The sequence below is a fragment of the Brachybacterium squillarum M-6-3 genome, assembly GCF_000225825.1.
Lineage (GTDB): Bacteria > Actinomycetota > Actinomycetes > Actinomycetales > Dermabacteraceae > Brachybacterium > Brachybacterium squillarum.
In genome coordinates, this window is record NZ_AGBX01000001.1 from 967,040 (window position 1) to 1,021,781 (window position 54,742).

53 protein-coding genes and 2 pseudogenes (2 of these 55 cut by a window edge) are annotated in these 54,742 nt (G+C 74.6%); 30 read left to right on the plus strand and 25 right to left on the minus strand.

Going from position 1 to position 54,742, the window contains the following annotated elements; genetic code table 11:
- The 4 genes from OM98_RS04275 to OM98_RS04290 form a co-directional block, all read right to left on the minus strand.
- Window positions 1-668: the 5' end (the start) of an ABC transporter ATP-binding protein gene (locus tag OM98_RS04275; RefSeq protein ID WP_010533347.1), read on the minus strand. It extends 1,150 nt beyond the left edge of the window; the window shows 668 of its 1,818 coding nt (coding positions 1-668); it begins with the start codon at window positions 666-668; its stop codon lies off the left edge, out of view.
- Window positions 665-2,491, minus strand: a complete 1,827-nt coding sequence (locus OM98_RS04280) for an ABC transporter ATP-binding protein (protein ID WP_010533348.1) — start codon at window positions 2,489-2,491, stop codon at window positions 665-667. The genes OM98_RS04275 and OM98_RS04280 overlap by 4 nt, the downstream gene beginning before the upstream one ends.
- Window positions 2,492-2,622: 131 nt before the next feature.
- Window positions 2,623-2,976: a hypothetical protein gene (locus OM98_RS04285; protein ID WP_010533349.1), complete on the minus strand. Its 354-nt coding sequence runs from the start codon at window positions 2,974-2,976 to the stop codon at window positions 2,623-2,625.
- 77 nt (window positions 2,977-3,053) lie between these two features.
- Window positions 3,054-4,436 (minus strand): alpha-amylase family glycosyl hydrolase, encoded by a 1,383-nt coding sequence (locus tag OM98_RS04290; RefSeq protein WP_010533350.1) that lies wholly within the window; start codon window positions 4,434-4,436, stop codon window positions 3,054-3,056.
- Window positions 4,437-4,529: 93 nt separating this feature from the next.
- On the opposite strand from OM98_RS04290, the gene OM98_RS04295 reads away from it, so the two are divergent.
- Window positions 4,530-5,300 carry an alpha/beta hydrolase gene (locus OM98_RS04295; RefSeq protein WP_010533351.1) on the plus strand — a complete coding sequence of 257 codons (771 nt, stop codon included), beginning with the start codon at window positions 4,530-4,532 and terminating at the stop codon, window positions 5,298-5,300.
- A gap of 14 nt (window positions 5,301-5,314) precedes the next feature.
- On the opposite strand, the gene OM98_RS04300 is transcribed toward OM98_RS04295, so the two are convergent.
- The 3 genes from OM98_RS04300 to OM98_RS04310 are packed head-to-tail and all read right to left on the minus strand — an operon-like array spanning window position 5,315 to window position 7,436.
- A complete protein-coding gene (locus tag OM98_RS04300) occupies window positions 5,315-5,704 on the minus strand; it encodes a hypothetical protein (RefSeq protein ID WP_010533352.1) in 390 nt (129 codons plus the stop codon).
- The gene (locus OM98_RS04305) at window positions 5,701-6,882 is read right to left on the minus strand and encodes a serine hydrolase domain-containing protein (RefSeq protein WP_010533353.1); all 1,182 of its coding nucleotides are present in this window, start codon (window positions 6,880-6,882) and stop codon (window positions 5,701-5,703) included. Before OM98_RS04305 ends, OM98_RS04300 begins: the two co-directional genes overlap by 4 nt.
- A gap of 2 nt (window positions 6,883-6,884) precedes the next feature.
- The gene (locus OM98_RS04310) at window positions 6,885-7,436 is read right to left on the minus strand and encodes an ArsR/SmtB family transcription factor (protein WP_010533354.1); all 552 of its coding nucleotides are present in this window, start codon (window positions 7,434-7,436) and stop codon (window positions 6,885-6,887) included.
- A gap of 160 nt (window positions 7,437-7,596) precedes the next feature.
- Between OM98_RS04310 and OM98_RS04315 the strand changes: the two genes are divergently transcribed.
- A complete protein-coding gene (locus OM98_RS04315) occupies window positions 7,597-7,881 on the plus strand; it encodes a YciI family protein (protein ID WP_010533355.1) in 285 nt (94 codons plus the stop codon).
- Between the two features lie 18 nt (window positions 7,882-7,899).
- Here the strand turns inward: OM98_RS04315 and OM98_RS14725 are convergent, their stop codons facing one another.
- The 4 genes from OM98_RS14725 to OM98_RS04335 form a co-directional block, all read right to left on the minus strand.
- Window positions 7,900-8,457, minus strand: a complete 558-nt coding sequence (locus OM98_RS14725) for a hypothetical protein (RefSeq protein ID WP_010533356.1) — start codon at window positions 8,455-8,457, stop codon at window positions 7,900-7,902.
- A complete protein-coding gene (locus tag OM98_RS04325; RefSeq protein ID WP_010533357.1) occupies window positions 8,457-9,371 on the minus strand; it encodes a LysR family transcriptional regulator in 915 nt (304 codons plus the stop codon). The genes OM98_RS14725 and OM98_RS04325 overlap by 1 nt, the downstream gene beginning before the upstream one ends.
- A gap of 61 nt (window positions 9,372-9,432) precedes the next feature.
- Window positions 9,433-10,332 (minus strand): ornithine cyclodeaminase, encoded by a 900-nt coding sequence (locus tag OM98_RS04330; RefSeq protein WP_010533358.1) that lies wholly within the window; start codon window positions 10,330-10,332, stop codon window positions 9,433-9,435.
- Between the two features lie 155 nt (window positions 10,333-10,487).
- Window positions 10,488-10,991, minus strand: coding sequence for a DUF2087 domain-containing protein (locus tag OM98_RS04335; protein ID WP_010533359.1), 504 nt, complete (start codon window positions 10,989-10,991; stop codon window positions 10,488-10,490).
- 129 nt (window positions 10,992-11,120) lie between these two features.
- Here OM98_RS04335 and OM98_RS04340 point away from each other — a divergent pair, with 129 nt between their 5' ends.
- Window positions 11,121-12,101, plus strand: coding sequence for an aldo/keto reductase (locus OM98_RS04340; RefSeq protein ID WP_010533360.1), 981 nt, complete (start codon window positions 11,121-11,123; stop codon window positions 12,099-12,101).
- A 256-nt stretch (window positions 12,102-12,357) separates the two neighbouring features.
- On the plus strand, window positions 12,358-13,359 hold the full coding sequence (locus OM98_RS04345) for an IS481 family transposase (protein ID WP_010533361.1): 1,002 nt from the start codon (window positions 12,358-12,360) through the stop codon (window positions 13,357-13,359).
- Here the strand turns inward: OM98_RS04345 and OM98_RS04350 are convergent.
- Window positions 13,356-13,568, minus strand: coding sequence for a P-loop NTPase family protein (locus tag OM98_RS04350; RefSeq protein WP_010533362.1), 213 nt, complete (start codon window positions 13,566-13,568; stop codon window positions 13,356-13,358). The two genes, OM98_RS04345 and OM98_RS04350, sit on opposite strands and share 4 nt — an antisense overlap.
- 153 nt (window positions 13,569-13,721) lie before the next feature.
- On the opposite strand from OM98_RS04350, the gene OM98_RS04355 reads away from it, so the two are divergent.
- Complete coding sequence (locus tag OM98_RS04355; protein WP_010533363.1) at window positions 13,722-14,834, plus strand: hypothetical protein; 1,113 nt, start codon at window positions 13,722-13,724, stop codon at window positions 14,832-14,834.
- Between the two features lie 165 nt (window positions 14,835-14,999).
- On the opposite strand, the gene OM98_RS04360 is transcribed toward OM98_RS04355, so the two are convergent.
- The 3 genes from OM98_RS04360 to OM98_RS04370 form a co-directional block, all read right to left on the minus strand.
- Complete coding sequence (locus OM98_RS04360) at window positions 15,000-15,545, minus strand: dihydrofolate reductase family protein (protein WP_010533364.1); 546 nt, start codon at window positions 15,543-15,545, stop codon at window positions 15,000-15,002.
- A gap of 14 nt (window positions 15,546-15,559) precedes the next feature.
- Complete coding sequence (locus OM98_RS04365) at window positions 15,560-16,297, minus strand: SDR family NAD(P)-dependent oxidoreductase (RefSeq protein WP_010533365.1); 738 nt, start codon at window positions 16,295-16,297, stop codon at window positions 15,560-15,562.
- Window positions 16,298-16,412: 115 nt separating this feature from the next.
- Complete coding sequence (locus OM98_RS04370) at window positions 16,413-16,790, minus strand: CPBP family intramembrane glutamic endopeptidase (protein ID WP_010533366.1); 378 nt, start codon at window positions 16,788-16,790, stop codon at window positions 16,413-16,415.
- Between the two features lie 157 nt (window positions 16,791-16,947).
- Here OM98_RS04370 and OM98_RS04375 point away from each other — a divergent pair, with 157 nt between their 5' ends.
- Window positions 16,948-18,414 carry a hypothetical protein gene (locus OM98_RS04375; protein WP_010533367.1) on the plus strand — a complete coding sequence of 489 codons (1,467 nt, stop codon included), beginning with the start codon at window positions 16,948-16,950 and terminating at the stop codon, window positions 18,412-18,414.
- A 60-nt stretch (window positions 18,415-18,474) separates the two neighbouring features.
- On the opposite strand, the gene OM98_RS15795 is transcribed toward OM98_RS04375, so the two are convergent.
- A complete protein-coding gene (locus OM98_RS15795) occupies window positions 18,475-18,630 on the minus strand; it encodes a hypothetical protein (RefSeq protein ID WP_175285939.1) in 156 nt (51 codons plus the stop codon).
- A 359-nt stretch (window positions 18,631-18,989) separates the two neighbouring features.
- Here OM98_RS15795 and OM98_RS04380 point away from each other — a divergent pair, with 359 nt between their 5' ends.
- Both OM98_RS04380 and idi read left to right on the plus strand, forming a co-directional pair.
- A complete protein-coding gene (locus OM98_RS04380) occupies window positions 18,990-19,610 on the plus strand; it encodes a CPBP family intramembrane glutamic endopeptidase (RefSeq protein WP_139017567.1) in 621 nt (206 codons plus the stop codon).
- Window positions 19,607-20,218 carry an isopentenyl-diphosphate Delta-isomerase gene (gene idi / locus OM98_RS04385; protein ID WP_010533369.1) on the plus strand — a complete coding sequence of 204 codons (612 nt, stop codon included), beginning with the start codon at window positions 19,607-19,609 and terminating at the stop codon, window positions 20,216-20,218. The genes OM98_RS04380 and idi overlap by 4 nt, the downstream gene beginning before the upstream one ends.
- A gap of 27 nt (window positions 20,219-20,245) precedes the next feature.
- Here idi and crtI read toward each other — a convergent pair whose 3' ends face one another.
- Genes crtI through OM98_RS04400 form a run of 3 tightly spaced genes read right to left on the minus strand, consistent with a single transcriptional unit; the run spans window position 20,246 to window position 23,885 of the window.
- Window positions 20,246-21,838 (minus strand): phytoene desaturase family protein, encoded by a 1,593-nt coding sequence (gene crtI, locus OM98_RS04390; protein ID WP_010533370.1) that lies wholly within the window; start codon window positions 21,836-21,838, stop codon window positions 20,246-20,248.
- The gene (locus OM98_RS04395; RefSeq protein ID WP_010533371.1) at window positions 21,835-22,782 is read right to left on the minus strand and encodes a phytoene/squalene synthase family protein; all 948 of its coding nucleotides are present in this window, start codon (window positions 22,780-22,782) and stop codon (window positions 21,835-21,837) included. The genes crtI and OM98_RS04395 overlap by 4 nt, the downstream gene beginning before the upstream one ends.
- Window positions 22,779-23,885 carry a polyprenyl synthetase family protein gene (locus tag OM98_RS04400; protein WP_010533372.1) on the minus strand — a complete coding sequence of 369 codons (1,107 nt, stop codon included), beginning with the start codon at window positions 23,883-23,885 and terminating at the stop codon, window positions 22,779-22,781. Before OM98_RS04400 ends, OM98_RS04395 begins: the two co-directional genes overlap by 4 nt.
- A gap of 178 nt (window positions 23,886-24,063) precedes the next feature.
- Between OM98_RS04400 and OM98_RS04405 the strand changes: the two genes are divergently transcribed.
- The 5 genes from OM98_RS04405 (at window position 24,064) to OM98_RS04425 (ending at window position 29,946) form a co-directional block, all read left to right on the plus strand.
- On the plus strand, window positions 24,064-25,611 hold the full coding sequence (locus tag OM98_RS04405; protein WP_010533373.1) for an SDR family oxidoreductase: 1,548 nt from the start codon (window positions 24,064-24,066) through the stop codon (window positions 25,609-25,611).
- Between the two features lie 207 nt (window positions 25,612-25,818).
- The gene (locus OM98_RS04410; protein ID WP_139017568.1) at window positions 25,819-26,871 is read left to right on the plus strand and encodes a CAAX protease; all 1,053 of its coding nucleotides are present in this window, start codon (window positions 25,819-25,821) and stop codon (window positions 26,869-26,871) included.
- A gap of 49 nt (window positions 26,872-26,920) precedes the next feature.
- Window positions 26,921-27,859: a serine hydrolase domain-containing protein gene (locus OM98_RS04415; protein WP_010533375.1), complete on the plus strand. Its 939-nt coding sequence runs from the start codon at window positions 26,921-26,923 to the stop codon at window positions 27,857-27,859.
- 98 nt (window positions 27,860-27,957) lie between these two features.
- Entirely contained in the window at window positions 27,958-29,271 is a 1,314-nt protein-coding gene (locus tag OM98_RS04420) for a hemolysin family protein (RefSeq protein ID WP_010533376.1), read from the plus strand.
- The gene (locus OM98_RS04425; RefSeq protein ID WP_010533377.1) at window positions 29,272-29,946 is read left to right on the plus strand and encodes a DUF998 domain-containing protein; all 675 of its coding nucleotides are present in this window, start codon (window positions 29,272-29,274) and stop codon (window positions 29,944-29,946) included.
- Here the strand turns inward: OM98_RS04425 and OM98_RS04430 are convergent.
- Both OM98_RS04430 and OM98_RS04435 read right to left on the minus strand, forming a co-directional pair.
- The gene (locus OM98_RS04430; RefSeq protein ID WP_139017569.1) at window positions 29,931-31,376 is read right to left on the minus strand and encodes a glycosyltransferase family 39 protein; all 1,446 of its coding nucleotides are present in this window, start codon (window positions 31,374-31,376) and stop codon (window positions 29,931-29,933) included. The two genes, OM98_RS04425 and OM98_RS04430, sit on opposite strands and share 16 nt — an antisense overlap.
- 17 nt (window positions 31,377-31,393) lie before the next feature.
- On the minus strand, window positions 31,394-32,635 hold the full coding sequence (locus tag OM98_RS04435; protein ID WP_010533379.1) for a nucleotide disphospho-sugar-binding domain-containing protein: 1,242 nt from the start codon (window positions 32,633-32,635) through the stop codon (window positions 31,394-31,396).
- Window positions 32,636-32,907: 272 nt separating this feature from the next.
- On the opposite strand from OM98_RS04435, the gene OM98_RS04440 reads away from it, so the two are divergent.
- The 9 genes and pseudogenes from OM98_RS04440 (at window position 32,908) to OM98_RS15805 (ending at window position 41,610) form a co-directional block, all read left to right on the plus strand.
- Window positions 32,908-34,656, plus strand: coding sequence for a pyruvate dehydrogenase (locus OM98_RS04440; protein WP_010533380.1), 1,749 nt, complete (start codon window positions 32,908-32,910; stop codon window positions 34,654-34,656).
- Window positions 34,657-34,880: 224 nt separating this feature from the next.
- On the plus strand, window positions 34,881-35,537 hold the full coding sequence (locus OM98_RS04445) for a P-loop NTPase family protein (protein ID WP_010533381.1): 657 nt from the start codon (window positions 34,881-34,883) through the stop codon (window positions 35,535-35,537).
- Entirely contained in the window at window positions 35,534-36,478 is a 945-nt protein-coding gene (locus OM98_RS04450; RefSeq protein WP_010533382.1) for a glycosyltransferase family 2 protein, read from the plus strand. Before OM98_RS04445 ends, OM98_RS04450 begins: the two co-directional genes overlap by 4 nt.
- On the plus strand, window positions 36,475-37,230 hold the full coding sequence (locus OM98_RS04455) for a glycosyltransferase family protein (protein WP_010533383.1): 756 nt from the start codon (window positions 36,475-36,477) through the stop codon (window positions 37,228-37,230). Before OM98_RS04450 ends, OM98_RS04455 begins: the two co-directional genes overlap by 4 nt.
- A complete protein-coding gene (locus OM98_RS04460; RefSeq protein WP_010533384.1) occupies window positions 37,221-38,294 on the plus strand; it encodes a hypothetical protein in 1,074 nt (357 codons plus the stop codon). Before OM98_RS04455 ends, OM98_RS04460 begins: the two co-directional genes overlap by 10 nt.
- Window positions 38,291-38,812 (plus strand): cytidylyltransferase domain-containing protein, encoded by a 522-nt coding sequence (locus OM98_RS14460; RefSeq protein ID WP_010533385.1) that lies wholly within the window; start codon window positions 38,291-38,293, stop codon window positions 38,810-38,812. Before OM98_RS04460 ends, OM98_RS14460 begins: the two co-directional genes overlap by 4 nt.
- A 173-nt stretch (window positions 38,813-38,985) precedes the next feature.
- A pseudogene (locus tag OM98_RS16470) lies at window positions 38,986-39,408 on the plus strand (glycosyltransferase); the annotation flags it as partial.
- A gap of 418 nt (window positions 39,409-39,826) precedes the next feature.
- Window positions 39,827-40,996, plus strand: a complete 1,170-nt coding sequence (locus OM98_RS04475; RefSeq protein ID WP_010533387.1) for a glycosyltransferase — start codon at window positions 39,827-39,829, stop codon at window positions 40,994-40,996.
- Between the two features lie 17 nt (window positions 40,997-41,013).
- The gene (locus tag OM98_RS15805; RefSeq protein WP_029362684.1) at window positions 41,014-41,610 is read left to right on the plus strand and encodes a glycosyltransferase family 2 protein; all 597 of its coding nucleotides are present in this window, start codon (window positions 41,014-41,016) and stop codon (window positions 41,608-41,610) included.
- 22 nt (window positions 41,611-41,632) lie between these two features.
- On the opposite strand, the gene OM98_RS04485 is transcribed toward OM98_RS15805, so the two are convergent.
- Window positions 41,633-42,733 carry a glycosyltransferase family 4 protein gene (locus OM98_RS04485; RefSeq protein ID WP_010533389.1) on the minus strand — a complete coding sequence of 367 codons (1,101 nt, stop codon included), beginning with the start codon at window positions 42,731-42,733 and terminating at the stop codon, window positions 41,633-41,635.
- 104 nt (window positions 42,734-42,837) lie between these two features.
- Between OM98_RS04485 and OM98_RS15030 the strand changes: the two genes are divergently transcribed.
- Window positions 42,838-43,344, plus strand: coding sequence for a hypothetical protein (locus tag OM98_RS15030; protein ID WP_083837687.1), 507 nt, complete (start codon window positions 42,838-42,840; stop codon window positions 43,342-43,344).
- Here OM98_RS15030 and OM98_RS04495 read toward each other — a convergent pair.
- Window positions 43,242-44,405, minus strand: coding sequence for a glycosyltransferase family 2 protein (locus OM98_RS04495; protein ID WP_010533391.1), 1,164 nt, complete (start codon window positions 44,403-44,405; stop codon window positions 43,242-43,244). The two genes, OM98_RS15030 and OM98_RS04495, sit on opposite strands and share 103 nt — an antisense overlap.
- 410 nt (window positions 44,406-44,815) lie before the next feature.
- Between OM98_RS04495 and OM98_RS04500 the strand changes: the two genes are divergently transcribed.
- The 4 genes and pseudogenes from OM98_RS04500 to OM98_RS04510 all read left to right on the plus strand — a co-directional run bounded on the left by OM98_RS04500 (window position 44,816) and on the right by OM98_RS04510 (window position 48,499).
- Window positions 44,816-46,225 (plus strand): sugar transferase, encoded by a 1,410-nt coding sequence (locus OM98_RS04500; RefSeq protein WP_010533392.1) that lies wholly within the window; start codon window positions 44,816-44,818, stop codon window positions 46,223-46,225.
- A 185-nt stretch (window positions 46,226-46,410) separates the two neighbouring features.
- Window positions 46,411-46,644: pseudogene (locus OM98_RS16475) on the plus strand (VanZ family protein); the annotation flags it as partial.
- Window positions 46,645-46,975: 331 nt separating this feature from the next.
- Window positions 46,976-48,178 carry a mannose-6-phosphate isomerase, class I gene (manA, locus tag OM98_RS04505; RefSeq protein WP_010533393.1) on the plus strand — a complete coding sequence of 401 codons (1,203 nt, stop codon included), beginning with the start codon at window positions 46,976-46,978 and terminating at the stop codon, window positions 48,176-48,178.
- A 93-nt stretch (window positions 48,179-48,271) separates the two neighbouring features.
- Window positions 48,272-48,499, plus strand: coding sequence for a hypothetical protein (locus OM98_RS04510; protein ID WP_010533394.1), 228 nt, complete (start codon window positions 48,272-48,274; stop codon window positions 48,497-48,499).
- A 506-nt stretch (window positions 48,500-49,005) separates the two neighbouring features.
- Here OM98_RS04510 and OM98_RS04515 read toward each other — a convergent pair.
- The gene (locus tag OM98_RS04515; protein ID WP_010533395.1) at window positions 49,006-50,094 is read right to left on the minus strand and encodes a TlpA family protein disulfide reductase; all 1,089 of its coding nucleotides are present in this window, start codon (window positions 50,092-50,094) and stop codon (window positions 49,006-49,008) included.
- On the minus strand, window positions 50,094-50,321 hold the full coding sequence (locus OM98_RS04520) for a hypothetical protein (protein ID WP_010533396.1): 228 nt from the start codon (window positions 50,319-50,321) through the stop codon (window positions 50,094-50,096). Before OM98_RS04520 ends, OM98_RS04515 begins: the two co-directional genes overlap by 1 nt.
- 65 nt (window positions 50,322-50,386) lie before the next feature.
- Between OM98_RS04520 and OM98_RS04525 the strand changes: the two genes are divergently transcribed.
- The 3 genes from OM98_RS04525 to OM98_RS04535 form a co-directional block, all read left to right on the plus strand.
- Window positions 50,387-51,820, plus strand: coding sequence for an aldehyde dehydrogenase family protein (locus OM98_RS04525; protein ID WP_010533397.1), 1,434 nt, complete (start codon window positions 50,387-50,389; stop codon window positions 51,818-51,820).
- A gap of 111 nt (window positions 51,821-51,931) precedes the next feature.
- Complete coding sequence (locus OM98_RS04530; protein ID WP_010533398.1) at window positions 51,932-53,344, plus strand: M48 family metallopeptidase; 1,413 nt, start codon at window positions 51,932-51,934, stop codon at window positions 53,342-53,344.
- A gap of 67 nt (window positions 53,345-53,411) precedes the next feature.
- Window positions 53,412-54,742, plus strand: partial view of an MFS transporter gene (locus OM98_RS04535; protein ID WP_010533399.1) — the 5' portion only. It continues 112 nt past the right edge of the window; 1,331 of the gene's 1,443 nt are visible here — the first part of the coding sequence; it begins with the start codon at window positions 53,412-53,414; the stop codon falls past the right edge of the window.

Genomic DNA, 54,742 nt, shown 5'->3' on the forward strand with positions numbered 1-54,742 from the left:
CGCGCCGAATGGGTGCGGATCGCGCGGTACTCCACCCGGGAGCGGCGCTGGAACCACACGGTGATCGCGACGCAGGGGAGGAGCATCGCCAGCATCACCGCGCCGGTCACCCAGTCGTTGCCGATGATCACGATGATCATGAAGACCATCGACAGGGCGGCTCCGACCATCACGTTCACCCCGGAGTCCAGCAGCTCCCGCAGCGCCTCCATGTCGGAGGTCTGCCGCGAGACGATGCGCCCGGAGGTGTAGCGCTCGTGGAACTCGAGGTCCTGGCGCTGGGTGAAGCGGAAGACGCGGCGGCGCAGGGTGAGCAGCATCCGCTGCCCCACCACCACCGACTGGCGCACGTAGCCGTAGGTGAGCACGCCGCCCACCAGAGCCGCACCGATCGCGAGGGCCGCCGCCTGGATCGTCGGCACCGGGTCCCCGTCGATGAGGGCGGGCAGGGCTTCGTCGATGCCCCAGGCGATGATGGACGGCCCGGCGACGACGGCCGCCTGCGCGATCACCACCATCACGGCCATCGCGATGAACTGGGCCTTCAAGGGGGAGATCAGCTCGCCGAGCAGGCGCAGGGAGCGGCGCCGGGAGGCCCGGTTCTCCGCGGCGCTCAGCGCCGCCTGCTCCTCGTCCGGCTGCGGCGGGGCGGTGGGATGCGCGCTCATCGGCCCTCCCCCCGGACGCCGCGCAGGTCGAGCTCCCCGGTGAGGGTCTCGATGTCCTGGTCGCGGCGGGTCTCCTCCTCCTGGGTGGCGATCACCCAGCGGTACCGCGAGGAGCTCTCCATCAGCTCGGCGTGGGTGCCGACGGCGACGATCTGACCGGCGTCCAGCAGCGCCACCCGGTCCGCGAGGGCCACGGTGGAGGTGCGGTGGGCCACGATCAGCGTGGTGGTTCCCGCGAGCACGTCCCGCAGCCGCCCCGTGACGACCTCCTCGGTGCGGGTGTCCAGGGCGGAGAGCGGGTCGTCCAGCAGCAGCACCGCGGGCCGGGCCGCGATGGCGCGGGCCAGGGCGAGGCGCTGGCGCTGCCCGCCGGAGAGGCTCAGCCCCTCCTCGCCGATGCGGGTCTCCACCCCCTCGGGCAGCTCCAGTGCGAAGCCGGCGTCAGCGGTGCGCAGGGCCTCCAGCAGCAGCGCCTCGGACTGCTCCGCGGTGAGCGAGGGATCGGCGCCCAGCAGCACGTTCTCGCGGACCGAGTCGGAGAACAGGGTGGCGTCCTCGAAGGCGACCGCGGTGAGGGTGCGCAGGTCGGCCAGGTCCATCTCCCGCACGTCCACGCCGTCGATGGCGATGCCGCCGGCGGTGACGTCGTACAGCCGCGGCACCAGCTGCAGGAGCGTGGACTTGCCGGAGCCGGTCACGCCCACCAGCGCCATCGTCTCCCCGGGGCGGATCACGAGGTCCGCGCCGGCCAGCACGTCGGGCACGTGACCGGGAGCGTCCTGGTAGCGGAAGCGCACCCCGTCCAGGCGCACCTCGCCACGGGCGGCGGCGAGGTCCACCGCGGCAGGCTCGGCGGGGGAGGTGATGGTGCTGGGCTCGTCCATCACCTCGTAGTGGCGGTCCAGGGCGGTGGCGGCGTTCACGGCCTGGCCGAGCATCATGCCGAGCATTCGCACCGGTCCCGTCACCAGCGTGGCGGTGGCGAAATAGGAGGCCAGGGCGCCGACGGTGATCTGGTCGGTCGCCGTCAGGTAGAGGCCGATGAACAGGGCGACGCCGAGCGCCAGCTCCGGCAGCATGAACATGAACATGTCGAAGCGGGCCATCGCGGTGGCCTTCTTGACCTCGGTGCGGCGGAGCTCCTCGGCCTGCTCGGTGAATCCGTCCAGCGCGGTGGGGCCGCGGCCGAAGGCCTTGAGCACCCGGATGCCCTGCACCGACTGCTCGACGGTGGTGGCGAGGTCCCCGTTCTGGTCCTGCGAGAGGCGGGAGAGCCGCGAGTACTGCCGGTTGAAGCGGTAGGCGATGAACGACACCGGCACCGCGGCCAGGAAGAACACCAGCGCCAGCAGCGCGGAGGAGCGGATCAGCAGGGCCATGCCGACGACGATGGTCACGGCGTCGGTGACGGCCATGATGATGCCGAAGGCGATCCACCGACGCATCGTCGAGATGTCGCCCATCATCCGCGAGAGCAGCTGCCCGGAGCCCCAGGCGTCGTGGAAGGACACCGGCATGTCCAGCACCTTCGCGTAGAACGCGGTGCGGATGTTCTTCTCCACCAGCGTCGAGGGGGAGACCGCGAAGACGCGGCGCAGGTAGATCAGCGCCGCCTCCATCACACCGAGGCCCAGGACGATGGCGCAGCCCGTCCACACCACGGCGGCGGTGCCGCCCACGTGCAGGCGGTCCACGACCAGCTGCAGCACCTGCGGGATGCCGAGCGCCATCAGGGAGGCGAGCAGGGCGCTGAGCAGGCCGAGGTACAGGCGTCCGCGGATGGGGCGGATCGTCTGCCAGAGGCGACCGAGCGAGCCGAGCATGGGGTGGGGTCTCCGTCAGGGATGGACCGGCCGGGATCGGGCCGGTGCGGGGAGGCTACGGGGAGGGTCCGACGATCGAGTCGGACCCGACGGGGGCGCGGGGACGTCCGGGCGGTCGCCCACCGGGGCGGTCAGGCCTCCGGCTGGGCCGGGCTCCACTCGTCGTAGGCGGCGTCCGAGAGCAGGGCGGCCGCGCCGGCGGCCACGCCGGTCACGCCCAGCACCGCCGGCCAGGCGCCGATCTTCTTCGCCAGCGGATGGGAGAGGCCGAAGCCGAGCACGTAGGTGGCGCCGAGCACCGCGGTGGTGGCGACGCCGCGCCGTGCCAGCCAGGTGCGGCCCGCGTACAGGCCCGCCGCGCCGAGCACCACGCCGCCCAGCGGCCGGATGCCGCTCTCCCGGGCCGTGATGTACCCGCCGAGCAGTCCGGCGGCGACGACGGGGGCGGTGCGGACTGCTTCAGCGGGCTTGACGGGGGTGCTCATGCCCTCGACCCTACGCCCGCACGGCTCCGTGGTGCGGGCGGGCGTCCCGCCGGGCCCTGACGGCAGGGACGGGGCGGTCAGCGGGTGACGGCCACGCCGTGGGCGGGCACGGTGCCGGGGGCGGCGGGGCCGACGCCGTCGAGCATGTCCGCACCGGAGACCTGCTCCAGGACCTCGCCGGGTGCGGGTCGCGCCTCCTCGCCGAGGTTCACGGCCAGCACCAGCGGCGCCGCCTCGCCCGCGGTGGGGCGCAACTCGATCTCGGCGTAGGTGTTCTCCAGCGCGTCCTCCCGCACCGCGACCTCGGCGGAGGCCAGCCACGGTTCGCGGCGGCGCAGGCCGATCAGGCGGCGGTGCACCTCGAGGATCCGCGGGGCGGCCTCGGGCTTCAGGGTCGGGAGCTCCTCGGCCAGGCGCTCCGGGTCCTCCGGGAAGGCGGGGCGGACGGCGTCGTCCCCGCCGGCGCGCTCCTCCTTGACGCCGGTCACGCCCGCCTCGTCGCCTGCGTAGATCGCGGGGATGCCGGGCAGCAGCGCCAGCAGGGCGGTGGTGACGGCCAGGTCGCGGCCGTCCGGAAGCTGGGAGGCGATGCGGGTGGTGTCGTGGTTGCCGACGAAGGTCAGCGGATGCGCCCCGCCCGGAGCGGCCAGGAAGTCGCGGTGGCGGCCCAGGGCGTGCTGCAGCTCCCAGAGGTTGCCGTTCGCGGCGGAGGACCACAGCGCCTTCCACAGCTCGTACTGGGTGATGGAGTCGGCGCCGGACTCGCGGGCGATCGCGGGGTAGTCCCCGTGGATCACCTCGCCGAGGATCCACGCCTCCGGGTGGGCGGCCTTCACCCGCTCCAGGATCGGGCGCCAGGCGTCGGCGCCCGCCGCGTACATCGCGTCCAGCCGCCAGCCGTCCACGCCGCGCTCCAGCCAGTGGTTCATCGCGCCCGTGACCAGCTCCTGCACGGCGGGGTCGGAGAGGTTCAGCTCGACCAGGTCGTCGTTGCCCTCGAAGCCGTAGGGGTGTTCCTCGGCCCAGCGGATGCGGTCCCCGGCCTCGGTGCCCGGCCCGGCCGCGACGGCCTCCCGCACCAGCGGGTGGCGCTCGGAGAGGTGGTTGAAGACGCCGTCCAGCACCACGCGGACGCCGCGGGCGTGGCCGGCCTCGATCAGCGCCTCGAGGTCCGCGTCATCGCCCAGGCGCGGGTCCAGGTGCTCGTGGTCGAGCGTGTCGTAGCCGTGGGAGACCGAGTCGAAGACCGGGTTCAGGATCAGCACGTTCGCCCCGAGGGAGACCAGATGGTCCAGCCAGCCCAGCAGGCGGGGCAGGCGGTGGGTGACCTCGGGGTGCTCCGCCTCGAGGTCCTCGCGGCGCTGGGGGGCGCCGCAGAAGCCCAGCGGGTAGACCTGCCAGCACACGGCATCGGCCCACCAGGGGCGGGGGCTGGCGGCGGTCGTGCTGCTCTCGCTCATGGGGTCAACCCTAGGGGTCGCGCGGTGCGGATCGCGAGGGACCGGCGGGACGGCCCGTGATGGGATGGGGTGCGAGACCTTGAGGAGGCCCCGATGATCCGCCTGCGCACCGACCTGTACTCCGAGTCCCTGGCCATGGGCACGAACCTGGTGGTGCTGATGCCGCAGGCCGCCTCCGGCATCGGCATGCGCGGCGAGATCGCCGGCGGCGGGGACGGCGTGCCCGTGCTGTACCTGCTGCACGGCCTGAGCGACGACTGCACCGTCTGGGAGCGCCGCACGGCGATAGAGCGCTACGCCACCGAGCACGGCATCGCCGTGGTGATGCCCGAGGTGCGCCGCTCCTTCTACGTCGACGAGGCCGTGGGGGAGCAGTACTGGACCTGGATCAGCGAGGAGCTGCCGAGCATCCTCGCCCGCACAGTCCGCATCTCCACGGCGCGGGAGGACACCTTCGTGGCGGGCCTGTCGATGGGCGGCTTCGGCGCGTTCAAGCTGGCCCTGAACCATCCCGGGCGCTTCGCCGCCGCGGCCAGTCTCTCCGGCGCGCTGATCCCGCAGGAGCTGCCGCTGGACGAGGCCTTCGGCAGCCTCGGGCAGCGGGTGTGGGCGGGCCGGGACCTGACCGGTACCGAGGACGACCTGCTCGGTCTGATCGGCCGACACCCCGCCGCGGAGCTGCCCGCCCTGTTCCTGGACTGCGGCACCGAGGACGAGCTGATCACCTCGAACGAGCGCTTCGCGGAGGCCGCCGAGAGCCGCGGCGTGGACGTCCGGGCCCGTTTCCGCCCGGGCGCGCACACCTGGGACTTCTGGGACCGCGGCATCCAGGACGTGCTGGACTGGCTGCCCGTCCGCCGCTGACCCGCGCCACCTGCTCAGCCGGCGTACACGGCGAGCCCCAGCAGGACGATCACCAGCACCACCTCGCCGATCAGCGAGGCGCGAGAGGGTGCTTCCAGCAGGCGGCGACGACGGGGCGGCAGGGCCTCCGTGCCGACCGCATCGGCGGGCGCGAGCGCACGGCGACCGGCGAAGGCGATTGCCACCACCAGGCCGAGCGCCTCCAGCCACATCACCCACCACAGGGCGGCGGGCAGCAGTTGTGCGAGGCCGAGCACGGCCAGGGTGCTCGCGGAGCTCAGCGACAGCAGCAGCATCCGGTGCGGATGCAGCGGGCGCAGGGCCAGCTGCCATCCCGCACGGATCAGCGTGCCCGCCAGGAACAGCAGGACCAGCAGCGGCAGCAGACCGAGCACGGTGCTCATCGCTCCACCTCCCCGGCCAGGACCGCGAGGGCCGCCTCGTCCAGGGAGAGCGCGGTGTCGGTCAGCAGCACCACGCCGAGCCCGGTGTCCCGGTTCCAGCCGACGAAGGAGGCGTAGCCGCCGGTCATGCCGTTGTGCCAGATCACCGTGCCGGCCTCCCCGTCCAGGTCCAGGTGGTGCCAGGTCATCGCGGTGCGGCGGGTCCCGGAGCGTTCCCGCAGCACCTCGGTGGCGGCGGACGCGCCGGGAGCGGTGCCGTCCCGCATGGCCTGCAGGTAGGTCGCCATGTCCGCCGGGGTGGAGCGGATGCCGCCCGCCGGGGCGGTGCCCGCCATCGTCCAGGGGGCGGCGGACAGCCCGGAGACGGCGGCACCGTCGCGGGCGGTGGGGGCGAGGTTCGCCGGGACCTCGGGCACCGTGGTCGCCGCGAGCCCCAGGGGGTCCAGCACCCGCTCGCGCAGCAGCTCCGGGTAGGCCGGTCCGACGAGGCGGACCAGGAGCTGGCCCAGCAGGGCGATGGCCAGGTTCGAGTAGGCGTAGTCCCCGCGGCCCGTGGGCGTCACGGCCAGGGCATCGGCGATGACGCCCTCCGCGTCCCGACCGGCGTAGGGGTCCTTGCGCAGCAGGGAGGCCGGGATGGTCAGCGGCAGCCGGCTCGGCGGGATGGTGGGCAGCCCCGAGGTGTGCGTGGCCAGCTCCTCCAGCTGCACGTCGGCGATGTCGCTGCCGGTGGCGCCCTCCCCGAGGATGTCGGCGACGGTGTCGCTCAGATCTGCTTCCCCGTGCTCGATCGCGAGGGCGAGCAGGGCCCCGGTGAAGGTCTTGGAGACCGATCCGATCTCGAACTCCTCGGCGCCCTCGCCGTCGTCGGTGCCGAAGCCTGCCAGGCGCGGCTCCTCGACGTCGGGGTCCAGCACGGCGATGCCGACCCGGGAGTGCCCGGCCAGGTACGGCGCGAGGGCGGAGGTCAGGGACTCGTCCCCGCTCGGCTCTCCGAGGCGGCGGGGACGGGGCGCGGTGAGGGCCGCGGCGCCGAGGACCGCGATGGCGCCGATGCCGCCCAGGGCCAGGACCCGGCGACGGTCCACGGTCGGCGGTGGCGGCTTCGGTCGGCGGTCCACCGGCGGGGGATCGGAGGGGGCGCCGTGCGGTGACGGGGGATCGGTCGGCGCGGACATGATCAGCCTTCCTCGAGGGCGAGCAGGATCGTGAGCAGGGGGATCATGCGCGGCACCGGGATGGCCCAGACCCCGCGGCGGGGGGAGGCGACCCATCCGCCGCCCTGCAGGGCGGACAGGTGGTGGTAGGCGACGCCGGTGGAGGCCAGGTCCAGCTCGTCGACGAGCTGGGCGACGGTGTGCTCCCCCTCGGTGAGCCGCTGCAGGATCGCCAGCCGCAACGGATGGCCGAGGGCGGCGACGCGCTCGGAACGCTCGGCCCAGTCGGCCTGCGCCAGCGCCTCGGTGGGCCGCGCCCACTGGTACTCGTAACGCCCGCCGCCCATTGACACGGCCCCGGTGAACAGCACCCCGCCGGCCTCGCCGAGCCGCTCCTTCAGGCCCTGCAGCGCCCAGAAGACCTCCGGGTCGGGGCTCGGGGAGTGCTCGGAAGGGGTGTCGGCCGCAGGACGCACCGGCTCCAGGCGGGCCTCGAGGCGGGCCAGTCGCTCCTCGAGGGCGCGGAGCCGGTCGGGGGCCTCCCCGTCGGGGCGCAGCAGCGGATGGACGGGCATCGGTGCTCCTCCGGATCGACGGTTTCGGCTCTCACGTTATCCGAAATTCCGGAAGAACGGAATCGCGGGACGGATGTCGTGCCGTCGTCCCACGGGGCTGTGGCATGCTGGTCGCGGGCGGTGCGGACCGCCGCCGATCCCTCGTGACCAGGAGCTCCCGATGGCCGTCATCGCCGTGCAGTACACCTACTCGGGCGACACCGCCCTCGCCGACCAGCACCGCGGCGACCACCGCGCCTTCGTGCGCTCCCTGTACGAGGCCGGGTCGATCCTGCTCTCCGGCCCGCTCGGGGGAGCGCCGGGTGCCCTGCTGGTGATGAGCGCGGCCTCCGAGGAGGAGGCGCTCGCCCTGCTCGACCAGGACCCCTTCCTCGCCGCCGGGGTCATCACCGGGCGCGAGGCGCGGCTGTGGACCGTCGTGACCGGAGAGCTGCCCGGCGCCTGAGCCTGCAGGGGAGCGCGCTCAGCGCGGGTCCGCGGACCCCGCGTCCTCGGGCCCCGCTGCATCCTCGGCATCCCGCGCACGGCGGGCCTCGTCGGCGCGGTCCTTGCCGGCGGCCTGCAGGTCCAGGGCGCGGCCCACGGTCACCCGGGCCTCGATGACGTCGCCGACCACCGCCAGCGGCAGGGCGGCGCGGCCCCCGTGGAGGTCCACGAAGTGCGCCGCCGCGGGGTCCTGGTAGGCGTTCACCCAGATCACGTCGTCGCGCTCGCCGCGGATCGCCGTGTGCAGCCGCGCCGACAGCGGGTCGCCGGGCGCCCAGACCACGATCAGCGCCGCGTCCTCGCGCCGCTCCAGCGCCGCGGCCAGCGGAGTGTGCGGGCCGGAGCGCAGCGGACTCGTCCAGTACGCCATCAGCAGGCCGAAGGCCGCCAGCAGCACCGCGGCGAGCCACTGCTCGATCACCGCCAGCACGGCGGCGATCAGCAGGGCGCCGAGCAGGAGGGCCAGCGGACGCAGCCAGACCCGGGCCGGCATCCGCCAGCGGGGATCGGTGCCGGTCGGCAGCGGTTCGGCCATCAGATCATCACCGCCGAGGACGTGCGGGGCGCTGCCTCGGCCACGAGTGCGTCCCGCACCGCCGCGACGGCCGGGATCGCCTGGGCGCCGCGCCGGTTCAGCAGGCCGATCATCCGCGAGTCCAGCCCGGGCAGCGAGCGCACCACGACCTCCTCGACCGGGGTCGCCTCGAGCACGGTCTCCGGCAGCAGGGCCACGCCGCCGCCGTGCTGCACCAGGCGCTGGGCGACCACCCCGTCGTCGGTGGAGTGGCGCACGGTGGGGGTGAAGCCCGCGGTGCGGGCGGAGGAGATGAGGTTCGCCCGGCAGCGCTCGCAGCCGGCCACCCAGGTCTCCTCGGCCAGGTCGGCCAGAGTGAGGTCCGGGTCCTCGGCGCGGGGGTGGTCCTGCGGCAGCACCGCCATCACCCGGTCCTCCAGCAGCGGGCTCCACTCCAGGGTGCCCTCGGCGTCGACGTCGCTGCAGGGGTAGCGGAACACCAGTGCCAGATCCAGCTCGCCCTCACGCAGCTTCGCGATCGCGTCGGGCGGCTCGATCTCCTCGAAGGTGACGTCGAGGTCCGGGGCGGTCTCCCGCAGGCGGCTCAGCACGGGCGGCAGCAGCACCGCGGCGGCGGAGGGGAAGGTGCCGAAGCGGACGGTGCCGCGGCGCAGTGCGGTGAGGTCCGCGAGCTCCTCGGTGGCGGCCTCCAGCTGCGCGGCGATCGCCTCGGCGTGCTGGGCCAGCCGCGAGCCGGCCTCGGTGGGGGTGACGCCCGCGGAGGAGCGCAGCAGCAGCGTGGTGCCGACCTCCTTCTCCAGGGCGGCCAGGTGCTGGGAGACGGCGGGCTGGGTCCAACCCAGTTCGCGGGCGCCGGCGCCGATGGAGCCGTTGCGGACGACGGTGCGGAAGATGAGCAGTCGTCGGGGGTCCATACCCGGCATCGTAGACAACGATGCCAAGTTCTGCTTATGACCTGTGGCGGATCGCTCGCGGTCAGGCGACGCGACGCACGGCTGCATCGGCCAGCACCAGGTCCCCGAGGCCCGAGCCCAGGTTCTGCACCACCAGTCGACCCTCCGGACGGCCCTGCCGCAGCAGGTCCCCCGTGGCGGCCGTGGCGCGCGGGTAGTCGGCGCCGAGCTTGCGGGGGCGCAGCGCCTCGAACTGCTCGGGGTCGTCCGCGACCAGGGTCGCGGTCGAGGCGGTGGCGGCGTCGACAACCGAGGCGTAGTCCAGCGGCAGCAGCGTCGCGGAAGGGGCGAGGGCCTCGCGCTCGCCGGGGGTCGGGGCGGTGTCGGTGCGTCCTATCGGCAGGCCGCTGACCAGCACGCCGGCGCCGTCCAGGGCCCTCGCACGATCGCTCTCGGTGCGCAGCTCCAGCTCGGGAGTGTGGACGGCGCACCAGGTCCGCAGCTCCTCCAGGGCCGCCGCGCGCCGCCCCCACACGGTCAGCGGCCGCCCCAGCGCCTCGAGCACCCGGGCGTGGGAGCGGGCCTGCACCCCGGTGCCCAGGAACGTCACCGGGCGCGGGTCCAGATCCAGGCTCGCACCGGTGACCTCGGCGGTGCGCAGTGCCGTGAGCTCCGCGGCGGCGAGCGTCGCCCGGGTGGAGCCGTCCGGGGCGGACAGCAACACCCGGCCGTCGATCACGGGACGGCCCCTGTCGGCGTTGGACGGGGTCACCGCCACCCACTTCAGGCCCAGCAGGTCCCGCGCGGGCCAGGCGGCGGGCATGGCGTTGGCGAATCCACCCTCCTCGTGCACCACGTGCGACTTCGGGGCCACCGAGGCCTCGCCCGTCGCCAGGGCGCGCAGGCTCTGCCGCATCAGCTCCACCGCCTCGGCGGGGGAGGGGAGGAGGTCACGCATCCGGTCGTCGTCGAGGTGCTGCATCCCTCGACGGTAGCGTCCGCCTCCGCCATCGGCCCCCGGGAAGTGACTCGTCGGTGGGTCGTGAGAGACCGTGGACGGGTGCGCCCGCGCCGGAGGACGGCGGCTGGTCTCCGTGGTGAAGGTCGTGCTGAACGCCCGACGCCGCCGCTGAGCGGTCAGGCGGGGGAACCGTCGACCAGCTCGTAGCGGGCGCCGTCGTCGCTGCGAAGCAGCATCCCGGCGTCCACCGCATCCCGTCGCACGAGGGCCGGGTCCGAGGCCAGCATCGCGAGCGCCGCCGTCAGCTCCGGCTCCGTGATGATGCGCGGGGAGCCGAGCCGCTCCCAGGCCAGGCGCACGATCCGCGCCGACAGTGCAGTGCGCTCGGCGTGCGTGGCCGGCATCGACTCCACCCGCCGCACCTGCAGCACCGCCCCATCGCCCCGCAGCTCCGTGAGCCGGGCGGCGATGCCCCGCAGCGCCTCCTGATCGACCTCCCCGTTCGGGCCGAGCCAGCGCAGGGCTCTCAGCGGCCCGCGCACCGAGGGATCCTCCGGGGCGCCCTGCCCGGCGAGCATCGCCCCGAGACCGGCGGCGAGCTTCGGGGTGGACAGCATCGAGGCCAGGCTGCGGGCCTGGGCCAGGGCATCGTGGGTGGGGTCGGTCGGGGTGGCGGGCATACCGGGGAGCGTATCGAGAGCGCGCCCCCGGGAAAGGAGGTACCGGCAGTCCCTCCCGTCCGCACGTGCACGCTGCCAGGATCGGAGGACCGGCCGCCACGGCGGCGCACCCGCGACGAAGGAGCCGAGATGGAGTACGTGAAGCTGGGCAGCACCGGGATGGACGTCTCCCGCCTGTGCCTGGGCACGATGGGCTTCGGCGACCCCGAGGCCTGGATCCACCCCTGGGTGCTCGAGGAGGAGGCCGCCCGACCCGTCATCCAGCACGCCCTGGACGCCGGCATCACCTTCTTCGACACCGCCAACGTCTACTCCCTGGGCCGCAGCGAGGAGATCGTCGGCAAGGCGCTGGCCGACTACGCCGACCGCGACGAGATCGTGCTGGCCACCAAGGTGCACGGCACCATGCGCGAGGCCCCCAACGGCGGCGGCCTCTCCCGCAAGGCGATCCTCGCCGAGGCCGAGCACAGCCTGCGCCGCCTCGGCACCGACTACATCGACCTGTACATTATCCATCGCTGGGACTACGACACCCCGATCGAGGAGACCATGCGGGCGCTGGACGACCTGGTGCGCTCGGGGAAGGTCCGCTACATCGGCGCCTCCGCGATGTTCGCCTGGCAGTTCCAGAAGGCGCAGCACGTGGCCGAGGTCAACGGCTGGACCCGTTTCGTCTCCATGCAGAACCACTACAACCTGCTCTACCGCGAGGAGGAGCGCGAGATGATGCCGCTGCTGCGGGACCAGGGCGTGGGCTCCACCCCCTACAGCCCGCTGGCCGCGGGGCGGCTGACCCGCGACTGGGACGCCGACACCGACCGGGCTCGCACCGACTCCATCGCGAAGTCGAAGTACGACGCCACCGAGACCACCGACCGCGTGATCGTCGAGCAGGTGGCTCGGATCGCCGAGGAGCGCGGGGTGCCGCGGGTGCACGTCGCCCTGGCCTGGCTGCTCGCGAAGGACCCGGTGGCGGCTCCGCTGATCGGCGCGACCAGGACCGGCCACATCGACTCCGCCCTCGGTGCCTTGGACCTCACCCTCACCGCCGAGGAGATCGCCGCCCTGGAGGAGCCCTACGTGCCGCACCGGGTGGTCGGCGCCATCTGAGCTCGCGCCGGGTGTGCGGGGCGACCCCTCAGGCCCGCAGGAGGCCCCGGGCCCGGTGAACGGCGTCCGCCATGGGGAGCGCGCCGGTGTACAGCACCAGTTCCACCACTTCGCCGAGCTATGCCGCCGTCGTGCGTGCCTAGATGTTGCGGGTCATGACGTTGTGGTCACCGGGGCAGGGATAGAAGGAACGGGCCCCTGACCGGCACGATGGGTGGTGCTGAAGCCATGCATCTGCTGGGAGGAGACCCGTTCCATGCACCACCGTAATGCCCCGCTCACGATCGTCGGAAGACAGCGCGCGATCACCCAGGTCCTCGACCATGACCGCCCGATCGCGCACGTCGCCTCGGAATTCCGGATCGCCCGCTCGACCCTCTCGAAATGGGTCGCCCGCTACCGCGCCCAGGGAGAGGCCGGCCTCGCTGACCGCTCCAGCGCTCCCGCCCATCGCCCGACCCGCCTGCCGGGATGGGTGATCGAGACGATCGAGCAGTGGCGGCGGGAGAAGAAGTGGTCGGCACGCCGGATCGCCCGGGAACTCGCCGACCGCCACGGCATGAGCTGCGCGGTTCGCACGATCACGCGCTGGCTGGATCGGCTGGGCCTGAACCGGATCCGGGACATCACCTCGGACGGCGAAGACCTCCGGGTGCCCGGGAAGATCATCGCCCGCTACCCGGGCCACATGGTCCACATGGACGTGAAGAAGGTCGGGAAGCTTCGTGACGGGGGCGGCTGGTGGGCACACGGTCGCGGCTCCGCCCAGGACCGGAAGAAGCACGGCCAGCGGGTCGGCTACACCTGCCTGCACTCGATGACCGACGGGTTCTCCCGTCTGGCCTACACCGAGGCCCTGGAGGACGAGAAGGCCCTCACCACGATCGGGTTCTTCCACCGGGCGAGGGAGTTCTTCGCGGCGCACGGGATCACGAGGATCTCTCGGCTGGTCACGGACAACGGCGCGAACTACACCTCGGCCTCGTTCACCAGCTCGACCAGGGCATTCGTTACCCGGCACCAGCGGATCCGGCCCTACACGCCCCGCCACAACGGGAAGGTCGAGCGCTACCAGCGCCTGCTGGCCGACGAGTGCCTCTACGCTCGCGCCTACACCTCCGAGACCGAGCGGCGGGACGCGATCGGGGTCTGGGTCCACCACTACAACTACCATCGGCCCCACACCGCCTGCGGCGATCAGCCCCCAGCCACCCGAGTCCACACCCGCGTCGACAACGTCATGACCTCATACACCTAGACCCGGTGCGCGGCTGACCAGTCGGTCACCTCGGGGCCGAGCATGGCGGCCAGGGCATCCAGCTCGACCCGGGCCACGACCCGCTCGGGCCGCAGGGATCCCGCGAGTGCCGAGGTCAGCGCGCTCTTCCCCGTCCCCTGCGCCCCGAGGACCAGGAGCAGACGCGGCCCGGAGCGTCCCGTTTCCGCGGTCGGGGCGACGTCGCCCATGCCCCGCATTCTCCCCCGATGCGCACGGCTCGCGCGGCCCCGCGTCGTGATCCCGCTCCCTCGGCCGGGAGGGCGGTCGCGCAGCGCCGGTAGGGTCGCGGGTATCGGAGCAGTCCCCCGCTGCCCTACCCCCCGATCCGCTAGGAGCCCCCGGTGCCGGAGCGCGGCCACGAGCCCCTCACCGTCCTGCTGCTGTCCGACCCCGGCCTGCCCTCGCGGCGCGCCGCCTCGGTGCAGGACCGCCTCGAAGCCCAGCTCGCCCGCGAGCTGGCCCGTCCCGTCACGCTGCACACGCGCACCGAGATGCTGCGGCTGCGGCCGGACAACACCCTCGACCTCGAGCACATCCGCACGGCCGCCTCCGAGGAGCAGCCCGCGGACCTGGTGCTCATGCTCACCGAGATCCCCCGTCACACCGAGGGCCGTCCGCTGGTGGCCGAGGTGGTGCCCGCCGAGGGCCTCGCGGTCGTCTCCTGCCCGACGCTCGGAGCCTGGGCCACCCGGCGCCGCATCGTCCGTGTGCTCACCGCCGCGGCGCTGCGCCTGGTCGGCGGCGTCGACGGCGCGCAGCAGGCCGGCCCCCGCGAGGCCGGGCGCCTCGATTCCCGCTGGTCGCGTTGGTCCCGCAGCGGCGACGGAGAACGCGCGATGCTGCACGCTCACACCCTCACCGGCGGGCCGCGCACCGTGCTCGGGATGATCCTGGGCAACGACCCCTGGCGCACCGCGCCCAAGCTCTCCAGCGCCCTGGCCGCCGCGGCCGCCACCGGCGCCTTCGGCATCTTCTACACCTCCATCTGGGAGATGTCCTCCTACCTTCCGACGCTGCGCCTGATCATGATCGGGATGCTCGCCGTGGTGAGCATGGTGGCCTGGCTGATCCTCAGCAACGGCCTGTGGGACAAGCCGCGGCGGGAGAGCCTGGGCACGGTGGTGATGCTCTACAACCTTTCCACCGTCGGCACGCTGCTGATCTGCGTGCTCAGCCTGTACCTGGCGCTGGTCGTGCTGATCCTGCTCGGCGCGGTGGTGGTGATCGACCCGCGTTTCATGGAGTCCGTGATCCAGGAGCCCGCGACCTTCGCCCGCTACCTCGACGTGGCCTGGCTCAGCGCCGCCATGGGCGTCGTCGCCGGCGCCCTCGGCTCCAGCTTCGACGCGAACACCGACCTGCGCCAGATCACGCACGGCCAGCGCGAACGCCAGCGCCGCTACACCGAGGAGGAGTCCGAGGAGAGCAGCGCCGGTTCCCCCTCGACGAGCTGACGCCCAGTTCCCCGGGCGGCACCGCCCCCGCCACCTCCAGTAATTCGACGATCCGCGCCAGTTTCTGGCGCGGATCGTCGAAATTTTGGGCGGGGCTGGGCGGGGCGGGGCTGGGTCGACCTCGGGGAGGGACGAGGAATGGGCCGGCGACGGGGAGGGGCCGGGTCAGGTGGGGTGGATGACCTTGTACTGCTCGAGGCGGATGCCGGAGTCGAAGCGGGTGACGTCCACCAGGTCCAGGTCGAGCGGGGCGGCCAGGCCCTCGAAGAGGTAGGGGCCGTGCCCGGCGACGCGGGGGTGGACGACCAGTTCCACCTCGTCGAGGAGGTCCGCGGCGGCGAGGGTGCGGGCGAGTGTCAGCCCGCCGACGTAGAGCCCAGCGCCGGGCTGCTGCTTCAGGGCGCGCACCGCGTCGACGGGGTCGCCGGGCAGCGCCTCGGTGTTCCAGCCGTCCGGCTCGCGGGTGGAGGAGACCAGGTACTTGTGGGCGCGGTCCATCGTCGCGGCGAAGGGGCGCATCCAGTCCGGCAGGTCCGCGGGCGGGTCGCGCCAGAACTCCATCAGCTCGTACATCTCGCGCCCCAGCAGCAGGGAGTCGGCCCGCTCGAGGGTCTCGGCGGCGTGGCGGTGCGTCTGCTCGTCGGGCGCCCCGGCCCGGTGGTCGATGCAGCCGTCGAGGGTGACGTTGATGGAGAACCGCAGCGGGCGCACGGCGTCGTCGCTGCTCAGGCGGCCGGGAGGGTGACGCCGGTGCGGGTGGCGAGGGCGTCCAGCAGGGCCTCCTGCAGCTCCCGGTCGTGGACGGCGGGGTGCGGGTCCTGCCGCTCCCGGTGGTGCCAGTAGCCGCCGCCCGACGCAGCGGCGGGGGAATCCGTGATGGCCAGCCAGCCCTGGGTGCGGTGCCCCTCCTCGAGGTCGTCGCTCGCCGAGGGGCCTCCCATCCGGGTGGGCACCCAACCGGGGTCCACCGCGTGCACCGGGGTGTCGGGCCAGTGGCGGGCGAGGGCCGCCATCAGCACCGTGAGCAGCAACTTGCTGTCGGAGTAGGTCCACTCGCGGTCGGCGTCCCCGTCGGCGAGGCCGCTGAGGTCCGCGCGGCCGCCGCGGTGCATGCCGCTGGAGAGCAGGATCAGCCGTCCCGGGTTCTCGATGCCCGCCGCGAGCACGTAGGGGGCCAGCAGGTTGACCTGCAGCAGGTCCGGCCCGTCGATCACCCCGGCGTTGTGGATCACCGCGTCGTAGGGGCCGAGGCTGTTCGCCTGCTCGGCCAGCGCCCTGACCTGCTCGGGGTCGCCGAGGTCCCCGGTGACCAGCTGGGCGCCGCGCTCCAGCAGCCCGGCCAGGGCCTCGCGCCCCTGCTCCGAGCGGGCGTGGAGGACGACCTCCTGGCCGTGGTCCAGCAGGTACTCGGCGGTGGCGAGCCCGAGGCCCGTGGTGGATCCGGTGACGAGGACGCGGGGCATGGGGCCTCCTGGGGCGAGGGCGAGGCACGTCGCCGGCCTCGCGGACGGTGCGCTCCGGCGGGGCGACGATGCGCGCCGGGCGTAAGGGCACCCTACGCCCCCATGCTCCGCCCGGTCAGGCGACCAGCACCCCGACCAGCAGATTCACCGCGGCGTGGACCAAGGCACCGGGCAGCACGGAGCCGCTGCGGTGGCGCAGCCAGCCGAGCATCCAGCCGGCGAGGAACTGCACCGGCAGGATCGGCCATATCCGCGGGTCGACGGCCAGCAGCAGCGCGTGCGGCAGCAGGAACACGACCGCCTGCGCGGTGTTCCCCACCCAGAAGCCGAGCCGACGGATCAGCACCCCGCCGATCAGCCCGCGGAACAGGATCTCCTCGCCGACCATGAGGCCCTGTCGCTTCCGCGCCTCCGCGGCCCCGAGGCGCGAGCGACGGCCCAGCACCGCGAGGTAGATCAGGCTGGGGATGCTGAAGAGCAGGAGCTCACCCATGCCCGGAGCGTAGGACACGGCGCCGCCCGGCCGGTCCGGAATCGCCCGTTCGTCACCGCCTGCCCGTAGGCTCGTCCCGCACGCAGGGCAGCAGCAGGGAAGGTCGGGGACAGGGATGGCAGGACGACCCCTCGGGGCACGGGTTCCACGACGCACGATGATCGCCGGGGCCGCGGTGCTCGCCCTGGCCCCGACACTCGCCGCCTGCACCGGCGGGGACGGGCTGCGCGCGGTGGGGGACGCCCCGGAGACGGCGGTGCTGCCCGCCGCCGACGGCGCCGAGGCCGCGCTCTCCCTGAGCGCCGCCCTGCTGGAGCACGCCGAGGTGGTCGCCCTGGCCGGCGACGCCGACGCTCCCGCGATGGCGGCCGTCGCCGCCGAGGCCGGGGTGCCGATGCTGGTCGGCAGCGGGGAGGCCGTGGCCGAGGAGCTGGACCGGATCGGCGCCCAGACCCTGGTGGTGGGCCCGGACACCGATCCGGGCGAGCTGGCCGAGGGACGCGAGGTGACCACGCTCGAGGACCTCGAAGCCGAGGGCGCCGCCGCGGACGTCCCCGCCCCCGAGGCGCCCGCCGAGGGCGCGCCCGTCACCGTGCTGCTCGACCCCGAGCAGGACGCGACCGTGGTGGCGGTCGCCCGTGCCGTGGCCGGCGCCGCCGGGGCGGACGTGGCCGAGATGCCCGGCGGCGAGCCCCGCCGCGACGCCGCCACCGTCGAGGCCGCCACCGCGGCCGCGGGGGAGGACCCGGCCGTCGGCATCCTCGCCCTCGGGGAGAGCTTCGGCGACACCGCCCAGCTGCTCGGCGCGATCCAGCAGGCCACGACCGTGCCGCAGCTGCCGGGCGGCGGCCAGCTCGCCTTCCCCGGCCGTCGCATGATCGCCGCCTACGGCTCCCCGGGCATCCCCTCCCTCGGGATCCTCGGCGAGCAGGACCTGGACGCGAGCATCACCCGGGTGCAGGAGCTGGCCGCCGAGTACGAGGGGCTCTCCTCCGAGCAGATCGTGCCGGCCTTCGAGGTCATCACCACCGTCGCCTCTTCCTCCGCGGGCAGCGACGGCGACTACTCCCAGGCCATCGACGTGGCGACCATCCGCGAGTGGGTCGACGCCGCCGCCGAGGCCGGGGTGTACGTGGTGCTGGACCTGCAGCCCGGCACCACCGACTTCCTCACCCAGGCGACGATGTACGAGGAGCTGCTGCTCGAACCGCACGTGGGCCTGGCCCTGGACTCCGAGTGGCGCCTCGAACCCGGGCAGCGGCACCTGGAACAGATCGGATCCGTCACCGCCGCGGAGGTCAACGAGACCGCCACCTGGCTGGCGGACCTCACCGCCGAGCACGGCCTGCCGCAGAAGGTGCTGATCCTGCACCAGTTCAGCCTCGCCATGATCTCCGACCGGGAGGACGTGGACACCTCCCGCCCCGAGCTCGCCATCACCCTGCACGCCGACGGCCACGGCAGTCCCGGCGACAAGCTCGCCACCTACGATGCCCTGCAGCAGGGCCTGCCCGGGGGCATCTGGATGGCCTGGAAGAACTTCTACGACGAGGACACCCCGACCTTCACCCCCGAGGAGACCTTCGAGGTCGAGCCGCGGCCCTGGTTCGTCTCCTACCAGTGAGGGAAGGGGGCGGGGTCGATCGGTGCGATCCGGCGGCCCCTCCGGGGTGCAGGCACGAGGTCAGCCGCCCAGCTCCCGCAGCGAGGCGACGAGGGCGGCGCGAGTGGCCTGCCCCCGACCGATCAGCAGCGGGACCGCTCCGAGACCGATCGCGAGCAGTGGCAGGGCGACCAGCCAGCCGTCGACCGCGCCCAGTCCCGTCCGGACCTCCACCACGACCGGTATGAGCGTGCCGACGGTGAGCAGTGCGAGGGCCGCGAGATCCAGGACGAGGCGGCGGCGACGGCCGAGCCTCAGCAGGGCGAGCGCCGCGGCCGGCAGGGTCCAGGAGCTCAGGCCACCGGCCAGGACGACGGCCAGGTGCAGCCCCGCCGCCGAGCAGCAGGCAGACCAGGCTCTCCGCGAGCGCGATCCCCCAGGCGCGGGGGCTGCGCCAGCGGGGCGGGGGCACGGCGGTCTCGGACATCGCCCCAGCCTACGAACGGGACGGCGGAGCGGCATCCACCGATCGGCCGACCCCGGAAGGAGCCGAGCGGCCGATGCGGGGGCGCACGCCGCGGACCGAGGCTCGGGACATGAGCATCACCCTCACTACTGCCTCCACCTCGTCCTCCGCCCTCACCCCCGAGCCCGTCCCCTTCCACCGGGTGGCCCACGCCCGCGGTGCCCGTCGGCTCTGGTTCCGCCCGCTGGTGGCGCTCGCCGTCTCCGCCCTCGCCTACGTGCTCTTCGGCATGCTCCTCCTCCTGGCCACCGCGCTGGTGGCGGACGTCGCCCCGCCGAGAGCCGTTCTCGAGCCCAGCGCCGGCTGGGCCGATCCGCTGAACCCGATGGACCAGGTGCTCGGGCACGGCTACGACCCGCTCGGGCAGGTCGGGATCGGGATCTTCGCGGTGGCGATGGGGCTGCTGGCCTGGAAGACCGGCGGCATCGAGCTGCCGATCCTGCTGCACGCCGCCAACAACACCACCCTCTTCGCGATCGCCCCGATGATCCCCGGCTCCACCGAGCAAGGTGAGGTGACCGTGCTCGGCTTCCTGGCCACGACCGTGCCGCTGCTGCTGTTCACCTCCGGGCTGTGGCGCTGGTTCGACCGGCGGGAGGGGCTGGCCCCCGGGGAGCCCTGCCGCGGGGCGGCGCCGGCGCGGTGCGCGCGTCCCGTCCCGGCAGCCGCCCCCACTACGCTGGAGGCATGAGCCCCGCCGCGCCGACCGTGCCCCTCCCGCCCGGGACCGCCCCCGATCCGGAGGGGCCCGAGCGCGTGGTGCTGCTCTCCGACGAGGGCGCCCCCGTCGGCACCGCGCTGAAGTCCGAGGTGCACACCGAGGACACCGCGCTCCACCTGGCCTTTTCCGCCCACCTGCGCGCCCCCGACGGGCGGGTGCTGCTCACCCGTCGCGCGCTGGACAAGCGCACCTGGCCCGGCGTGTGGACCAACAGCTTCTGCGGCCACCCCGCCCCCGGGGAGCCCTTCGCCGCGGCCATCCGGCGTCGCGGCGCCGAGGAGCTGGGCCTGGACGCGGCGCTGCTGGGCGATCCCGAGGTGGTGGTGCCGGGCTTCCGCTACCGCGCCGTGGACGCCGGCGGCCTGGTCGAGCACGAGATCTGCCCCGTGCACGTGGTGGACTACCTCGGCGACCCCGAGGACCTGCCCGCCCCGAACCCCGCCGAGGTGATGGACTCCGCCTGGGTGCGCATCGAGGACGCCGCCGAGGTGGCGCGGCGGATGCCGCTGCTGCTGAGCCCCTGGTTCGTCGAGCAGCTCGCCGAGGACGGTCTGCTGCGCGGGGTCGCCGACGCCTGAGCCGGAACCGGCGATCGCCCGGGCGGCTCAGCGCGCGCCGGGCAGCGCGTCCTCCGGCAGCGGCCCGGAGCTGGTGTCGCCCCGCAGCCGCTTGACCACGTTCTCGGCGCTGATCAGGCACATCGGCAGGCCGACGCCCGGCACGGTGGTGGCGCCCGCGTACAGCAGCCCCTCCACCCGGCGGCTCGCGTTCGCGCCCCGCAGGAAGGCGGACTGCGCGAGGGTGTGGCCGGGGCCGAGCGCCCCGCCGCGCCAGGAGTGGTAGTCGGCGGCGAAGTCGGCCGGGCCGATGGTGCGGCGCACCGTGATCCGTTCGGCGAGGTCGTCGATGCCCGCCCAGTCGGCGATCTGCGCGACCGCGGCATCGACGGCGGCCTCCACCGCGGCGTCGCCGCCGCCGTCCTCGCCGCCGTGGCCGACGCTCGTGCCGTCGGCTGCATCGGGGGAGACGGGGATCAGCACGAAGAGGTTCTCCTGGCCCGCGGGCGCCACGCCGTCGTCGGTGGCGGAGGGCTTGCAGACGTAGCTGCTGGCCGGGTCCGGCACCACCGGGTCCCGGCCGAAGACCTGCGCGAAGTTGCGGTCCCAGTCGGCGGTGAAGAACAGGTTGTGGTGGCTGAGCTGCGGCAGCTCGCCCTCGACGCCCAGCAGGGCCAGCACCGCGCCGGGGCCCGAGGTGCGGCGCGTCCAGGAGCGCTCCGGGTAGGTGCGCAGGCCCTCGGGCAGCAGGCGCGTCTCGGTGTGGTGGAGGTCCGCGGCGGAGACCACCACGTCCGCGTCGATCCGCTCGGTCCCGCCGTCCGCGCTGCGGACCTCGACGCCGGTGGCGCGGGCCCGGGACTCGCCGCGGCCGCGCGGCGCGGTGCGGATCGCCGTGACCTCGCAGCCCAGGCGGATCTCGGCGCCCCCCTCGCGGGCGAGGTCCTCCAGGGCGGCCACGAAGGTGGTGAACCCGCCGCGGGGGTAGCCCACCCTGTCGTCCAGGTCCATGGAGCTCATCAGGTGGTACATGCTCGGCGCGGTCCGCGGCGCGGCGCCGAGGAAGACCGCCGGGTAGCCGAGGATCTGCCGCAGCCGCCGGTCCTGCACCGTGGCGGCGGCCCGGGAGTGCAGGGACTGCAGCAGCAGACGGGCCAGGGTCGGCACACGCGGCAGCAGTACCGGCAGGGAGCGCCACGGGATCCGCGAGAACGTCGTGTACAGGAAGTGCTTCAGCGCGAGGTCGTAGGTGCGGCCGGCCGAGTCCAGGTAGCGGTCCATCGCGGCCCCGGCGCCTGGTTCCACGCTCTCGAACAGCGCCGTGACCTGCTCGCGTCCGGAGACCACCTCGAGCATCTCCGCGTCGGGGGCGAACACCCGGTAGGCGGGGTCGAGGTCCACCAGGTCCAGGCGCTCCTCGGCGCTGGTGCCGCAGAGGCGGAAGAAGTGCTCGAAGCACTCCGGCATCAGGTACCAGGAGGGGCCGGTGTCGAAGCGGAAGCCGTCGCGCTCCCAGCTGCCGGCACGGCCGCCCACCCGGTCGCCGCGCTCCAGCACGGTCACCCGGTGCCCGTCCCGGGTCAGCAGGGCCGCGGTGGCGAGGCCCGCCACCCCGGCGCCGATCACGATCACATGGCTCACGGGTGCCTCCTGCGGGCTCGAGGGACGGGGACGACGGGCCGCAGCCGCGCCCCGGGGACGGCACGGAGGGTGCGCGCGACCAGCACGGCCTTGCGGCGGTCCGGCACCCGCACCCGGGTGCGGCGCAGCTCGGCGGCCGGCGTGCGCCGCAGGGTCGCGGACAGCTCGGCGAAGAGGTCGTGGGCGAGCTGCACCGCGGCGCGGCTGGTGGGGGGCAGCGCCGTGATCGCCCGCTGCGCGGCGGCGAGGTCGGCGTCGATGTCGTCCAGCAGGGCGTCGCGCCCGGCGTCGTCGAGGGTCGCGGGGTCCACCCCGGGGAAGTAGGCGCGCTCGCGGTCCTCCGCGTCGGCGCGCAGGTCCCGCAGGAAGTTCACCTTCTGGAAGGCGGCGCCGAGACGACGCGCCCCGGCCACCAGCTCCGGGCCGGGCTCGACGGGTTCGGGAGAGGAGTCGGTGACGAAGAGGCGCAGGCACATCAGGCCGACGACCTCGGCGGAGCCGTCCACGTACTGCGCGAAGGACTCCTCGGTGTGTGCGGCCCGCTCCAGGTCCATCCGCATCGAGGCGAAGAAGGTGGCGGTCTCCGCGGGGGTGATGCCCCCGGCGCGGGCGGCCTCGGCGAAGGCGTGCAGCACCAGGTCTGTGCTGAACCCGGTGGCCATCGCCTGCTCAGTGCGGCGCTCGTAGTCGTCCAGGGCCTCCCGCACGGCGACTGCGTCCTGCCCGCAGCCGGCGGCGGCGCCGTCGACGATCTCGTCGGCGACCCGCACCAGGGCGTACACGGCACGGGTGCGGCGCCGCACGGGCTCGCCCAGCAGACGGGTGGCCCAGCCGAAGGAGGTGGAGTAGCGGGCGATGACCGCGGCGGCCGCCTCCTGCGCGGCCCGCAGGTAGTCGGCGGCGGCCTCCCGCTCCAGCGCGTCCGGCCCGTGCGTGGCGCTCACGCGCGGCGCTCCCGCAGATCGGCGACGAGGTCGCCCAGCGCGGCGGCCAGCTCCGGCGGCAGCGCGGCCCCCTCGACGGCCTCCACCGCGGCCGAGCCGAGGCGGTCGATCCGAGCGCGGACGGCGTCCAGGGCGCCGCAGTCCTCGAGGGCCGCGGTGAGCTCGGCGATCTCGGCCTCGCGCCCCGGGGCCTGCTGGCCGTCGACCGGGGCGGTGACGGCGCCGAGCAGCGCGGTCAGCCGCTCGGCCTGCGGGGTGGCGAGCGCCGCGGCCAGCAGCGGGGTCGGCTTGCCCTCGCGCAGGTCGGCGCCTGCGGCCTTGCCGGTGAGGGACGGGGCGCCGAAGACGCCCAGCAGGTCGTCCTGCAGCTGGAAGGCGGTGCCCAGGTGCATGCCGGCGGTGTGCAGGGCCTCCACGGCCTCCGGGGCCAGTCCGGCCAGGCGTCCGCCCGCCGCGAGGGGTGCCGCGGAGGTGTACCAGGCGGTCTTCGCGGCGGAGACCTGCTCGGCGGAGTCCGCCCCGAGGGCCACCGGACCGGTGCCCGGCGGCAGGGACAGCTCCACGTCCATCAGCTCCCCGGCGGTGGTGGCCGTGACCGCCTCATCGAGGCCGCGCAGCAGCTCCGGGCCCGCCTCCTTGGCCTCCGCGGCGGCGGTGTGGATCAGGGAGTAGGCGGTGGCCATGGCGAGGTCGCCGGCGATGATGGCGCGGGCGTGCCCGCGATGGGCGGCGTCCGGCGCGGACCAGCCCTCGGCGGCGTAGCGTGCCGCGCCGCGGGTGTGCAGGGTGGGGGCGCCGCGGCGCCGGGCGTCGCGGTCGATCACGTCGTCGTGGATCACGAAGGCGGCGTGCAGCAGCTCGTAGGCGGCGGCCGTGGCGAGCGCCGCGGAGCTGGGGGCCCCGGCGGCCATCAGCACCAGGCGTGCTCGCACCCGTTTGCCGCCGGTGGCGCAGTCCAGGATCTCCTCGATCAGCGGATGCAGGGTGGCGGTCGCCGCCGGCACCAGGTCCACCCGGGCGCACAGGGCCGCCCGGATGCGGGCATCGACCTCGTCGAGCTGGTCGAGCACGCGATCGGACAGGGGGAGCGAGGCGCTCGGCATCTGTCCATTACAGCACGGTGGGCCCGGCGTTCCCACCACCGGTCCCGCCACCGGTCCCGCCGCCCACCCGAATGGTCGGGACCTGCCGCCTTCCTGGTCAGAGCGGTCCCGCCCAGGATCCCGGAGGTGACGGGCCTACGCTGGCCGGGCCCGCCCGCTCTTTTCGGAGGTGCCCCGCATGACCGAACGCCCCGCCCCGTCCGACGAATCCTCCCGGGTGCTGGTCACCGGCGCCTCCGGGTACATCGGCAGCCGCCTGGTCCCCGCCCTGCTCGAGGCGGGCGCCACCGTGCGCGCCTCCGGCCGCAGCGGCGACCGGCTGCGGGCTCGCCCCTGGGGGGAGCGGGTCGAGATCGCCGAGATGGATCTCGCCGATCGTCGCGCCGTCCGCGCGGGCCTGGCCGGGGTCGACGTCGTTGTGTTCCTCGTGCACGCGATGACCGCCGGCCACGGCTACGCCGAGCGGGAGGCGCGGATGGCGCGGGTGATGGCCGAGGAGGCGCCGCGCGCCGGCGTCGGCCGCATCGTCTACCTCTCCGGCCTGCACCCCGACACCGACCGCCTCAGCGCCCACATGGCCTCCCGGGAGCGGGTGGCGCGCATCCTCGAGCAGGAGCAGGAGCAGGGCGTCGAGGCGCCGCAGGCGGTGCCGGTCACCGTGCTGGAGGCGGCCACCGTGATCGGTGCCGGCTCCGCGAGCTTCGAGATCATCCGCCACCTCGCCGAGCGGCTGCCGGTCATGCCCGCGCCGCGCTGGGTCACCAACCGCATCGAGCCGGTCGCGATCGGCGACGTGATCCATCACCTGGTGCAGGCCTGCCTGGTCGCTGAGCCCGTCCCCGGACGCTGGGCGCTGGGCAGCGGTGAGGACGACCTGCGCTTCGCCGACCTACTGACCGGATACGCGGAGGCCGCCGGGCTGCCCAGGCGGCGGGTGGTGCCGCTGCCGGTGCCGGCCCCGCTGCTCTCTGGCACCTGGATCGGCCTGGTCACCCCCATCCCCTGGTCGCTGTCGATCCCTCTGGCGCAGTCCATGCAGCACGAGGCCGTGGCCCGCGGCCGCCGCATCGAGGAGGTGTTGGAGGCGCCCCCGGGCGGCCCCACGCCGTACCGCGAGGCCGTGGTCGCGGCGCTGGAGGCGCAGCGTTCCGGCGACCTCGAGGCCCACTGGGCCGACGACTCGCTGCTCGGGCGCCGCCCCGCCGACCCCCTGCCCGAGGACCCCACCTGGGCCGGCCACACCGTGTACACCGACCGTCGCGAGCGCCGCGCCGAGGACGTCGACCCGGACGCCGTGTGGCGCGTCATCGAGGGCATCGGCGGCGCCTCCGGGTGGTACTCGACGCCGCTGCTGTGGACCCTGCGCGGCCTGCTGGATGCCGCCGTGGGCGGGCCCGGCATGCGGCGCGGCCGCCGCGATCCGCGGTTCCTGCGGGTCGGGGACGCCGTGGACTGGTGGCGCGTCGAGCACCTCGAGCGCGGGCACCTGCTGACCCTGCGCGCCGAGATGCGGATGACCGGCCGCGCCTGGCTGCAGCTCGCCGTCGAACCGGGGGAGGGCGGCCGCGGCGTCGTCTACCGCCAGCGGGCCGTCTACTTCCCCGACGGGCTGATGGGCCGGCTCTACTGGTTCGCGATCCTGCCCTTCCATGCTCTCGTCTTCCCCGCCATGGCCCGGAACATCCTGGCGGCGGCTCGTCAGGAGGGGGACGCGGAGGAGCGCTGAGGCCCTCCGCGGTGAACGGCAGGACACGGGAAGGTCACGGTCCTGACGCGGGTGGCCGAGGTCATGCCACGCGGGGGTGGACGCGCGCGCGGATCCGCCTAGAGTTGGCGCGTCATGCGCCGCGTCAAAGATCCCCTCTCGGGCCTTCCTGCCCACGCCCGGAAGTGCCGGGCGGTGCACGCCCGTCAGCCCGTGCCCTTCCACCGGATGGCGACCCTGCGACCCGAGTGGTCCGCCGGGCCGCGTCCCCTGCTCACCGTGCTGGCCGCCGTCATCGCCTTCACCCTGATGGCCTCCGTGCTGCTGGTGGCGACCGTGCTGATCCTGGCGCTGGCCCCCGGGGTGAACATCGCCCTGGGCGTGACCAGCGGTGACCCCACCAGCCCGCTCGACGTGGGCCTCGCGCTGGCGATGGGTGCGCTCTGGCTGCCCGCCGGCATCGTCGCAGTGCGGGTGGGCGGCTGGCGGCCGCTCGGCACCGCCGGCTCCGTGGCAGCGAAGATCCGTCGCCGCCTGCTGGGCTCCAGCGCCCTCGGCGTGGTGCTGGCCGGCCTCGGCGTGGTCTCCCTCGCCGCCGCCGCGGGCGCGATCGTCGCCGCGGTGCTCGGCACGGGCGACGGCACCGGGCTGGAGACCGGCAGCGAGGACTCCTCCACCGGGCTCGCCGCCCTGCGCCGCGCCGCCGTCGTCGTGATCGCCCTGGTGCTGGCGCCGCTGCAGGCCATCGGCATGGAGCTGAGCATGCGGGCCGTGCCGATGCAGGCCGTCGGCAGCCGCTGGCGCTCCCCGCTCCTCGCGATCGCGGCGGCGACCCTGCTGGCGCTCGTGGCCCGCGAGCTCAGCGTCGCCGTGCTGATCCCGGCGCTCACCCTGGCCTGCTGCGCCGCGGTGCTGGCCTGGAAGAGCGGCGGCCTGGAGCTGCCCGTCCTGCTCACCGGCACCGTCACCCTGGTCTCCGTGGTCCTCGCCGCCGTGCTCAGTGGGGTCGGCGCGATCGGCTCGGGCGCGGCCGCCGGGGCCTCCGCCCTGGTCGCCGCCTCCGCCGCGCCCGGCACCTCCAACGCTGCCCTGCCCTCCGCGGTCGCCGCCTCCGACGTGCTGGGCTCCGCCGCGCTCGCCGGCGGCATCGCCGGGGCGGGCGGCCTGATCGTCGTCACCGTCGTGCTGGCCCGCGTGATCGGCACCCGCTCCAGCGTCCGCGCCCTGCAGCCCGTGGGCCGCGACTGCCACGCCCCCGTGCCGGAGCCCGTCGCCGTCTGACCGCTGCCGTGCGGCCCGTTCGTCGGGGTCCGGGCCTAGGCTCGAAAGCATGAGCCCCGCCGCCGAGCGCACTGCTGAGACCCCGGACCCGCTCCTGCTGCTGCCCCTGCGCCAGCGCATCCACGAGCAGCGCCTCGGGGTGCGGGCCCTGCACCTGCACCGTCCTGGCCGGGCGCCGCTGGTGCACCGCTTCGTCGACGACACCGCCGAGAACGTCTACTCCGTCTCCAAGACCGTCACCGCCCTCGCCGTCGGCATCGCCCGCGCCGAAGGTCTGCTGGAGATCGAGGACCGGCTCGTCGACCACCTCCCCGCCCCCGCGGGCGGATACGGCGAGGGGGTCGAGCAGATCCGACTGCGCCACCTTCTGCAGATGACCTCCGGCTCGCCGGTCACCTGCTTCGTCGACATCGAGCGCGAGCACCCCGATCCCGCCTCCCTGTTCCTCGCCACCGACCTGGTGCACGCCCCGGGGGTGCGCTTCGAGTACTCCAACGGCGGCGTGCTGATGCTCTCCCGCGTCGTCACCGAGGCCACCGGGCTCTCCCTGCGCGACTGGCTGCTGCCGCGCCTGTTCCACCCCCTCGGCATCCTGAACCCGCAGTGGGCCACGACCCGCGCCGGCCACACCTGGGGCGCCACCGGCCTGCAGCTGCGCAGCGGCCAGATGGCCCGCCTCGGCGACGTCCTGGCCGGGGGCGGCACCGTCGACGGCCAGGCCCTGGTGCCGGGGGAGTGGGTCGCCGCGATGCACGCCGCGGACTCCCTCGTCCCCACCGGCGACGCCGAGCCGGAGAGCGCCCGCTACGGCCACGGCATCTGGGACTGCACGGTGCCCGGCGCGTGGCGGGCCGACGGTGCTTACGGCCAGTTCCTGCTGGTCCTGCCAGCGCAGGAGGCGATGCTCGCGGTCACCTCGCACCTCGAGGGCCGCGGCGGCGCCGAGATCCTGCGCGCCGTGTGGCAGGAGCTGCTGCCGCTGCTGTGAGCCGGGCGGGCCGCGCAGGGCGAGAGCGGCTGTGAGCCGCGCTTCCTCCCGTCCGCGACCTGGGGGTTCGCTGAGCCGCGCACGGTAGCGTGGCCGCCATGGATCCCTCCGTCCTGGTCAACATCGCGCTCGTGCTGCTCTTCGTCATCATCGGTGGCGTGTTCGCCGGCACCGAGATGGCGATCGTGAACCTGCGGGAGTCCCAGATCGACCAGCTCGAGGAGAGCGGGGAGCGCGGCGCCGCGACCGCCCGCCTGGTCCGCGACCCCAACCTGTTCCTCTCCGCCGTGCAGATCGGCGTGACCGTCGCCGGGTTCTTCTCCTCGGCCTACGGCGCCTCGACCATCGCGCCCTCCCTCGCCCCCGTGCTGGAGCGCCTGGGGCTCAGCTCCGGGGCCGCCGGCACCGCGGCTCTGATCGTGATGACGCTGATCATCGCCTACCTCTCCCTCGTGCTAGGCGAGCTCGTGCCCAAGCGCCTGGCCATGCAGAACGCGATGGCGCTGACCAAGGTCGTCGGCCCGCCGCTGAACGTCTTCGGCCGCCTCATGCGCCCCGTCATCTGGCTGCTGTCCGTCTCCACAAACCTGGTGGTGCGGCTGCTCGGCGGCGATCCGCACGCCAACCGCGAGGCCGTCTCCTCCGAGGAGATCCGCGCGATGGTCCGCGACTCCGACGCCCTCGAGGAGGCCGAGTCCCGCGTGCTCGCCGACGTCTTCGACGCCTCCGAGCGCACCGTCTCCGAGGTGATGCGCCCCCGCCACCAGGTCGACTTCCTCGACGGCGCCATGACCGTCGGCGAGGCCCGCCGCCTGATCCGCAGCAGCGGCCATTCCCGCTACCCCGTCACCGGGGAGGACCTCGACGACGTGCTCGGCTTCGTGCACGTGCGCGACCTGCTGCATGCCGAGGACGACGCCGTCACCACCCTCGCCGCGATCGTGCGACCCATCGAGCACGTGCCCGGAACCGTCGCAGTACTCTCGGCCCTGAACTGGATGCGGGCCCAGGCGCAGCAGATCGCCGTGGTGATCGACGAGTACGGCGGCACCGACGGCATCGTCACCCTCGAGGACCTGCTGGAGGAGCTCGTCGGCGAGATCTATGACGAATTCGACCAGGCCGGCGCCACCGTCACCGGGGAGCAGGCCGCGGTGATCGAGGGCGAGATCGACGGCGGGCTGATCCTGCAGGAGTTCGAGGCCACCACCGGCATCGAGTTGCCCGACACCGGCGGCTACGAGACTGTGGGCGGCTTCGTGATGGCGCGCCTGGGCCGCATCGCCGAGGTTGGTGACGAGGTGCAGGTCGAGGGCGGGCACCTCACCGTCACCGCGATGGACGAGCGCCGCGTGGCGACCGTGCACCTCAGCCGCGACCCGGCCGCGGAGGACGAGGCGCAGGAGGACTGAGTGGACCGGCGCGGCGGCGAGGCTGACCGGCGGCTGCGCCTCGGCGCGCTCCTGCTGTTCGCAGCCGTCACCGTGCTGCTGCTCGCGGCCGCCGGGGCCGTGAGCGCCCCGCAGGTGCGGTACGTCTGGCCGCTCAGCATGATCAGCGACCTGGGCTCCGGCACCTGCTTCTCCGCCGACGGCCGCTGGATCTGCTCCCCCCGCGCCGGCGCGTTCAACGCGGGCCTGGTCCTCACCGGGGTCCTGCTGACGGCGGCGGTCGCGGTGCTCGGACGGCGCTGGGGTCCCTGGCTGCGGGCGGCCCTGCTCACGGTGGCGCTCGGCCTGCTGCTGCTGGCCGTCTTCCCCTCCGACGCGGCGCCGCGGATCCACCTCGCCGCGGCCGTGCTCGCCCTGCCGCTGACCTCGGCCCTGCTGCTGGTCAGCGGCATCCGCGAGGAGACGGTGCGGGGGTCATGGGACGTACCGGCCGTGCCGGCCGTACCGCGCCTGCGCGCCGTCCTGGCCGCGGTCTCCCTGGCCTCGACCATCGCCCACCTGGTGCCCTCCTGGCGGATCCGCGGGGCGGCCGAGCTGATCTCCCTGCTCGCGCTGGTGCTGATCGTGCTGCTCGAGTCCGGGGTCCTCGAGCGCACGGCCCGGATGGTGCGGCGGGACGCTCAGCCGCCCAGGTGACGGAAGGCCGGCCAGACGGCGTCCCAGCCGCCGATCGGGCCCCGGCAGCGCAGCATCGGCGAGCCGGCCACGCCGAAGGGGTCGCTCGACGCGGCCTCCAGGGTCCCGGCGTCCGTGCAGTGCGCGAAATGGCCCGAGAGGCCCGTGCTGCGCTCGCCGACCAGCAGCACCTCCGGCGTGCCCGGCGGCCCCAGCTCCCACAGCGCGTTGTGCCCCGACGCGATCGGGATCGGCGCGGACCTGCCCTCGCCCTCGTGGGCGATGGCGCCCGCCAGGGCGTAGCCGTCGGTCACCACCCCCACCCCGTCGCCGCCGCGCGCCCGCTGGACCTGGTCGACGTAGGCCGGCCAGGAGGCCTGGTCCCGCAGCGTCGGGTTCACGGCCGCGACCACCGAGAAGGCGGGGGAGCCCAGCGGCACCAGGGGGAGCACCAGCAGCGCGGCGACCACGGCGTTCGCGGCCACCACCGCCGGGGCGCGGCGCCAGATCCGGCTGCCGGCCTCCCGGGCCGGGCCCCAGCCCAGCGCCAGGGCGCACAGGGCCAGACCCACCGGGTAGTAGGGCTGCGCCGGGCCCAGCAGGGTGAACACCACCAGCACCGCCATCGCCGGCGCCAACAGCCCGAGCAGGCCGGTGCCCGCCTCCGACCAGCGCAGCCCGCGCAGCCACACCAGCAGCAGCGGGGGGCCCACGAACACCACCAGCAGGGGCAGCACCAGCAGCCGGTTCAGGTCCCCCGAGGAAGCGACGAGATCGGCGGAGACCTCCCGCATCGGCCACCCGTGCAGCGCCTGCGCGAGCAGCTGCGGCCCCCCGATCAGGGCCGCCGCGAGCGCCCCCAGCAGGGCCGGGCGGGTGCGCAGCAGGTCGCGCCGCACCAGCAGCAGGGAGACCACCAGGACGCCCGCCAGCGGCAGGATCAGCAGCTTGTTCCAGCAGGCCAGGCCGACGAGTATCCCCGCGGGCAGCAGCGCTTGCGGCCGCCCCCGATCGGCCGCCACCACCATGAGCACCACCGCCTGCCAGGCCAGCAGGTCCAGGGTCGCCGTCAGCAGCACGTGCCCCATGATCAGCGGGTACACGGTGGTGGCGTGCGCCCAGGCCGCGACCGACTGCACCCGCCGGTCGAAGCCCTGCACCCGGGGGAAGGCCCCGGCCAGCAGCGCCCCCGCGGCCGCCGCCAGCGCCGCCGGGACCCGCTGCACCCAGCCGGCCTCGCCGAACTGCGTCATCAGCTGGGTGAGGGCCACGGTCAGCGGCGGCTGGTCCTCGTACCACCAGCGCAGCGGCAGCATCCGGAAGTAGAGCTCGTCCCCGTGCAGCCCGTAGCGGCCGCCCGTGGCCAGCAGCACCACCAGCACGGTCAGCGCCGCAAGGGTGCCCGGCGGTATCCGTTCGTGCCATCTCGTGGTGCCCGGACCGCGGCGCATGGGGGGCGAGGCGACGCTCACGGCGTCCCCGCGCCGGAGCGCCGAGCCCCGGAGTGCGCGAGGACCCGTTCGAGGTGGCGCACCGCCGTCCCGGTGCCGTCCTCGGCCCGCACCTGCTCGCCGAGAGCCGCGGCCCGACGCCGCGGCGCCTCCCGCAGGCCCTGCTCGAGGGCCCGGGCGAGGCGGTCCGCCGTCAGCAGGGCACGCGGCAGCGGAGGCGGGGAGATGCCGAGGCGCTGCGCCCGGTGCCCCCAGAAGAACTGGTCCGCGACGTGCGGCACCACCACCGTGGGGACGCCCGCGCGGGCGGCGGCCCCGGTGGTGCCCGCCCCGCCGTGGTGGACGGCCAGGGCCACCCGGGCGAACAGCGCTTCGTGCGGCACCGCGCCGAGGCCGCGCACCGTGCCGTCCTCCCAGCCCTCCGTGCCCGGCAGCTGCAGGGCGACGCGCACGCCGACGCGGCGGGCCGCCGTGCTCGCGAGCTCCCACAGCCGCTCGGGATGCGCCTGCGGCATCGAGCCGAAGCCCATCGCCACCCAGGTCCCCGCGGACAGCGGCTCCACCCCAGGAATGTTCGGGTCCCTTTGCCCCTCCGGCTCCTGCCACCAGCCCGTCACCGCGGCGTCGACCGGCAGGCCGGCCAGCAGGCGCGGGCTCACGGCCAGCAGGGAGCCGTGGGTGGTGCCGGTCAGCCCGGCGGGGTGATGGGGGTGCAGCCGCAGCCGGCACCGTCGCCAGCCGCCGTCGAAGCCGCCCAGGTAGGGTTCGGCGCGCCGCATCCCCGCCCGCAGCGCCCGGCGCGCCGGCTCGGGCAGCGCCCAGGCGTAGGGCAGCAGCGGCATCGGGCCGTGCAGGGCCTCGTTCTCGGGCCACTGGTGGGCGCGCACCACCGGCACGCCCCGCTGCCGGGCCACGTCCACCGCGCCGATCGCGAAGGTCGAGGCGAGCAGCAGGTCGGCGCCCTCGAGCGCGGCTGAGACCGGGGCCGCGACGGCGGAGACGAAGGCGGCGAACTCGCCGCGGGCCCGGTTCAGGCCCACCGGATCGAGGCGGCGCAGCGCCCGCCCGCCGGGCCCGGCCAGCAGCTGGTGGGCGTCCCCGGGCACGGTGCGGACGACCGCCCCCGCAGGGGCGGTGTCGCGGAAGGACTCGTGCGTGACCAGCACCGGCTCGTGGCCCTCGCGGAGCAACCGGGCGGCCAGGGCGGCGAAGGGGACCGCATCCCCCCGGGTGCCGACCGTCGCCAGGACGACCCTCACCGGACCGCCTCGCACATCATCGCCCCAGCGTACCCGCGCGGAGAACGGGCTCCCCCTGCACCATCACTGCGTATATCGCCGAGAAGGTGCACCGGGAGCCCGTTCTCAGCGGCCGGAACCGGCTGCTGTGCGGTGGTGAGGGTGGGCGGGGACTGTGCACGGAGAAACACCGCCCGGGCCGACCACGGCTCGGCGCACGGGTCTAGGCTCGAACCGAAACACCCCGCACCCGCACGCCGTGCCGGTGCACCCCGACCCGGGAGGATCCCCTCATGGCCCGCGCCACCCTCGCTCAGCTCCTTGTCACGCAGCTCCGGGACCTGGGGGTGGAACGGATCTACGGCGTGGTCGGCGACTCCCTGAACCCCGTGGTCGACGCGATCCGCACCACCGAGGGCATCGAGTGGGTCCATGTGCGCAACGAGGAGGCCGCAGCCTTCGCCGCGGGCGCCGAGGCCCGTCTGACCGGCAGGCTCGCCGTGTGCGCCGGCTCCTGCGGCCCCGGCAACACCCACCTCATCCAGGGCCTCTACGACGCCCACCGCGACGGCGCCCCCGTGCTGGCCCTCGCCTCCCACATCCCCAGCGAGAAGATCGGCACCGGCTTCTTCCAGGAGACCCACCCCGAGCGGCTGTTCCAGGAGTGCTCCCACTTCTGCGAGATGGTGAACTCCGGCCCCCACGGCGCCACCCTGCTGCACATCGCCGTCCAGACCGCGATCGCCCAGCACGGCGTGTCCGTCCTGGTCATCCCCGGGGACGTCGCCGACGAGGAGGTCGACGGGCCTCTCACCCGGACCCTCGCCACCGAGCTCGGCGCCGTCCAGCCGGCCGCCGGCCCCGTCGGCGAGCTCGCCGAGATGATCGCCCGCGCGGAGACGGTCACCCTGTTCGCCGGCGCCGGGGTGCGCGGCGCCCGCGAGGAGACGCTCGCCCTCGCCGAGCGGCTGAACGCCCCCGTGGGCCACGCCTTCGGCGGCAAGGAGTGGATCCAGTACGACAACCCCTACGACGTGGGCATGTCCGGGCTGCTCGGCTACGGGGCCTGCTACGACGCGATGCACGAGGCCGAGCTGGTGATCCTGCTCGGCACCGACTTCCCCTACAGCGAGTTCTTGCCCCGCGGCGGCTCCTCGACCCGCATCGTGCAGATCGACGCCGACGCCTCCCGGCTCGGCCGCCGGGTTCCCCTGGACCTGGCCCTGCACGGCGACGTGGCCCTCACCCTGCAGGCGCTGATGCCGCTGCTGGAGGACGGGAAGAAGGACCACCGCTTCCTGCACCGCATGCTCAAGCAGCACCACAAGACCCTCAAGGGCGTCGTCTCCGCGTACACCAAGAACGTGGAGAAGATGACCCCGATCCACCCCGAGTTCGTGGCCGCCACCCTCGACGAGCTGGCCGACGACGACGCGGTGTTCACCGTGGACACGGGCATGTGCAACGTCTGGGGCGCCCGCTACATCACCCCCAACGGGAAGCGGCGCGTGTTCGGCTCCTGGCACCACGGCACCATGGCCAACGCCCTCCCGCAGGCCATCGGGGCCTCCGCCTCCCACCCCGGCCGCCAGGTGATCTCGATGTCCGGCGACGGCGGCCTCGGCATGCTGATGGGCGAGCTGCTCACCGTGAAGCTGCACCGGCTGGACACCAAGATCGTCGTCTTCAACAACTCCAGCCTCGGCATGGTGAAGCTGGAGATGCTGGTGGAGGGCCTGCCCGACTACGGCACCGACCACGAGGCGGTGGACTTCGCCGCCATCGCCCGCGGCGCCGGCATCGCCTCGGTGCGCATCACCGACCCCAAGAAGCTGCGCAAGCAGCTGGCCGAGGCCCTGGCCACGCCCGGCCCGGTGCTCATCGACGTGGTCACCGACCCCGATGCGCTCTCGATGCCGCCGAAGATCACGGCCCAGCAGATCCGCGGCTTCGCGACCTCCTCGACGAAGATCGTGCTCGGCGGCGGCGTGGGCAAGATGCTGGACCTCGCCGCCAGCAACCTGCGCAACATGCCGCGCTGATCCGCGGCGGGCGATCCCGCGGGAGGCCGCGGCCGCGCGCCACCGGTGCCGGGACCCGCCGTTGCCGCCTTCGCGGCGCGCTCGGTGGAACCCGCGCCACGGCGGCACCGTCACGATCCGGACGTTCCGGACAGACCTGCGCGCGATGGGTCCCGGAACGCCCGGAAACCGGGTGTGGCCACATACGATGACGCCGAGGTGACCCCTGCCGAGACGGTGCCGACGTGACCATCGAAGACTTCCTGCGGATGCTGCTGCGCAACGCGCTGCTGCTCATCGCCGTCACCGTGCTCGGCGCCGCCGCCGGATACGGCTACTCGTACACCCAGCCCTCCCTGTACTCCGCCTCCGCGCCGGGGTACGTGGCCAACGGCAACGTGATCCCGACCGAGAAGACGGGCTCCGAGGAGGGGCACGCCATCGCCAACGACGCGGTGGAGGCCGTGGCCATCGAGACCGGCGGCGACGAGGGAGTGACCGCTGGCTACTCCCTGGTCACCTATCAGACGGCCCTGCTGCCCACCGCGCCGGTCTCCCCGGACCGGCAGCGCTTCGCGATGCTCGGCGCCGCGGCCGGTTTGCTGCTGGCACTGGCCCTGGTCTTCCTGTGCGACCGCAACGACACCCGCGTCCGCACCGCCGGGGACCTCCCCGACGGCCTCGAGCTGCCGGTGCTCGGCACCCCGCCCGAGGACAAGGAGCTGGCCCGCGTCGGCCAGCCGACGCTGCTGATCGACGCGGACCTGCGCCGCCCCGTGGTCGCCTCCGAGTTCGGGGTGTACGGCGAGGTGGGCCTGTCCCAGCTGCTGGCCGGCACCGCGGACCCCGAGGAGGACGGCGGGCGCCGGCGCCGCGCCGCCGATCCGCAGGAGCCCCGATGAGCACCGGGCGGTGCGGAGTGGTGGTCCCGGTGCACGGGCCGATCGCCCCGGTGCTGCCCCTGCTGGAGGACCTGCTGGGCGAGCCCGCCCGTGAGCGCCCCGCCCGGCTGCTGCTGGTGGACGACGCCTCGACCCCGCCCGTGGAGTTCGCCGACCTGCCCGCGGGCGTCGAGCTGCTGCGGCGGGAGCGCAACGGCGGCTTCGCGGCCGCGGTGAACACGGGCCTGGAGGCCCTGGCCGCGGGGGAGGAGCCGATCACCCAGGCCCTGGTGCTGAACTCGGACCTGCGTCTGCCGCCGGGCTTCCTCGGCGACCTGCTCGCCCACGCCGCCGCGTTCCAGCCCGCCGTGGTGGGCTGCCGGAGCGTCGACGCCAGGGGCCGTTCCGGGTACGCGGCCCGGCGCTTCCCGACGATCGCCCAGCAGACCGTCGAGTGGCTGGTGCCGCTGGACTCCCAGCGCCACCGCGACCTGCTGCACCGCGCCGTCGGCCACGACCTGGCGGCCGAGCGCGGCCACGGCCTGGTGCCGGTGGACTGGGTCTCCGGCGCGGTGCTGCTGCTGCCCCTCTCCGCGGTCCGCGCCCTCGGGGGTCTCGACGCGGGGTACTTCATGTACGTCGAGGAGGTGGATCTGCAGCTCCGTCTGCGCGAGCGCAGCATCCCCTCCCTGCTGGACGCCGACCTCGAGGTGGTCCATCTCGGCGGCGGCTCCGCCGGCAGCGAGGCGCGACGCCGCCGCTGGCTGGTGGGCGCCCGGATGCGCTTCGCCCGCCGCCATGGCCACGTGCACGCCCTGCGCGCCGCCCTCACCCTCGCCACCGCCGTGAACCTGATGTGGAATGCTGGACGCCGGGCCGCCGGACGCGAGGTGCGGCCCCTGAAGGTCGCGCGCGAGGAGCTGGGTCTCATCCACCGGGCGGGGAGGGAACTGGCACCATGAGCACCGACGTCCCCCGCCTGCTGCTGGTCACCCCCGGCTTCCACGGCTACGGCCGCAGCATCGCCGAGGCCTTCGCCCGCCGCGCCGCCGAGTGCAGCCGCCTCACCGACCGTGCGCTCGCCGCCGTCCGGGAGCTGCGCTCCGAGCGCCTCGTCGTCATCAAGGGCGACGCCCTGGACGATCGCTTCTGGGAGGAGACCGCCCGCATCCCGCGGATCCTCTGGCTCTACGACGACCTGCACCGCCAGGACTACACCACCGCGTTCCTGCGGGAGGTCGGCCCGGTGGTGGACTTCGCCGAGTCCGAGACGGCCGCCCTGCGCGCGGCCGGTGTCGACGCCCTCTGCGTGCCCGACGCCTTCGACCCCCACCGCGCCCGCACCTTCTCCTGGCGCCGCCCCTCCTTCCGGACCTCCCGGGAGGTGCCGCTCGAGCGCGCCTACCAGCTCCACGCCGACGGCGCCGCCGGCATCGCCATCCACGGCCTGCAGAACGGCCACGCGATGCGCACCTTCGAGATCCCCGGCACGGGCGGCGTGCAGCTCGTGGACCGCGAGGACGTCACCCGCTACTACGACATCGGCACCGAGGTCGCGCTGTGGCGCGACCTCGACGAGCTCGCCGAGCTCGGCCGCCTAGCCCTCACGGACCGCGCCCGGGGCGAGAGCCTCCGCGCCGCGGGCCGTGCCCGCACCCTGGCGAAGCACACCTTCGACCATCGCATCCAGGAGGTCGACTCCCCGTGGCCCTGATCCATCCCCGCAGCCTGGACCGCTGGCAGGAGTGGCAGCACAGCCGCCACCGCCTGCGGCACGCCAAGCACGCCCTCACCGGCACCCTCGGCTCCCTCCGCGGGTCCCCCGCCGCCGAGGAGCCCGCCCCGACCCTGGTGCGCCATCGCCGCGAGGGCGAGGACCCCGCCGCTCCGCGGGTGCTCATCGGGGTGGACTCCGCGACCCCCTCCTCCCGCGCCAGCCTGCTCACGGCCCTGCCCTACCTCACCGTCGGGGTGGACGTGCTCGCCCCCGCCGGGGTGGAGCTGCCCGAGCTGGGCGGGCCGGAGTGGAGCGCCGAGTCCCTGACCGACGCGCGTCGCGCCCTGGACGAGGAGCCGCCTGCCGCGCTGCTCACCCTCGGCCACCACCTCGGCGTCGGCCGGGTGCTGCACGACTGGGCGTTGGAGACGGGGGTGCGCACCGCCGTCGTCCAGCACGGTGCGCTGACCCCCTTCGCCCCACCGCTGCCCGCCGATACCACGCTGCTGGCCTGGAGCGACGCCGACGCGGCCTTCCACCGCTCGGGCCGCGAGGACGTCGCCACCCGCACCGTCGGCTCGCAGCTGCTGTGGCAGGCCGCCCACGAGTCCGAGTCCGCACCGTCCCCCGCTGGGGGGCAGATCGTGTTCCTCGGCCAGATGCACGGCGCCGAGCTGCCGCGTCGGCTCAGCGCCGGGATCCCCTACGAGTTCTGCCGCCGCGAGGGCGCCGTCTACCGGCCCCACCCCGCCGAGACCGACCGCGTCTCCCGCGCCGCGCACGCCCTCATGCGCCGTCGCGGCATCGAGGTCGTCGAGCCCACCACCCCGCTGCCCGAGCTCGACGGGCCCGTGGTCGGCATCTTCTCCACCGGCATCCTGGAGGCCGCCGTCCGCGGTCGACCCGCCTGGGTGACCGGCCGCTCGATGCCCGACTGGGTGCGGGAGTTCTGGGAGCGCTACGGCATGCGCCGCTGGGGCGGCCCGCCCACCCCGGCCCCCGCCGTCGGCGCCGACGAGCCCGCCCGGCTGATCGCCCAGTTCCTCGAGGACGGGACGTGAGCGCCCTCGCGGTGATCCCCGCCCGCGGCGGCTCCCAGGGCATCCCGCGCAAGAACCTGCTGGAGGTGGGCGGACGGCCTTTGATCGCCTGGACCATCGCGCAGGCCCTCGCCGCCCGGGAGCAGGACCCCGAGCTGAGCGTCGCCGTCTCCACCGAGGGCGCGGAGATCGCGGGCGTCGCCCGCGAGCACGGCGCCACCGTGATCGACCGGCCCGCGGAGCTGGCCGGCCACACCGCCGCCAGCGAGCCCGCCGTGCTGCACGCGATGGACGTCGTCGAATCGGGCGGCGCCACGCCGGACGCCGTGCTGCTGCTGCCGGCCACCTCCCCGGTGCGCCGCACCGACACCATCGCCCGCGCCCTGACGCTGTTCCGTGGTTCCGAGGTCGACGCCCTGGTCGGCGTCGTCCCCGAGAGCCCCTTCTTCTGGCGACCCCCCGTCGAGGAGGGCGGCAGCGCCGTCCCCGCTTACGACGTGACCGCCCGGCCCCGCCGCCAGGAGCTGCGTCCCGAGTAGCTCCACTACTTCGGGAACGGCTGCCTCTACGTCACCGCGCCGCGCATCTACCGGGAGCAGGGCAACCGCCTCGGCGGCCGCATCGGTCTGTTCGTGCTGGAGGAGGCCGAGGCCGTGGACATCGACACGGTGGCCGACGTCGCCGTCGCCGAGAGCATGCTGACTCACCTCGGATGGAGACCCTCGTGATCCTGGACCGCCGCACCGCCCCCTACGTGGTCGGCGCGCAGGCCGGCGTGCTCGAGGCGCTGCGCCGCATCGAGGCCAACCGCTCCCGCGTGGTGTTCCTGCTCGACGGCCACGGCACCCTGCGCGGCTCCCTCAGCGACCGGGACGTGCGCCGCCGGCTCGTCGGCCACACCGCCCCCGACCAGGGAACCATTGAGGTGCTCGTCGTCATCGACGGTGCGGTCGACGACTCCGAGGGCGTCGTTCGCGACGCCGCCGATACGGCCTCCGCCCACCTGGAGGTGCGCGCCGTGGTGCTGCCCCGGAACCGCGGCCGCGTCGGCGCACTCAACGTCGGACACGCGGCCGCCCGCGGGGACGTGCTGATCCGCTGTGACGACGACCTGCTGCCCGCCCCGGACTTCGTGGCCCGCCACGTGGCGGCCCACGCCGGCGGGGAGGACGTCGACTACGGCTCCCGGCTGCACGCCGCCGGCCTGGAGATCGCCCTGGAACCGGGCCTTGAGGCCGGGCACCGCGCCGCCGCCGTCACCACCGTGATCCGGGCGCGCCGCGCCCACGACGCCGGCCGCGCCCGGCACCGCTTCGAGACCCTCCACCCCGCGGCCGGGCTCCCCGCCGCGATCCCGCCCCTGTCCGCCTGGAACCTCGCCGTCCGTGCCGTCTCCCGTCTCCCCGGTCTACCCCGGCGGGTGCAGGCCCGGTCGACGCGCTGCTGCCCCGACTGCCGCGTCCCCTGGGCCGGAAGCTCGTGGCGCTGTGGGTCGAGGGCGCCGGGGTGGTCGGATACCGTCGAGCCTGCGCACGAGAAGGAGCAACCCTGTCATGACCCCGTCCCCCTCTCCGGGACCCCGCGTGGCCATCGCCCACGATTACCTCACCCAGCGCGGCGGTGCCGAGCGGGTGGTGCTCTCCCTGTGCCGGGCCTTTCCCGAGGCCGAGATCCACACCCTGTTCCACGAGCCCGAGCAGACCTACCCCGAGTTCGCCGAGCATCGCATCCGCACCAGCGGCCTGAACCGCATCGAGGCGCTGCGCACGGACCCCCGTCGCGCCCTGCCGCTGCTCTCGCACGCAGCGGACCGGATGCACATCGACGCGGACCTGGTGATCGCGAGCTCCTCCGGCTGGGCGCACGCCTTCCCCACCCAGGGCGCTCGCCTGGTCTACTGCCACTCCCCGGCGCGCTGGCTCTACCTGCCCGCCGACTACCTCGGCACGTCCGGTCCGATGGACCCCAAGCGCCTGGCCCTCACCGCGCTGACGCCCTCCCTGCGTCGCTGGGACCAGCGCGCCGCCCGCACCGCCGCCGCGAGCGGGGAGTACCTCGCGAACTCCACCATCGTCCGCGAGCGGATCCAGGAGGCCTACGGCATCCAGGCCAGCACCGTGTTCCCGCCCTTCCACCCCGCTGTCGCCGAGGGGGAGCAGCGGCCGATCCCCCAGCTGGCCGGCTGGGCCGGCGCCGACGGCACCGAGGGCGGACACCACCAGGTCGTCTCCCGCCTGCAGCCCTACAAGCACGTGCACCGCGTGATCCGCGCCGTCGGCGACACCGCCGGCGCCCGTCTGCTGGTGGTGGGCCGCGGCCCCGAGCGGGAGCGGCTGCGCGCCATGGCCCCGCCGAATGTCCGCCTGGTCGAGGGCCTGGACGACGCCCAGCTGCGCTGGGCCTACGCCCGCGCCCGCGGCCTGATCGCGATGAGCCACGAGGACTTCGGCCTCACCCCCCTCGAGGCCGGCGCCCACGGCATCCCCACCCTCGCCCTGCGCGCGGGCGGCTACCTCGACACCATCGCCGAGGGCGTGAACGGGCACCTCATCGAGGGCACCTCCCCGGCCGAGATCCGCCGGGGCCTCGCCGAGATGGAGGAGATGAGCTGGGACGCGGCTCGCATCCGCGCCCACGCCGAGACCTTCTCCGAGCAGCGGTTCATCGAGGAGATCCGCGCCCGCGCGGAGGCGCTGGTGCTCGGCGCCAAGATCCCCCGCTGACCCTCCCGCGGATCAGCGTGGTGATCCCCGCCCGGGACGCCGCCCCCACGATCGCCGCCCAGCTCGACGCGCTCGCCGCGGTCGACGCCGCCTTCGCCGCCGGCCGCGGTCTCGGCCTGGCCAGCGGCGTCCCGACGGGGGAGGACCCGGCGACCTTCGCGCTGCCCGTCACCCAGGGGTACCTGCCCTACGGGATCTCCGCCTTCCTGGTGCTGCGCCGCGCGGTGCTCACGGACATCGGCGGCTTCGACGAGGACTTCGTGCGCGGCCACGACGGGGTGGACCTGTGCTGGCGCGCCCAGCAGGCCGGGCACCGCCTCGGCCTCGTCCGCGACGCCCACTTCACCGACGTGCCGCGGGGGCGGCTGCGCGACGCCTTCACCCAGTACCGCCGTTACGGCGCCACCTCGATCCTGCTCTTCGTCAAGCACATCGACCACGATCTGGACCGCGCCTCGTGGAGGATCGAGCTGCGGCGTCTGCGTCGACTTCCCGGTGATCTGTGGCGATTGCTGTGCGGAGATGGTGACCGCCAGGAGCAGGCACAGGGGCGGGGATGGGTGACCGGCCGCTGGCAGGGCCGGATCCGCCACCGCACATGGGGCCCGCGGTAAATCTGACCGGACAGGCCTCCCGTCAGGTGGCCGCCCCCGCTCCGGGCAGCGTCACCGCCGCGAGCTGCTGGGCCCACGCCTTCCAGCTCAGGCGCCGGGCCGCGTCCTCGGCGGCGCTCGCCGAGACCTGCGCGAGCCGCTGTGGGGACAGCCGCACCAGCCGCGCCAGCATCTGCCCCTCCACCTGGCCGGGGTCGACCAGCCAGCCGCCCACGCCGTGCCGCACCAGGGTGGAGACGCCGCCCGCGTCGACCGCGAGCACCGGCAGGCCGTGGGTGAGGGCATCGGTGATCACCACCCCCGAGGCGTTGGCCCGGGAGGGCTCCAGCAGCAGGTCGGAGTGGGCGTACAGCCGGGAGAGCTGCGCCGCGTCGAGCGGGCCCACGGCGCGGGCGCCCGGGGGCAGCTCCGCCGGGGCGTCCCCGACGATGGTCAGCTCCACCGGTCGCAGGTGCCGCAGCAGCGACAGCACCCGCAGCGCCGCCGCGCCGTTCTTGCGCTCCCAGTCCCGTGCCACCAGCAGCAGCCGCAGCACGTCCCCGGGCGCGCGGGGCGGACGGGGACCCTTCGGGGTGATGGCCGGGCCGAAGGGGGCCACGGTCACCCGGAAGGGCGGCACCCCGATGTCGCCCACCAGCGAGTCGCGTGCCCAGACGCTCGCCACCAGGTAGTGGTGGGTGTGCAGGGCGGCGCGGCGCTCCACCCAACGGCCCTGCCGCCGCGAGGAGGCGCTGAGATCCGCGTACAGCGGGTACAGGGCGGAGACCGCGTCGAAGGTGGCGTCGGTGACCTGCACCGTCGGCCGGCCCGGGTCCAGCACCAGATCGGTCGAGGAGGCCAGGGAGACCAGGGCCCGGGTGGGGGAGGCGGCCAGCACCCGGCCGAGCGCCGCGGAGCGCCGCTGGGCGGTGGCCCGGGAGTGGGAGGGCAGCACCGTGCGGGGGGAGAGGCGGGCGCGGGCCCGGTCCACCAGGGCGTCCCCGACCGGCGGGACCTCCAGCAGCTCCGGTTCGCAGACGGACTCGATGGCCCGCACCATCGGCGCGATCACCCCGGACCAGGCGGCCGGGTCGCGCAGCGGCCAGGCGCTGTGCACGCCGACGGGCGCATCGACCAGCTGCATCGCCGCCTCCTGCGCATCGTCGTACGTAGGGGCCATGCTACGGACCGGCCCGGGCGGCCGTCATCGACACCATCGCCCGCGTCCGCCCGCCGAACGGAGCGGACATGCCTGACCGTCCGCCGCGCACCACCGTGCGCCAGGACATCTCCCGCCTGCGCCGGAGCTTCGCCCTGGTGCCGTGGCGGATGCGGGGGCAGGTGCTCGGTCTGCTGGTCACGGCGTCGCTCTCCGCGGGCCTGGACATGCTGGCCGTGCTCTCGATGCTGCCGCTCACCCAGATGCTCACCTCCGAGGGGGAGCTGCCCGGCTCGGTCCGGCGATACCTGGTGCCGCTGCTGGGCACCGAGGACCGTCCCCGGGTGCTGCTGGCCCTCGCAGGCCTCGTCGCCGGGGTCTTCATCCTCAAGAACCCGGCCCTGATCGCGATCCGCTGGTGGAGCCTCGGGATCACCAGCCGCGCGGAGGCCGCCGCGCAGTCCGAACTCCTTCGACGCTATCTCGGCGCCCCCTACGCCGCGCACCGCCGCCGCCCGCGGGCCACCATCCTGCAGGTGCTCTCCGGTGCCGTGCCCACCGCCTTCTCCCGGATCATGCTCGGCTGGCACGCATAGGTGTCGAGGTCCTCATAGGGCTGCGCGGTGTCGTAGCCGCCCACCGCGCGCAGGGCCTCCATGCGCAGCAGAACGGTCGGCGCGGGGATCCAGTCGGCGTGCTCGAGCATCCGCAGCAGCGGATCGGGCGCGGCAATGCGCGCTGCCCACTGCGGATGCGTCCCGGAGAAGGTCCGGGACTCGAGGTGCCCGGCGCGGTCGGCCCGCAGGCAGTCCCCGTAGGCCAGCACCGCCCCGGTGTCCTCCAGGGCCGCCACCTGTTGGGGGAGGCGCCCCGGCAGCTGCCAGTCGTCCCCGGCCAGGGCCAGGATCACCCGCTCCCGGTCGGCGGGGGAGAGCTCCGAGGCCCATGCCCGGATCTCCTCCGCGGTGCCGTCGGGGGACGCGTTGTCGCACACCACCAGGCGGCAGTCCGGATCGGCGAGGACGCTGTCCAGGCACTGCCGGATGACGGGACGGCGACGGTACGCCATCACCCCCGCGGTGACCGCTGGCCCGGTCCCGGCGTACCAGCGGATCCGCAGGTCGACGAGGACCTGCTGAGGCCGGTGCCACCAGCGCTCCCCGCGACGGGAGTCCACCAGGCGCACGGTCGCGGCGCGCTCGGCGGCGAACATCCGCTGGAAGTCCGGGGCGCGGGAGGTGGTGGACATGTCGGTGATGAAAGGGGTGCGGATGAGAGCCGCGGGCGGTCGAGGGGACATGGTCACCAGCCAGTCGTCCCCGCCCCAGGTCTTCAGCTCCGCCGGCACGGGGTGGTAGTCGCGCCGCCGCAGGCAGTGGAAGGTGCCGTCGTAGCGCGTGGTGGCGTCGGGGCGGGCGAGGCGGTGGCCGATGCGTCCCCCGGCGCCGAGGTCCCAGGCCGGGTTGACGAAGATGTTGCGCCCCCGCTCGAGCACCCGCAGCTTCGGGTGCTCCCGGTCGATCGGGGTCCCGGCGTTGTTGATGACGATCACCTCGAGCACGAGGCGGTGCTCCAGGCAGCGGTCCAGAACCTCCGCCAGCCGCGGCGACCGCTGCAGGGTCGGCACGATGACCGTGAAGGGGGGCTGGCCGCGCATGCGCCCAGGGTGGTGCCCCGTCCGAGGATCCCCCGCGCCCGTCCCTCGAACCACGGCGTGACCCTCGTGTGACGCATTCGAACAGCGAAGATGTACGGCTCGTGGTTACGGCGGATCCCGGGGCGCGGGTAAGGTTCACGAATCGGTCATACTCCGCAAAAGCTCGGGTAGTACGCCTCGCAGGCCACCCGGGTGCGGAGTTCCCGCCCCTTGTTTCACCTCTCCCACGACACCCTGGAGGGTCACCCGTGGCTCCCACGACTCAGCCTCTTCCGTCCCTCGACCACGACGGCCCGGCACCGCCCGCGAGCGTCGTCGAGGCGCCGGACCCCTCCCCCTCCGGTGGCCCGGCACCGCACCGCATCGCGCTGACCGCCCAGGCTCCCGCCCGGATCCGTCGACGGCGGGTCATGGCCACCACCTCCCTCGTGCTGGCCGACATCGTGGCCCTCACCCTGGCGTCCGTCGCCGCCTACTTCATCCGGCAGTCCTTCGTCTCCCTCGGCCGCGCGCCCGACCTGGGAGGCGCGATCTCCGACTCCGCCGTGGTGATCGCGGCCGGCTGGCTGCTGGCGATCATGGCCTCGGGGGGCTACAACCCGCGGCTGATCTCCGCCGGTCCCGAGCTGTACCGCTCGGTGATGCGCGCCAGCTTGATCGCCGCGGGCCTGGTAGGAGCCGGTCTCTACCTCACCGGAGTGCCGCTGTCGCGGCCCTTCTTCGTGGCGCTGTTCCTGGTGGGTCCGCTGCTGCTGCTCCTGGTGCGACTGCTCGCCCGCCGCCTGCTGCAGCGGGCCCGCACCGCCGGGAAGTTCCGCTCGCGGGTGCTGGCCGTCGGCTCGCCCTCCGCGGTCCGCGGCATCTCCCGCACCCTGCGTCGGGAGGCGTGGCTGGGCTACGACGTCGCCGGGGCCGTGCTGCCCATCTCGGAGCACTACGACCGCGGGCCGCAGGACATCGACGGCATCCAGGTGATGGGCCGCGAGGACTCCCTGCGCTCCGTGGTGCGGCTGATGCGCCCGGACATCGTGCTGTTCACCGCCGGCTCCACCGCCACCGCCGAGGAGTTCCGCCGCACCGCCTGGGACCTCGAGGACCTCAACGTCGACGTCATCGTGGTGCCCGGCCTCAGCGAGATCGCCGGGGACCGGGTGCGGATGCGCCCCGTCGCCGGTCTCCCGCTGGTGCACCTGGACCTGCCGCGATCCCGCAAGGCCCTCACCTGGACCAAGCGGGCCTTCGACATCGCCGCCAGCTCCCTCGCCCTCCTGCTGCTGTCCCCGGTGCTGCTGGGGATCATGATCGCGATCAAGCGTGACGACGGCGGCACCCCGATCTTCCGCCAGCAGCGCGTCGGCCGCGGCGGCCGCCCCTTCACCTTCCTGAAGTTCCGCTCGATGGTGACCGACGCCGAGTCGCGCCGTGACGAGCTGGAGACCCTGGCACGCGACCGCGGCAACGCGGTGATGTTCAAGATGGCCGACGACCCCCGGGTGACGAAGGTCGGCAAGGTCCTGCGCCGCTACTCCCTGGACGAGCTGCCGCAGCTGATCAACGTGCTGCGCGGTGACATGTCCCTGGTCGGACCGCGCCCCGCGCTGCCCCAGGAGGTCAGCGACTACGACATCGACGCCAAGCGCCGTCTCGCGGTGAGCCCCGGCATCACGGGGCTGTGGCAGGTCTCCGGACGCAGCAACCTCTCCTGGGACGACACGGTGCGGCTGGACCTGTACTACGTGGACAACTGGTCCTTCACCCGCGACCTGCTGATCCTGGCCCGCACCGTGCGGGCGGTGCTGGCCTCGCGCGGGGCGTACTGAGTCCGGGAGGCGTCCCCGTGCCGCACCGGCCCGCCGACCCGGGACCCGTCCGCCGGGGACGGACCCTGCGATGGACGGCCTGTGCGGTGCTGCTGCTGTACCCGCTGGGTGCCGGCGTGCTGCTGCTGACGGCCGACGGCTGGGGGGCCGTGAACCACGCGAACCTGCGTGCCTGGGAGCTGACGATGGGGCCGCTGGGCCTGCAGTCGGTGATCTCCCCGGAGGTGTTCTTCGACCTGGCGAACGTGCTGCTGTTCGTGCCCGTCTTCGCCGCACTCGCGGTGCTGAGCCCGCGCTGGTGGTGGGTGTTGCTCGGGGCCGGGATCTCCGTGGCGGTCGAGACCTATCAGCTCACCCTGCCCGGTCGCGACGCCACCGTGGTGGACGTCGCCACCAACACGATCGGGGCCGTGCTGGGCGTGGCCCTCGGCATCGCCCTGGCCCGCCTCGTGCTCGAGGACGCTGCCCGCGGCGAAACTCGTCACCGGCTCCCAGCCGGCCGCCTCCAGGGCCCGGTCGAGGCGGTCGACGGCGTCGGGGTCCACCAGCAGATCGCAGTCCGTGGAGCGGCCGCGCCCGGCGGCCAGCTCGGGCACCCGAACGCTCTCGGTCATGGCCCGCAGTCCAAGGAGCCCGCCTGCTCCTGGACGCATCGTGGAGGTCGGTCTCCTAGGGTTGAGAACGGACGGGCGGGCACGAGGTCCCCGCCGAGCACCATCGCCGACCTCGCCCGGGGGAAGGATCATGCCCATGTGGGAGCTCGAGGGCCGCGTGCAGCGGTACCCGTGGGGGTCCCGCACGGCGCTGCCCGCCTTCCTGGGCGCCGAGGCCGACGGGGAGCCCTGGGCGGAGATCTGGTTCGGCGCGCACCCGCTGGCCCCCGCCGGGCTGCCCGGTGCCCGCTCCCTGGACGCGGTGATCGCCGCGGACCCGGAGCGGCTGCTTGGGGAGGACGTGTGCCGCGCCTTCGCGGGCCGCCTGCCCTATCTGCTCAAGCTCATCGCCCCCGAACGTCCCCTGTCGCTGCAGGTCCACCCCACCCGGGAGCACGCCGCCGAGTCCTTCGCCGCCGAGAACGCGGCGGGCCTGGCCCTGGACGCCCCGGGCCGCAACTACCGCGACGACAACCACAAGCCGGAGATGGTGGTGGCGCTGACCCGCTTCACCGCCATCTGCGGCTTCCGCACCCCGCGCCGCGCCGCCGCGCTGCTGGCCGGGCTCGGCACCGACCTCACCGACCGCCTGCACGGCCTGCTCACCGAGCACCCCACCGCCCACGGCATGCGCGCGGCCTTCCGCACCCTGGTGGCCGCCTCGATGCGCCCGGGCGAGGCGGAGGTGCGGGCGGTCGTCGACGCCTGCGCTGCCCGCCTGGTGGCGGGGGACTCCCCCTCCCCACGCATCGACCGCACGGTCGGCCTGCTGGCCGCCCACCACCCCGGCGACCCCGGCGTGGTCGCCGCCCTGCTGCTGAACCCCGTCACCCTGCAGCCCGGGGAGGCGATGTTCGTGCCCCCGGGTGCCCTGCACGCCTACCTCGAGGGCATCGCCGTGGAGGTGATGGCCGCCAGCGACAACGTGCTGCGCGCCGGCCTGACCGGTAAGCGGGTGGACGCCGAGGAGATGCTGCAGTGCGTGAGCGTCAGCGCCGCACCGCCGCTGCGGGTCGCTCCCGAGCGGCAGAACGCCACCTCGATCGCCTACTACGCCCCCGTGGACGACTTCGAGCTGTCCCTGACCACCCTCGAGGACCCGCCCGGGGTGTTCCGCCCCCGCCATCCCGTGCCCGGCTCCGGACCCCGCACCCTGCTGGGCCTGGAGGGGGAGGTGCTGGTGGAGACCGCGGCCGGGCGGCACGTGCTGCCCCGCGGCCGCGCCCTGTTCGTCCCCGCCTCCGCCGGGGCCCTGTGGGCCGGCGGTGCCGGCCGGTTCGTGCAGGCGAGCGTGCCGTGAGCGACGGCGACGTCCGCGCCTACCGGCTGCGCACCCTCGTGCTCGACGTCGGGGTGGAGGGCACCCGGGTGGGGGGCGCTGCCCTCCGGCGCGGTGCTGCAGCTGCACGGTGCGGGGGAGTGGATCCTCGACGCCCTCGGGGCCGTTGACGACCCCGAGCCGCTCTGGCGCACTCCCGCCGCGATCTCCGCCGAGCTCCGTGCCGAGCTGGAGGACGCCCCCGCCGACCTGGACGACGTGGTCGCGGAGTTCCTCGCCTCCCTCGCCGCCCAGGGCCTGCTCCTCTCGCGCCCCGCCGACGCCGCCGGGGAGCCGGCATGAGCGCGCCCCGTCCCGGCGCGGGCCCGAGCCCGGGACCTGCGCCTCGCCGGGCACCCCGTGCGGATCGCGCTGGGTCCCGGCCACGAGGCGCTCGCCGCCGAGCTCGCCCGCCTCTGGGCGCACCTCGCGGACCCCCGCCCCGAGGGGGAGGCGTCGCCGTCGGCGACCGGGTCGGAGGAGGAGCGCACCGCCCCGATCGTGCTGGCCTACTCCCCCCCGCCCCGTCGGGGGAGGAGCCCCCGGAGGGCGACCGCGCCGGGGGTCCCCGCCCGCTGTCCCCGGGGCCGACCGCCGCCTACACCCTCTCGGGCGACCTCACCCGAGCCATCATCGAGCGGCGCATCGGGCGCGAGCTGCTGCTGCACGCCGGGGTGCTGGACCATCCCCGGCTCGGCGTGGTGGTGCTGCTGGACGGGGTGACCGCGGTGGTCTGGGACGCGCTCGCCGCCCGCGGGGCCCTCGACCCCACCGCGCGTCGAGCGCGGGCGCGGCCGCTCGGCGGTCGCTCAGTGCGCGGCGGGCTCCGCCGCGGGGAGAGCGCCCTCCGCGCGGGCCTCGCGGATCTGCTCCGCGATCTCCGCGGCGAAGCCGATCACCTCGTCGCCGCCGACCACCGGCCCCCCGGCCAGCATCCCGTCGGCCCCCAGCAGCACCGCGCTCGGCGCTCCCCGGCCGCCCAGGGCCTCGCGCGCGCTGAAACGGGGGTCGTGCAGCGCACGCCCGGCGACCCGGGCGGTGGTGCGCTCCCGCAGCCCTGCCGCCGGGGTGCGGAGCACGGCGAGCACCTGCACGGTGGGCTCCAGCTCGGCGGCCCAGCCGCCCACCTGGTCCAGCACCCGCTCGCAGGGGCCGCAGCCCTCGGTGACGAACAGCAGCAGGGCCGCCCGGGCCTCCGTCAGCTCCCGCAGGGTGACCAGGGTGCCGTCCTCGCGCTGCAGCACGGCGGCGGGGATGGCGCTGCGCTCGTAGTCCAGCTCCTCCGCCTCCTCCGCGCCCCGGTCGAGCTCGGAGCCCCCAGCATCCCCGGCGTGCTCGTCGCCGTGCGGGACCGCGGGCGCGGCGGCGGACGGTACGTCCGGGGCGGTCAGCCCCCCGAGCGCCGCCGTGGTCAGCACCGTCGTCGCCACCAGGGCGAGGGCCCAGCCGAGCAGGGACCCGGGGGTGTGCACCACGGCGTCAGCGACCTCCCCGGTCGCGGCCAGCACGACGGTGAGCAGGGCGGCGAGGGTCAGCAGCGCGTTGCGCAGCAGGGTGGCGCGGGAGACGGTGGGGGAGGCGAGGGTACCGAAGCAGGCGCACTCCACCGCCTCCTCGAACCGCAGCGCGCGGGCGATGATCACCAGATAGGCCACCATGAGGGCGGCGACCAGCACCGCGATCACCGTCTGCAGGACGGGCACGGGCGCCCACAGCAGCAGCGCCAGGGCCACCTCCGCCCCGGGCAGGACCGTCGCCACCAGCCGATGGAGCCCGCGGGCAGGCAGGCGCAGCGAGGTCATCGCGTCGACCGTCGCGCGCCGGCTGCCGAGCTTCGCCAGGCCCGAGACCAGCAGCGTCATCGTGATCAGGATCGGGGCGGCCAGGGCCGGACTCATCACGCGTCCCCGTCCCCGCGCAGGCGGGCGTCGAGCTGCTCGCAGGTGTCCCAGATCCGGGAGGCGGCCGCGGCGGCCGCCTCCTCGCCGCGCCGGTAGGGGTCGGCGATCTCGGCGCCGGGGCCGGGGGCGCTGCGGGCCCAGCGGGAGACGGCGGCGAAGGGGGACCGGCAGATGTTCCCGGTGCAGACCACGAGCACGGGGCCGGGGAAGGGCGAGGCACTCATCCCGCCAGCCTAGTTGTCGACGGAGGCCGGCGGCACGTCGCCGCCGACCGCCCTATCGTGGGGGGATGAGCAGCCCGGAGCCCCCCGCCCCCGCCGTCCGCGCCACCCGTCCCACCGCGGACGACATCGCCGCCCTGGTCGGGGAGCTGCGCGCCACCTTCGAGGCCGGCACCACCCGGCCGGTCGCCGCCCGCCTCGCGCAGCTGAAAGCCCTCTCGGAGGGCCTGCGCGCCCACCGCGGCGCGCTGCTGGAGGCCCTGGACACGGACCTCGGCAAGTCCGCCGCGGAGGCCCAGCTCACCGAGCTCGGCGTGGTGCAGCAGGAGATCGGGCACCACCGTCGGAAGCTGCGCTCCTGGCTGCGGCCCGAGCGCTTCTCCCCGGGCGTGATGCTCGCCCCCTCGCGCGGCGAGATCCATCGCGAACCGCTCGGCGTGACCCTGGTGATCTCCCCCTGGAACTACCCGCTGAACCTGGCCCTGGCACCAGTGGTCGCCGCCATCGCCGGCGGCAACACCGTGGTCCTGAAGCCCAGCGAGGTCGCCCCCGCCACCTCCGCCGCGATCGCCTCGCTGGTCGCCGAGCACCTCGACCCCGCCTGGGTGCGGGTCGTCGAGGGCGGGGTCGAGGAGACTACGGCGCTGCTGGCCCAGCGGTTCGACCTGATCCTCTACACCGGCAACGCGACCGTCGGCCGGATCGTCGCCCGCGCCGCGGCCGAGAACCTCACCCCCACCGTGCTCGAGCTGGGCGGGAAGTCCCCGGTCTTCGTCGACGAGGGCGCCGACCTGGAGGTCGCGGCCCGCGGCATCGTCTGGGGGAAGTTCACCAACGCGGGGCAGACCTGCGTGGCCCCGGACTACCTGATGGCGACCCCGCGCACCCTCTCCCGCCTGCTGCCGCTGCTGCGCCGGGAGATCCGCCGCATGTACGGCGCAGACCCCTCCCGCTCCCGCGACTACGGCCGCATCGTCGCCGCCCGACACTTCGACCGCGTGGCCGGACTGATCGACGAGGAGAAGGTGCTGCTCGGAGGCCTGGAGACCGCCGACCGCGGGGCCCGTTACCTGCCGCCCACCCTGATGACGGGCGTGGGCTGGGAGGACGCGGTGATGCAGGAGGAGATCTTCGGCCCGGTGCTGCCGCTGCTGGAGGTCGCCGGACCCGCGGAGGCCGTCGAGCGGGTCCGCGCCGGGGAGAAACCGCTGACCGCCTACGTCTACACCCGGCGCACGGAGGTGGAGGAGGCCTTCACCGAGCTGACCTCCTCGGGCTCCCTCGCCATCAACCTGACCCTCGCGCACGTCGGCTCCCCGACCATGCCCTTCGGCGGCGTCGGCGAATCCGGCATGGGGCAGTACCACGGCCGGGCCGGGCTGGAGGCCTTCACCCACGCCAAGCCGGTGATCCGCAAGCCGCTGCGCCCGGACACCCTGCGGGTCGCCCACCCGCCGCTGCGGGGCCTGCGCGCCGCCCTGCTGCGGCGGATGATGCGCTGACCAGGCGCTGACGACCGTCCCCCAGGACGGTCCTCACCACCGGCGACGGGGTCCGCGGGGTTAGGGTTCACGCAGGTCGGCACCGGACCGTCCGGGTGAAGGAGCACGCACATGACCCAGCCCCCCTCTGGCCCCCCGCAGCCCCCGTACGGCGGCGGCTCCGGCAACCCGCCCTCCGGCGGCGGCCCCGGCTCCCCGCCTCTCGGTCCCGGCCCCGGCTCGGCGGCCCCCGGCCCGGCCCCGCAGAACGAGCAGCCGAATCTGATCAACGGCGCCACCACCCACGGCATCCTTGGCCAGAAGGCCATCCGCCACCCCTGGGAGCTGCCGCTGCTGGGCGTCGGCATCGCGACCACCATCCTCGGCTACATCGGCTGGTTCACCTTCCTGCTGGTGCTCCTGCTGCGCTGGATCAACAACGGCGCCGCGGCCGCCGGGCAGGTGATGACCGTCGCCTCCGGCCTCCCCTTCGTCGCGCAGCTCATCGTGCTGCTGCCGCTGGCGCCCCTGATCTACTGGTGGATCCGCGCGATGGGCTACGCCCGCTCGCGGGCCACCTCCGTGCGCATGAGCCCCTCCCAGTTCCCCGAGGGCTACCGCATGGTGGCCGAGGCCGCCCAGCACTACGGCCTGCGCAAGGTGCCCGACGCCTACGTCGAGCTGGGCAACGGCACCATCAACGCCTTCGCCTCCGGCCACGGCTTCCGCCGCACCGTGGTGGTCACCTCCGACATGTTCGAGATCGGCGGCTCCGCCCGCGACCCCGAGGCGCTGCGCTTCGTGATCGGCCACGAGGTGGGTCACCTGGCCGCCGGTCACGTCTCCTACTTCCGCCTCGTGTTCACCACCGTGATCAGCACGATCCCGCTGCTGGGCCCCGCCTTCTCCCGCTCCCAGGAGTACACGGCCGACAACTTCGGCTACACCTTCTGCCCGGCGGGCGCCCCCGGCACCGTCGCGGTGCTCACCGGCGGCAAGTACCTCAACGCCGACGTGAACTTCCACGAGCTGGCCGACCGCGCCGCCACCGACCCCAGCTTCTTCGTGCACTGGGTCAACGTGCAGTCCTCCCACCCGGTCCCCACCTGGCGCGCCCACGCCCTCCGCGACCGCACCAAGCCGGGCTCGCTGTGGATCCGCCCCAGCGGGGCGCTGTTCACCTCGCCGCTGCCCCCGGGATCCGTGTTCTCCTCCCGCTACCCGACCCCGCAGCAGGCCCTGGCCATGCTCGGCGCGGCCGACGCCGCCCGCCCCGCGGGCACCGCCGACCAGTGGGGCCGCTTCCCCGGAGCCGACTACCAGGGCCGTCCCCCCGCCCGGCAGGTCCAGACCGCCCCGCCGGTGCTGGGCCAGCGCACCTCGTACACGATCGCCCCGGGGCCCTACCGCGACGACGCCCGCGGGCAGGACGGCCCGCCCTCCGGCGGCTTCGGAGGCCCCCAGCAGCCGGGCGGCCCGAAGTCCCCCTCCGGACCCGTCGGCCCCACCGGGTACCAGAGCCCCCCGCTGCCGCCGCGGGGCTGATCCGCGCCTCACACAGCGCCCCTGCCCACCCCGGCACCCCGCCCCGGGGTGGGCATACGCTGGGTCAGTGACCCCCGATCCCCCCGCGCCGCAGCCGCCGGTGCGTCGCAAGGCCCTGCTCGCCGTCCTCCTCGCCCCGCTGTTCATGGCGCTCGTCGCCGTCAGCGTCATCAACGTGGCGCTCGCCGCGATCGGGGAGGCCCTCGCCGCCGACAGCGGCGGCCTGCAGTGGGTGATCTCCGGCTACGCCCTCGCCTTCGGCATCGTGCTGGTGCCCGCCGGCCGCGCGGGCGACGCCACCGGCCGCCGCCGCATGTTCCTCATCGGCGTCGCCCTGTTCACCCTCGGTTCCCTGGCCAGCGGACTGGCCCCGAACGTCGAGCTGCTGAACCTCTCCCGCATCCTGCAGGGCCTCGGCTCCGGCCTGCTGAATCCGCAGACCGTCGCCCTCATCCAACAGCACTTCCGCGGCCAGGACCGGGCACGGGCCTTCGCCATGCTCGCCACCACCGTCGCCGTGGCCACCGCCGTCGGCCCCGTCATCGGCGGCGCGCTGATCCAGGTCCTCGGCGCCGACGCCGGCTGGCGCTGGATGTTCCTGATGAACGTGCCGATCGGCGTGGTCGCCATCGTCGCGGCGCTGCGGATCATCCCCGACGACCGCCGCCACCGGGTGCCCGGGAAGGGGCGTCGCCCCGATCTGGACCCCGTCGGCACCCTCCTGCTGACCCTCGCGATCCTCGGCGTGATGCTGCCCTTCCTCGAGCGCGGCGTGAGCACCCTGGTCTGGCTGAGCTTCCCCGTGGGCCTGGCGATGCTGGGCCTGTGGTGGGTGTGGGAGCAGAGCTACAAGGAGCGCGGCCGGCCCCCGATGGTCGACCCCGCCATCTTCACCAACCGGCCCTTCCGTAACGGCATCCTCATCGTCTCGGTGTACTTCCTGGGCGCCACCAGCGTCTGGATCATCGTGCCGCTGTACCTGCAGATGCACCTCGGCCACAGCGCCTTCGAGGCCTCCCTGCTGGGGCTGCCCTCCTCGGTGGCCGCCGCGATCAGCTCCCAGATCGCCGGCTCCCGGGTGCTGGGCATGGGCCGCCGGATGGTGATCTACGGCTTCGCGGTGGCCTTCACCGGGCTGCTCGGCACCGCCCTGCTGGCGGGGCCCGTGGAGTCCGGCTGGATCCCCTTCTGGCTGCTCGCCGTGCCGCTGACCCTGATGGGCGTCAGCCAGGGCATGACCATCGCCCCCAACCAGACCCTCACCCTGAACTCCGTGGACCCCCGCTACGGCGGGGTGGCGGGCGGCATCCTGCAGCTCGGTCAGCGCACCGGCGCCGCCGTCGGCACCGCGATGATCCCCGGCATCATCTTCTCCCTCACCGAGTCCGGCACCCCCTG

What these genes read in the sequence shown, in the direction of transcription:
- OM98_RS04420 (WP_010533376.1), top strand. Translation starts at nt 27,958, where the DNA reads ATGGATCCCTCCGTCCTGGTCAACATCGCGCTCGTGCTGCTCTTCGTC.
- OM98_RS04305 (WP_010533353.1), bottom strand. Translation starts at nt 6,882, where the DNA reads ATGTCCGCGCCGACCGATCCCCCGTCACCGCACGGCGCCCCCTCCGAT.
- OM98_RS04400 (WP_010533372.1), bottom strand. Translation starts at nt 23,885, where the DNA reads ATGCCGAGCGCCTCGCTCCCCCTGTCCGATCGCGTGCTCGACCAGCTC.
- OM98_RS04515 (WP_010533395.1), bottom strand. Translation starts at nt 50,094, where the DNA reads ATGAGTCCGGCCCTGGCCGCCCCGATCCTGATCACGATGACGCTGCTG.
- OM98_RS04430 (WP_139017569.1), bottom strand. Translation starts at nt 31,376, where the DNA reads ATGCGCCGCGGTCCGGGCACCACGAGATGGCACGAACGGATACCGCCG.
- OM98_RS04285 (WP_010533349.1), bottom strand. Translation starts at nt 2,976, where the DNA reads ATGAGCACCCCCGTCAAGCCCGCTGAAGCAGTCCGCACCGCCCCCGTC.
- OM98_RS04410 (WP_139017568.1), top strand. Translation starts at nt 25,819, where the DNA reads ATGGCGACCCTGCGACCCGAGTGGTCCGCCGGGCCGCGTCCCCTGCTC.
- OM98_RS04295 (WP_010533351.1), top strand. Translation starts at nt 4,530, where the DNA reads ATGATCCGCCTGCGCACCGACCTGTACTCCGAGTCCCTGGCCATGGGC.
- OM98_RS04375 (WP_010533367.1), top strand. Translation starts at nt 16,948, where the DNA reads ATGATCGCCGGGGCCGCGGTGCTCGCCCTGGCCCCGACACTCGCCGCC.
- OM98_RS04485 (WP_010533389.1), bottom strand. Translation starts at nt 42,733, where the DNA reads ATGCAGCTGGTCGATGCGCCCGTCGGCGTGCACAGCGCCTGGCCGCTG.
- OM98_RS04335 (WP_010533359.1), bottom strand. Translation starts at nt 10,991, where the DNA reads ATGCCCGCCACCCCGACCGACCCCACCCACGATGCCCTGGCCCAGGCC.
- OM98_RS15030 (WP_083837687.1), top strand. Translation starts at nt 42,838, where the DNA reads ATGCCTGACCGTCCGCCGCGCACCACCGTGCGCCAGGACATCTCCCGC.
- OM98_RS04370 (WP_010533366.1), bottom strand. Translation starts at nt 16,790, where the DNA reads ATGGGTGAGCTCCTGCTCTTCAGCATCCCCAGCCTGATCTACCTCGCG.
- OM98_RS04530 (WP_010533398.1), top strand. Translation starts at nt 51,932, where the DNA reads ATGACCCAGCCCCCCTCTGGCCCCCCGCAGCCCCCGTACGGCGGCGGC.
- OM98_RS04475 (WP_010533387.1), top strand. Translation starts at nt 39,827, where the DNA reads ATGACCCCGTCCCCCTCTCCGGGACCCCGCGTGGCCATCGCCCACGAT.
- OM98_RS04415 (WP_010533375.1), top strand. Translation starts at nt 26,921, where the DNA reads ATGAGCCCCGCCGCCGAGCGCACTGCTGAGACCCCGGACCCGCTCCTG.
- OM98_RS04440 (WP_010533380.1), top strand. Translation starts at nt 32,908, where the DNA reads ATGGCCCGCGCCACCCTCGCTCAGCTCCTTGTCACGCAGCTCCGGGAC.
- OM98_RS04280 (WP_010533348.1), bottom strand. Translation starts at nt 2,491, where the DNA reads ATGCTCGGCTCGCTCGGTCGCCTCTGGCAGACGATCCGCCCCATCCGC.
- OM98_RS04315 (WP_010533355.1), top strand. Translation starts at nt 7,597, where the DNA reads ATGGCCGTCATCGCCGTGCAGTACACCTACTCGGGCGACACCGCCCTC.
- OM98_RS04310 (WP_010533354.1), bottom strand. Translation starts at nt 7,436, where the DNA reads ATGCCCGTCCATCCGCTGCTGCGCCCCGACGGGGAGGCCCCCGACCGG.
- OM98_RS04405 (WP_010533373.1), top strand. Translation starts at nt 24,064, where the DNA reads ATGACCGAACGCCCCGCCCCGTCCGACGAATCCTCCCGGGTGCTGGTC.
- OM98_RS14725 (WP_010533356.1), bottom strand. Translation starts at nt 8,457, where the DNA reads ATGGCCGAACCGCTGCCGACCGGCACCGATCCCCGCTGGCGGATGCCG.
- OM98_RS04290 (WP_010533350.1), bottom strand. Translation starts at nt 4,436, where the DNA reads ATGAGCGAGAGCAGCACGACCGCCGCCAGCCCCCGCCCCTGGTGGGCC.
- manA (WP_010533393.1), top strand. Translation starts at nt 46,976, where the DNA reads ATGTGGGAGCTCGAGGGCCGCGTGCAGCGGTACCCGTGGGGGTCCCGC.
- OM98_RS04520 (WP_010533396.1), bottom strand. Translation starts at nt 50,321, where the DNA reads ATGAGTGCCTCGCCCTTCCCCGGCCCCGTGCTCGTGGTCTGCACCGGG.
- OM98_RS04325 (WP_010533357.1), bottom strand. Translation starts at nt 9,371, where the DNA reads ATGGACCCCCGACGACTGCTCATCTTCCGCACCGTCGTCCGCAACGGC.
- OM98_RS04330 (WP_010533358.1), bottom strand. Translation starts at nt 10,332, where the DNA reads ATGCAGCACCTCGACGACGACCGGATGCGTGACCTCCTCCCCTCCCCC.
- OM98_RS04300 (WP_010533352.1), bottom strand. Translation starts at nt 5,704, where the DNA reads ATGAGCACCGTGCTCGGTCTGCTGCCGCTGCTGGTCCTGCTGTTCCTG.
- OM98_RS04500 (WP_010533392.1), top strand. Translation starts at nt 44,816, where the DNA reads ATGGCCACCACCTCCCTCGTGCTGGCCGACATCGTGGCCCTCACCCTG.
- OM98_RS04450 (WP_010533382.1), top strand. Translation starts at nt 35,534, where the DNA reads ATGAGCACCGGGCGGTGCGGAGTGGTGGTCCCGGTGCACGGGCCGATC.
- OM98_RS04455 (WP_010533383.1), top strand. Translation starts at nt 36,475, where the DNA reads ATGAGCACCGACGTCCCCCGCCTGCTGCTGGTCACCCCCGGCTTCCAC.
- OM98_RS04340 (WP_010533360.1), top strand. Translation starts at nt 11,121, where the DNA reads ATGGAGTACGTGAAGCTGGGCAGCACCGGGATGGACGTCTCCCGCCTG.
- OM98_RS04525 (WP_010533397.1), top strand. Translation starts at nt 50,387, where the DNA reads ATGAGCAGCCCGGAGCCCCCCGCCCCCGCCGTCCGCGCCACCCGTCCC.
- OM98_RS04345 (WP_010533361.1), top strand. Translation starts at nt 12,358, where the DNA reads ATGCACCACCGTAATGCCCCGCTCACGATCGTCGGAAGACAGCGCGCG.
- OM98_RS04365 (WP_010533365.1), bottom strand. Translation starts at nt 16,297, where the DNA reads ATGCCCCGCGTCCTCGTCACCGGATCCACCACGGGCCTCGGGCTCGCC.
- idi (WP_010533369.1), top strand. Translation starts at nt 19,607, where the DNA reads ATGAGCCCCGCCGCGCCGACCGTGCCCCTCCCGCCCGGGACCGCCCCC.
- OM98_RS04495 (WP_010533391.1), bottom strand. Translation starts at nt 44,405, where the DNA reads ATGCGCGGCCAGCCCCCCTTCACGGTCATCGTGCCGACCCTGCAGCGG.
- OM98_RS04350 (WP_010533362.1), bottom strand. Translation starts at nt 13,568, where the DNA reads ATGGGCGACGTCGCCCCGACCGCGGAAACGGGACGCTCCGGGCCGCGT.
- OM98_RS04380 (WP_139017567.1), top strand. Translation starts at nt 18,990, where the DNA reads ATGAGCATCACCCTCACTACTGCCTCCACCTCGTCCTCCGCCCTCACC.